The organism is Pseudomonas sp. PDM31 (assembly GCF_019218965.1).
GTDB lineage: Bacteria > Pseudomonadota > Gammaproteobacteria > Pseudomonadales > Pseudomonadaceae > Aquipseudomonas.
The window spans coordinates 57,672-113,317 of the sequence record NZ_JAHUWS010000013.1; the positions used below are offsets into that span (position 1 = coordinate 57,672).

Consider the following 55,646-nt stretch of genomic DNA (forward strand, 5'->3'; position numbering starts at 1 on the left):
GTGACAACGTGTCGCACACGTGTCGCACCCCTGACTGTCACGCATCACGGTCTTTTTACCGGGCATGTGAAATGCAAAAACGCCCCGCTCCTCTCATCAAGGACCGGGGCGTTTTTTTGTCCGACAATGGCTGCCGGCAGATGAACTCAGCGCAGCGCTTTACGGTTACGCGAGGTCAGTAGCGGCACCAGAATCACGATCAGCACGAAGGCCAACAGTGCCCACTGCGCCAGCGACAAACCGAGGATGGGTGGATAGGGCGTGGAGCAGAAGCCGTCGACCTGGAAGCCCAGCGGGAAGATCTTCGCCAGCGGCAGGCCGTCGACTATCGGTTGCAGCACATCGATGCCACAACTGATCGCCGGATAGAACTGCGTATAAACGTGATGCCCGGCCACTGCGACACCCGCCAGAGCGCAAATCACCACCAGGGTTTCAAAAATCGTGATGCTGCGGCGCGAACGCATGGCGGCGCCGACGAAGGCAAAAATGGCGATCAGCAGCAATGCGTACCGTTGCAGGATGCACAGCGGGCAAGGCGCCTCGCCCAGCACAATCTGCATGTACAACGCGCCACCGATCAGTGCCAGGCAAATGATGCCCAGCAACACCAGATAGCGTCGTTCACGCCCCAACCGCATGGTTTCCTCGCTCATCGCGTTTCCCTTCAAGATATCGATTGCCCGCCAGTCTACACGCTGGCCATGACCTTTGAGAGCCTGGAGCGTGTCGGGGGATTTGGGGGAATAGACGATAAGCGGGTTAAGAAGGGATTAACTTTCAAAGGTTTTTCACAAGTTGAAAACGCGGTGCGGCATTCGCGAGCAAGCCCGCTCCCACATTGGATTGAGGCCGGACACAAAACTTTGTGTTCACCGCGATCAGTGTGGGAGCGGGCTTGCTCGCGAAGCTGGCGACTCGAACCCCGAGTCACCTCGCTACTTACTCCAGCGCCGAAGCCGGCCCGAAGAACTCGTAACGGCTCTGTTTCTCCGGCACACCCAAGGCCTTGAGGTGGCGCTTGATCGCGCCCATGAAGCCCTTCGGCCCGAGGAAGTACGCATCCACATCGCGCTCTTGCGGCAACCATTCGTTCAACTGTTGCTGGCTCAGCAATCCAACCTTGTGCGCCGCCGGGCTCACACCGTCATCCTCGGCATAGCAATAGAAGCGCTTGAGTTGCGGATGACGCTCGGCCAGCCCGTCGATCCAGTCGCGGAACGCATGAACGCTGCCGTTGCGCGCGCAGTGAATGAAATGCACTGGACGCTCGGTTTGCAATGCCGCTTCGAGCATCGCCAGGGTTGGCGTGATGCCGACTCCGCCGCTGATCAATACCAGGGGTTTGTCGCTGGCAGTCAGGACAAACTCACCCGATGGCGGAAACAACTGGATGCTCGCACCGACCGGCAACTGATCGTGCAGATAGTTGGAGGCGCGGCCACCGCTTTCGCGCTTGACGCTGATGCGGTACTGGCCTTTGCTCGCCAAGGCCGACAGTGAATAGTTACGACGGATTTCCTCTCCATCGAGGAACAGTTTCATGCCGATGTACTGGCCCGGTTCAGCAGCGAGAATCGGTCCTTTGTCAGCCGGCTCGAAGTAGAACGAGGTGATTTCCGCGCTTTCCTCGACCTTGGCTGCAACGATGAAATCCCGCGCTCCACGCCAGCCGCCGGGTGCCTGCGCTTTCTGGTCGTAAATGCTGCCTTCGGCACCGATCAGAATGTCGGCCAGTTGACCGTAAGCTGCACCCCAGGCTGCAATCACTTGCGGCGTGGCAATTTCATCGCCCAGCACTTCGGCGATTGCACGCAGCAGGCAGCTGCCGACAATCGGGTAATGCTCCGGCTGGATCTGCAGGGCCACGTGCTTGTTGATGATCTTGGCCACCAGATCACCCAGTTGATCGAGCTGATCGATGTGGCGCGCATACATCAGCACGCCGTTGGCCAGGGCGCGCGGCTGATCACCGCTAACCTGATGGGCCTGATTGAACAATGGGCGCACTTCAGGGTATTCGGAGAGCATCATGCGGTAAAAGTGCGTGATCAACGCTTCGCCACCGCTTTCCAGCAGCGGGACAGTGGATTTGACGATGGCACGGTCTTGGGCGCTCAGCATAAAGTGACTCCAGGTTTCTTGATTGCTAACTGATTGCCCTATACTTATCAGCTTCCGTGCCAACTATTTTATTGTTTAAAATCAAAAGCTTAGTATCAACATAGTCATTTAGACACAGACTGCTTTATAGTCATACCGACTACATGGAGTCACTATGACTGCAAAATCCCTGCTGACCGCACTGCTGCCCCTGGTCTCTGACCTGTCCCGTGAACTCCCCGAAGGCGAGCGCTATCGCCGCTTGCTCGAAGCCATGCGCGCCCTGCTGCCGTGCGATGCTGCCGCGCTGCTGCGTCTCGATGGCGAATGGCTGGTGCCGCTGGCCGTCGATGGCTTGAGCACCGACACCCTCGGCCGGCGCTTCAAGATCAGCGAACATCCGCGTTTCAAGGCACTGCTCGACAGCCCCGGCCCAACCCGATTCGCCGCCGACAGCGAGTTGCCCGACCCTTATGACGGCCTGGTCGATGGCCTGGATGATCACCTGGAAGTCCACGACTGCATGGGTTGCCCACTGTTTATCGACGAGCGTCCATGGGGCCTGCTGACCCTCGATGCCCTCGACCCGGAGCGCTTCGAACCGATCGAACTGGACGCTCTGCAAGCCTTCGCCAGCCTCGCCGCCGCCACGGTCAACGCCGCCGAGCGCATCGAGCGTCTGGCCAATCGCGCCGAAGACGAACACCAGCGCGCCGAGGTGTACCGTCAGGCCAGTGGCCAACAGAGCCGCGAGATGATCGGCCAGAGCAAGGCCCACAAACGGCTGGTGGAAGAAATCAATCTGGTCGGCGGCAGCGATCTGACCGTGCTGATCACCGGGGAAACCGGGGTGGGCAAGGAGTTGGTGGCCCAGGCCATTCACGCCGCCTCGGCCCGCGCCGACAAACCGATCATCAGCCTCAACTGTGCCGCGCTGCCGGACACTCTGGTGGAGAGCGAGCTGTTCGGCCATGTGCGCGGTGCCTTTACCGGGGCGATGAACGACCGGCGCGGCAAGTTCGAACTGGCCAATGGCGGCACGCTGTTTCTCGATGAAGTCGGCGAATTGTCATTGACCGTGCAGGCCAAGCTGTTGCGCGTGCTGCAAAGCGGCCAACTGCAGCGACTGGGTTCGGACAAGGAGCATCAGGTCGACGTCCGCCTGATCGCGGCAACTAACCGCGACCTGGCCGAGGAAGTGCGCAGCGGCCGTTATCGTGCCGACTTTTATCACCGCCTCAGCGTCTACCCGTTGCTGGTGCCGGCGCTGCGCGATCGCGGGCGTGACGTGTTGCTGCTCAGCGGGTATTTCCTGGAGCAGAATCGTTCGCGCATGGGCCTCAACAGTCTGCGCCTGGGTAGTGATGCGCAAAACGCACTGCTTGCCTATGACTGGCCGGGCAATGTTCGCGAACTGGAACACCTGATCGGCCGCAGCGCCCTCAAAGCGCTGGGTAACTGTAAGGAGAGACCAAAGATTCTAAGCCTGAGCGCCGCGGATCTGGACTTGCCCAATGGCAGCGTTGAAGTCACCGCACAGCAGCTTGCAGCGCCTGCGATGACGCTGGTAACGGGAGACTTGCGCGAGGCCACCGAGAACTATCAACGCCAAGTGATCGCCGCGTGCCTGGAACGGCATCACAACAACTGGGCTAGTGCCGCGCGTGAACTAGGCCTGGATCGCGCGAACCTGGGGCGCATGGCCAAGCGCTTGGGGATGAAATGAATCCCCCTGTGGCAAGAGGGCATGCTGTGGAATGGGGGTTGCTGTGGAACGGGGCTTGCTGGGAATTGGGGCTTTCTGTGGCGAGGGGGCTTGCCCCCGTTCGACCGCGAAGCGGTCGCAAAGGCTGGGGAGCGCTTCGCACTCCGACGGGGGCAAGCCCCCTCGCCACAGAAGGCTCCCTGACCACAGAAGGCGTCGTGACCACAGCGAGCGCCCTCACAACAGAAAGCCCCATTGCCACAGGTAGACTGATTGCATTAAAGCCTGCCCCCAACAAGTCGATAACCCGGCATCGATAGCCGTTGGCCATCCCGGGATTGCCCGCCACCTTTCTCAACAGAAGGTTCATATGACCGCCACCAAAGCCCGCGCAGACTCACTGTCGCTTCTGCTGTTTACCTTGCGCAGCGGCAAGCTGATGGCGATCAACCTGCTCAAGGTCAGTGAAATCATTCCCTGCCCGCCGCTGACCAAGTTGCCGGAGTCGCATCCTCACGTCAAAGGCATCGCCACCCTGCGCGGGGCCTCGCTGTCGGTGATCGACCTCAGCCGCGCCATTGGTGAGCGCCCGCTGGAGGACCCGAACGGCGGTTGCCTGATCGTCACCGATGTCAGTCGCTCCAAGCAGGGGCTGCATGTTCAGGCAGTCAGCAAGATCATCCATTGCCTGACTACCGACATCCGTCCGCCCCCCTTCGGTTCCGGCGGCCTGCGTTCGTACATCACCGGTGTGACCTCGGTCGATGGCAACCTGGTGCAAGTGCTGGATATCGAAAAAGTCATTCACGGCATCGCCCCGGTGCAGATCGAGATGGCACCCACCGAACTGAGCATGGAGGACGCCGAGACGCTCGGCAGTGCGCGGATTCTGGTAGTCGATGACAGCCAGGTCGCACTGCAACAGTCGGTGCACACCCTGCGCAACCTCGGCCTGCAATGTCATACCGCCCGCAGCGCCAAGGAAGCCATCGACTGCCTGCTGGACCTGCAAGGCACCGCCAATCAGATCAACCTGATTGTCTCGGACATTGAAATGTCGGAAATGGACGGATACGCCTTTACCCGTACCCTGCGTGAAACTCCGGACTTCGCACACCTCTATGTGTTGCTGCACACCTCCCTCGACAGCGCGATGAACGCAGAGAAAGCGCGCGTGGCCGGGGCGAATGCGGTACTGACCAAGTTTTCTTCACCCGAGTTGACCCAGTGCCTGATCACCGCAGCCAAGGCCGTTGCCGAGCAAGGTTATTGAGTCTTGGCCGGAGAATTTTGCTGGCTGATGCGGCGCGACCTTACTGACGTCGTGCCGCAAGCCATCTGGCCAGCCGGCGTGCAGTTGACTCAATATCACCCTGCCCTCGCCGCTGCCGTGCACCAACTGATGGAGCTCGGCCATGGGCAAGGTGGTGGTCGCGTTCCGGCGCCGGACGCCTGGCAACAGCGGTTCGAAACCGACCCCGAATACGACCCGTCCCTGTGTTTCATTGCTCTGGACGCCGAGGGCGTGGTTGCCGTGTGCCAGTGCTGGACCAGCGCGTATATCTACAATCTGGTGGTGCATCCGCGGGCTCAACGACAAGGTTTGGGCCGCGCGTTGCTGCTACAGGCGTTCAAGACGTTTCAACAACGCCGGGAGGGTTTCGTGGATTTGAAGGTGCTGGAAGACAATCAACGGGCGCAGCGATTGTATGAAAGTGTCGGGATGCGCGTGGTTCGCCGGGAGGCGGTGCCGGTCTGACACATCGCCTTCGCGATCAGGCTCGCCATGACGGCCTTACAGATACCGTCCCACCATCAGGCATACTCACCCCTTGGACCGCACCTGCCCAAGGACTCCTGAACCATGAAAGCAGCAACCCTGAGCCTGCTCTGCATCGCCGCCCTCGCCCATCAGGCCAGCGCCTCCAGCCTTGACGCCTGGGCCGCCTACGACAAGACAGTACTGGCCAGTTGCACCAAAGCCAGCGGCCTGAAGAATGCCAACCCCGTCGGCAACCCTGCGCAGTTCGATGATCGCGTCGGTTATACCGCGCTGCTGCTCCAGGGCCAGTACCCGCAAAAACACATGAAAGGCGCGCAAGGTACCGAGCTGTGCCTGTACAGCAAAAAGAGCAAAACCGCGTATGTCACCGAATGGGACTCCATCCGGCCAACTGTCACGACTCAGTGAATGGCGCAAAAACGTGCTTCTGAGGGCGACACTTGCGGCGGGGGTCTGTCGCCGCTTCAGCCCTCAGGATGCGACTGACTATTCAATGAATAGCAACATTCAATTCGCCGCTACAGCCAGGCATTCCACTTCAACCTGCGCGCCCAGCACAAGTTTACCGGCAAAGGTTGTACGAGCGGGCAAACGCTCTGGCGGGAAATAGCTGCGATAAATCGCGTTCATCGCAGGAAAGTCCTTCATGTCGGCAAGGATCACCGAGCACTTTGCGACCTGATCCATGGACGAACCATGACTTTGCAGCGCTGTGCGCAAATTTTCCATAGCCTGCCTTGTCTGCGGACCAATGCCTCCGCTCACCAGTTCACCATCGTCCCCCAAGCCGATCACACCGGAGAGATATAAGGTCTGGCCGACCTGCACCGCATTGGAAAATGGCAGACCTTCCTCATTAGGAAAGTAGCGGGGGGCTTGTGCCACTGGCGGTGGCAGGTACTGTTGGGTAATGGCCTGTAACTGGCCACTTTGCTTGAGACGCTCAAGCGCTGCATTCAACTTGTCACGCAATGGCGTATCGGTCTTGCGCACAGCCATGGCCACACCACTGCCCAATAAAGGATCCGTGAGTGCTGGACCTGCAAAAACGAACCCTGTGCCTTCAGGCTTGCTTAACAAGGCATGGGTAATTTCAATCGAGTCTTGAAGCGTCGCGTCCAACTCACCGGCCTGCAGGCTGGCGATCAACTGTTCGTTGAGATTGAAGCTGCGCACCAGTACTCCCGCGTCCGCCCATCGGGCTTTGGCGAATGCCTCGCGACTGGTGCCGGCCAACACACCCACGCGCTTACCCTTGAGCGATCGGACGTCAGGTTGCAGATTCGAACCTTTGGCAGCGACAAGGCGGCTGCTCAGGGGGTACAGGTTTTCCGTAAAGTCGACACGCTCGCGCCTTAGCGACGTCGCCGTCATCGGCATGATTACGTCAAAACGGCCGTTTTCCAGGGCAGCGATGTTGGTGGAGTAATCCTGATCGATCCAGACACAGCGAGAATTGAGTTCTACGCATAGTGCATTGCCCAACTCGATATTCAGCCCTACCAGCGCTCCACTCTCGTTGCGGCTTTCGAACGGAGGAACCAGAGGCTCGACGCCGAACCGGATCTGCGGCTCGACCACAGAAGAAGCACAACCAGTAGTCAGGGCCGCCAGCGAGAGCAGGGAAAAAAACTTGAATGGACGCATGAGGGACCTTCGTCAAAGATTCGTGGACCTGAATCTTTGACGAGAGACCAGCGACGCTCCCATCGGGCGAATCGCCAATTGCTGTAGGAGAGGTCTCTGCCGTCAGCGCTTGCCCATCGAACGACGAGTCCCGGGAGGTGCCATCCCCGGAGTCTTGGTGTGGCCGTTCTTGGCGCCGTTCTTGTACCACGGCTGGTTGGAGTTCTTGGCCGCTGCCAGCTCGCCGGGCTTGAACGGGAACTTGAACGCCGGGATCGCAGCCTCGGTTTCGCTGTCTGCGCTGGAGTCGACGCTGTCTGGCAGCTCTGCCTGGGCGACGCTGGATGCGTCGGCTACCGGCGGTTGTTTCGGGGATGTCATGAAAGCTCCGGGTGGTGCATAAATGTCGGGCCCGATCAGCGAGCCGCGAAAGGCGCCAGTATAACGGATCGTGAGCGACAAGCCTCTAGCGGCAAGTTTAAAGCCGCTCCCTTCACCGTGACTTGCCGCTTGTAGCTGCCGCCGGGCGAATGTTAGCGTGCTCAGCATTCTCCGCCCGACGAGCCCGCCTCATGAAAAAGACCGTCCTGGCTTTCAGCCGCGTCACTCCCGAAATGGTCGAACGCCTGCAACAAGACTTCGACGTCATCGTGCCGAATCCGAAAAACGGTGACATCAACGCTCAATTCAACGAAGCCCTGCCTAATGCCCATGGCCTGATCGGCGTGGGTCGCAAACTCGGTCGCACTCAGCTGGAAAACGCTACCCGCCTGGAAGTGGTTTCCAGTGTCTCGGTGGGCTACGACAACTACGATCTGGCGTACTTCAATGAACGCGGGATCATGCTCACCAACACGCCCGACGTGCTCACCGAAAGCACTGCGGATCTTGCCTTCGCACTCTTGATGAGCAGCGCCCGTCGCGTCGCGGAACTCGATGCCTGGACCAAGGCCGGCCAATGGCAAGCGACCCTCGGCGCACCGCTGTTCGGTTGTGATGTGCACGGCAAGACCCTGGGCATCGTCGGCATGGGCAACATTGGTGCGGCCATTGCCCGACGCGGTCGCCTGGGCTTCAACATGCCGGTCATTTACAGCGGTAACAGCCGCAAGACCGAACTGGAGCAGGAACTCGGCGCGCAATTTCGCAGCCTCGATCAACTGCTGGCCGAGGCCGACTTCGTCTGCCTGGTTGTACCCCTCAGCGAAAAGACCCGACATCTGATCAGCCATCGTGAACTCGCGCTAATGAAGCCGAGCGCCATTCTGGTGAACATTTCCCGTGGGCCTGTAGTGGATGAACCGGCCCTGATTGAAGCGCTGCAAAACAACCGGATCCGTGGCGCCGGGCTGGACGTCTATGAAAAGGAGCCGCTGACCGAGTCGCCTCTGTTTCAGCTGAAAAACGCCGTAACCTTACCCCACATCGGCTCGGCCACCCATGAAACCCGCGATGCCATGGCCAACCGTGCCCTGACTAACCTGCGCAGCGCCTTGCTGGGCGAACGACCGCTGGATCTGGTTAATCCGCAAGTGTGGAAAGGCTGATTGAACGAAGGCACGTCCTGCTGGACGTGCCACTTTACAAATCAATAAAACAACCTCAACCAACCACTGTGCACAACACAGTTAGAGACATAACTTGCAAAGCACCCCTTGGCCCCTCCCTTCTAAAGCCCTATAAACTCCGAACATCGATAAATCCATCGCCGCATATTCGGAGCACACAACATGCACCACTTCACCAGCGCCTACGTGATAAGGCGAAGCAAAGTTTTAATTGTTTTCATGGCGACACTATTCGGACTAACTACTCTTGCCAACAACTTCACCGACTACTCTGCCTATGCAGAGTTCATTGGTAATGTCCTCAGCATGACCAATACCGAAGGCAACGATTCCAGGCGCCACAGGGCCGCTACCTCGGGCCTTCTTCATCACCGATTGTACTGGGCCATCATTACGCTCGAGATAATTTTCACCTTTTGTCTGTTACTGGGCACCCTTCAACTCCTACACAAGCTCAATGCACCGCGCAGAGAATTCAATGAAGCAAAAAAATTTGCAATAATAGGTTTCGCTACAGCAATCTTCACCTACCAAACCTTTTACTCAATCATTCTTAATGAATGGTTCGACATGGCTTTCGCCCCTCACCATACCGGTTATGAGTGGGCCAGAAACAATATTGAATATATGTTCCTTGGATTAATATTCCTCACCTTGCCAAGGGACAGTTAAATAGTTTCAGGCCAGTTTTTCCGCCGTGGAATTGACGCCGGCCCTGGGCTTGCGAAACACCAGCACATTACCCGACATCACCATCAGCAGCCCCACCAGTGCCGGCGCCGTCCATTGGTAACCTTCGGCAAATGCCGAGACATTGAGCGCCACCACCGGAAACAGCACGGTGCAATAGGCGGCACGCTCGGGCCCCATGCGCCCGACCAGGGTCAGGTAGGCCGTGAAGCCGATCACCGATCCCGGAATGACGAGGTACAGCAGCGAGCCGATGTAGCGCGTGTTCCATTCCATATCGAATGGAATACCTTTGACCAGGCACCAGACCGAGAGCATCGCCGCGCCGTAGGCCATCCCCCAGGCGTTGGTAGTGAGCGGCTTGAGGCCCGCCTTTTGCTGCAGGCTCGACAATATGTTGCCTGCCGAGAAGCACAAGGTGCCACACAGTGCCAGGCCGAGCCCCAGAAGGGTTTCAGGGCTGGCGGTGTGCCCTGCCAGTTCCGGCCAGAACAGTAACCCAAGGCCCAGCAGACCCAAGGCACCCCCCATCAGTACGTTGCGTGCAATTCTCTGGCCGAAAAACACCCGCGCATTAAGAGCGTTCCATAGTGTGGCGGTGGAAAACACCACGGCCACCAGGCCACTGGGAATCCACTGGCTGGCGGTGAGAAAGCACATGAAGTTGACGCAAAACAGGCACAGCCCCTGGGCCAGACAAATCAAATGCCCACGCCGGTTCATCACTTGCAGGCGCCGGCTTAGCAGCAGCATCACGAACAGCACCAGCGCGGCGAGGCCGAAGCGATAGACGATCGACACCGGAATGGCCACCACACCCAGCTGCCATTTCAAGGCGATCCAGGTGGTGCCCCAGATCAAGACGGTCAACAGGTACAAAGAAAGGTTCATGACACAGGCTCCTCAATAGGAGCCCAGTGTCCTGCGATGGGCTTGGGCGCACTTGCATAATCTTGCGCATTTGTCAGGTGACGGGCTGGCAGGTGATCGACTACAGAGTAGGATGCAAGGCGTTGGAGAGAACCGATCATGGCCGCACTGGACACCTTGCAAGTCTTTCAAGCCCTCAACAGTTCGCCGAATGCTCGTCTCGAGCACAGTGCCGAGCTCGGTGACGGCTTGTCCGCAGCCTTGTGGAGCAATCATCACGATGCCAGGGATTACGAAGCTCCCAGCCACCACACCCTGTCCTGCTACCTCTCCGGAGGCACCGGCACCTTTCGCCGCGACCAGCCCGGCAAAAAGGGCGCCCCGGACAAGCTGTGCATCCTGCCCGCCGACCACCAGTCAGGCTGGGTGATCAACGGCGACATTCGCCTGGCTCACCTGTATTTCAGCCCACAACAGTTTGCCCTTGGCTGCGTCACCCTGCTCGATCGCGAACCGCGTGAGGTACAACTTCGTGAGCAAACCTTTCTGGAGGACCCTCAACAGGCATTACGTTTTCGGCAGTTGATCGCCCTCAACTGGGACGAACCGGCGGAGCGCCTGCTCACCAGCAGCCTGGCTCATGAAATGCTCAGTCATGCCCTGCTCAGCCAGGTCGGCGTGCGTCAAGGTCTGCGCCTCAAGGGTGGCCTGGCCGCACACCAGCGGCGGCACTTGGTTGAGTTTATCGACAGCCAACTGGCTGAAGCTCTCAGCCTAGGGCAGTTGGCCGCGCTGTGCGCGCTATCGGAATACCACTTTGCGCGAATGTTCCGCGAAAGCTTCGGCTTGCCGCCGCACCAGTATGTGTTGGCGCGACGCTTGAGCCGGGCGCGGGATTTGCTGCGCACAACAGTGCAGCCGCTGGGAGATATTGCCCTGGCCTGCGGATTCTCCAGTGCCAGTCATTTTACCAACCGGTTTCGTCAGGCTCTGGGCGCGACTCCGGGGGAATATCGGCAGGCGTTTGTGCGTTAACCCGCAATTGCTTGTTCGAATCGCCCGCAACGCCGTACAAACAAAACGGGCCTGCGATTGCAGGCCCGTTGTTTTCAGGTGAAAGACTGGGGAAGGTAAAGTGAATCAGCTGTCAGCCGTTAAGCGCAGCCTGTTCGTTTTCCAGAAACTCTTCTTCCAGCAGCTGATCGGCATGGGCGCCACTCTCGATGGGCACCACACTAGCTCGCTTGCCGCGTAATTTGCCGAACATATGTTCCAGCGCATGTTCGAGTTTGGTCGCCGCGCCGTCGATCGCCTGCTCCATGGTGGAGGCTTTATGGGTGACGGAAATCGGTTGATGGCCTTTTGGCCGCGCTTCCAGCTGGCAGCGCATATCGTGAGGACCGGGCTTGTCGCCGTTCTCGTCCCGCAGGTGAACCTCAACCCGGGTCAGATCCTCTTCGTATCGTTCGAGCGTGCTCTCAATGGTAGTACGTACCCACTCCTCCAGTCGTTTACTGCCTTGAATATGGTTATCGCTATTGACTTGGATTTGCATAGTTCATCCCTTATTTCAGCTAGCTCGCGAGAGGCCGGTCAGTTAGCCCTTGGGCGTCATCACCGTGACCTCTTACTTACACAATCGGTCTGTACGCTGAACATTTCAACCCCTGAAAAAAGATAAATATTCATACGCAAAAAAAGCCGGACAAAGGGCAAAAGCGCTGCTAAGGTCGGGAGTTGGGTCGCACCACTTGTTGATGCGAAATCCTCACATCTGCTGCTCGCCCAACGGGTGCAGACCGCGAAAAACCCCCGCCTCCTCTACCAGCCAGTCATGCACCGCGCGCACGCCCGGATGGCTCAGTGCCCCCGGGGCATACAGCAGCATGTAACGTTTGTGGTTGGGTACCGCCAGGCCAAACGGCACGATCAACGCACCGCGCTCCAGCTCATCATTGAGCAGCGTTCGCCGGGCAATCGCCACGCCCATCCCGGCGATGGCCGCTTCGATCGTCAGGTGATTGCGGTTGAAGGTATGTCCGCGCCGTACATCGGCCCCCTCGAAACCGATGGCATTGAGATAGAACTCCCACTCCGCGTACTCGTAACTGCCGCGCCAGGCAGTGATGTCGTGCAACAAGGGAAAATGCATCAGGTCGGCAGGGCCGTGCAGCGGTGGGCGGCCACGCAACAGACTCGGCGCGCACACCGGAAAGATCTGCTCATCGAGCAAGGCTGTGGATAACAGGCCCGGGTAACTGCCATCGTTCAGATCGATCGCCAGATCGAAGTCCCCTTCGTGCAACGGCACGCTGCTGTCCTCGGCCACCAGGCGCAACTGGATATCCGGGAAGCGCTGCTGCAGGCGCGGCAGGCGCGGGGTCAACCATTTGCTCAGGAAGGAGGGAATCGAGCGCACGCGCAAAATCCCGCTGATCATGCCCGCGTCCAGCCGCCGCAGTTCCGCGTCGATGCTGCCGTAGGCCTCATTCACAGTAATGGCCAGTCTCTGTCCTTCAGCGCTCAACTCCACCCCTCGGGCCCGCCGATGAAACAAGCGAAACCCCAGACGCTCTTCCAGTTGACGGATCTGCTGGCTGACCGCCCCCGGTGTGATGTGCAGTTCTTCGGCACAGCGGGTGAAGGACAAGTGTCGCGCGGCACAGGCAAACACGTTGAGCCAGACATATGTCTGGGCGTGTAATTGACGGCTCATCGTTTAGTCCTGCTAAAGGATGTCTTAGGAATTGTCGTTGGTCATGGAAGACCTTGACAGGCAGTATCGCCGAAATTGCGCTTGTCCTACACAAATGGCAGCGATTCCTCTTCCATTGCTTGTATAGGGTTTAGCATGGCTATCAGTGTTTTCGATCTATTCAAAGTCGGCATCGGTCCGTCCAGTTCCCACACCGTGGGCCCCATGCGTGCTGCCGCAACCTTTGCCCAAGCCCTGATAGATCAAGGATTTCTGGCCGACGTGCGACGGGTACAAATCCGCCTCTACGGCTCCCTGTCGGCAACCGGCGTCGGCCACGCGACAGACCGTGCCTGTGTCATGGGCTTGATGGGCGAATGGCCGGACAGCATAGATCCTGGCACCATCGACGGGCGCATCCAGGCCCTGCGCGAAACGGGCGAACTTTATCTGGCAGGCCAGGCAACCATTGCCTTCAACTGGCAACGTGATCTCCTGCTGCTCGACGAGAGCCTGCCCTACCACCCCAATGCCATGTCGCTGACAGCCTTCGGCGAAACCGGGGAACTGTTCGAGCAAACCTATTACTCGGTGGGCGGTGGTTTCATTATCGAAGCGGCCGAGGCGGCCTCAGGCAAGGCGCCGGGCAATGAAGTCGAATTGCCGTACGATTTTTCCAGCGCTGCTGAATTGCTCAAGCTATGCAACCAGCACGGCCTGCGAGTTGGCGAACTGATGATGGCCAACGAACGCGCATGGCGCAGCGAGGTGCAGATCCGCCAAGGCCTGCTGCACATCTGGTCGGTAATGCGCGAGTGCGTCGAACAAGGACTGCGTCACGAAGGCATCCTGCCCGGCGGCCTGAATGTTCCTCGTCGGGCGGCGAAACTGCACCGCAGCCTGCTGGAAATCGGCAAGCCGAATGTCATCACTTCGACCTTGTCGGCGATGGAGTGGGTCAACCTGTTTGCCCTGGCCGTGAACGAAGAAAACGCCGCCGGCGGGCGCATGGTCACGGCACCGACCAACGGCGCGGCGGGGATCATTCCAGCGGTCCTGCACTACTACATGAAATTCAATCCGCACGCCTCGGACGATGACGTCGTTGCCTTCCTCCTGGGCGCGGCAGCGGTTGGCATTCTGTGCAAGAAAAATGCCTCGATCTCCGGCGCCGAAGTCGGATGCCAGGGCGAAGTCGGCTCCGCCTGCGCCATGGCTGCCGCCGGACTTGCAGAAGTGCTCGGCGCCACTCCCGAGCAATTGGAAAACGCCGCCGAAATCGGCCTGGAACATAACCTCGGCCTGACCTGCGACCCGGTCGGCGGGTTGGTGCAGGTGCCATGCATCGAGCGCAACGCGATCGCTGCGGTGAAGGCGATCAATGCCACGCAGATGGCCCTGCGCGGCGACGGCAAGCACTTCATTTCCCTGGACCGGGTCATCCGTACCATGCGTGATACCGGCGCCGACATGCATGACAAATACAAGGAAACTTCCCGAGGCGGCCTGGCGGTGAACTGGGTGGAGTGCTGACCGCTTTGGTGGCATACCGCTGTTTACTGCCCTGAATCGGGCGGGCAGAAAGCAGGCGGGCCTCGTGCGCGCCTTCTATTTCCAGTGTTTATTGTTCGAAAATTCTTCCGGCACGCGCCTTGCTACATGCTGAAAGAGCTGCCGCAGGCTGCTCCACAGAAATGATGATGGCGATGGCCGATGGTCTGGTGTTGCGAACTAATCCCGATCACGGCCGGTCAACAACTGCACGTTCAATCAGGCGGTGACGCATCATGGACAACCCTTTCCAGCTCATTACCGATGCCTTTGCGCCGGATTACCAGGTCAACCTGAGCATTCAGGGCCTCGATGGCAGCATCATGCTGACCCTTTCCAACAGTGGCCGCGTGGTAGCCAAGCGGATGATCAGCGCCGACCAGCGCAATGACCCCAAGCGCCTCAAGCGCCTGGTGCAAAGCATTCAGTTCGGCATTGCCATCGAACAGGGCCACAGCGCCAAGGCCATCCTCGACGCCATGACCAATGGCGACAGCCATAGCCTGCCGCCGCCACGGACCAAGGGCAGGCCCCGCCCCAACCTGTACCTTTAAAGCTCGCCTTTCTCGATTTCGGGATGCTCCCCGGAACCCGCACCGATCTTGCGTTGCGGGTGTTCGATCTTCACCGACGGGAATTGCGACGAAGCGTAGCGCACCACCAGAATCGCAAACGCCAGCAACAGGATCCCGCCGCACAGGTAGATGATCCCGATATCCGGCGGGTTGTGGTGCGACACGTTGGAGATCAGCAGCCGCGTCAGCGCCGTGATCGCCACATAGATCAGGAAGCGCACTGGCATATGGTTGGTCTTGAAATAAATCCCGACCATCGCACCCAATTCCAGATAAATGAACAGCAGCAGGATGTCATCGATCTTGATGCGTCCCTGCTCGATCATCCCCAAAAATTCCATGACCGCCGCCCAGGCGGTCACCGCTCCGATGGCAAACAGTGCCAGGTAGTGAAAGGATTCGACGAACAGGTTGCCCAGGGACTCGGCCAGTTCATGCACGTTCTGCCGCAGCCTTTCGGCCCAATTGATTTTCACGATGATGCTTCCTTAGGTCTGCTCGACCGGATGATGCGGGTTGGACGTGACGGTTATTCTGCATGCAGAAAAAAGGCCAGCCCATGATGGCGAGCCGTCAGGGATCGCGCGCCGTGGCGTTTGGTCGCACCCGTGGCTGCCTCCCCGAAGCCGGTGTTGCTCGCGAATGGATGCTGCACAGGCCACCGGACAAACCCCGAAATCAAGCTACATTAAAAAGCCACTACCCAAACCACGGGGATTCGCTTATTCTTTAGCTGTATATAGATACAGTAGTCGATACAGACAACCAATGTGAAGGCATGTGAGGTGGTAAATGGCCGTCGAAGTGGTATACCGCAGCAGCCGAGATCTGGAGCGCTTGTTCATGGATAAAGCCGAAGCTGACCGTCATGACAAAATGCTCGAGCTGGCCGAGTTGCTGGCTGAAGTGCTGCACAAAGCCGTTCCGTCCCTGACCGAGCAGCAAGTGGAAGAAGCCGGGATCTACATGGCGAAGAACCGCGATGTATTTGCCAAGGCGTTCAAGAGCCAGCCGGACGCCCTGTCCGAATTGCTCAGCGCTCCTGCCGAAGTCGCGGAAACGGTTGAAGTCGCGGCGCCTGTTGAAGAGGCCGGCGCCGAGCCGATCGCCCCGACCAAACCGGCCAAGGCGGCGAAAGCAGCAAAGTAAGCAATGCCCGAATTGAATAGGCCCTGAGTCGAATGGCTCAGGGCCTTTTTCATGGCTACAGCAAAAGACCGTCCGAACGCGGCCCGACCTGCGGCAGCTCCTACCGGTACAGCACTTTCTCGGCGAGTTCGTCGGCCACCCGGGCTGGCGAGCGCTTTTCCGCCTGGGCATGGGCGAAGACTTCGGTCAGTCGCGAGCTGATTTTCGACAGGTGTGCCGTGATGGTGCCCAACTCATCGCCACGGTGCTTCAGCGACACGTAGATCAACCCGCCGGCATTGATCACGTAGTCCGGGGCATACAGAATTCCGCGACGCTCCAACTGGTCGGCGACATCAAGATGAGTCAACTGGTTGTTTGCCGAGCCGGCCACCGCCGAACAGCGCAGTTGCGCCACCGAATGGCTGTTGAGCACACCACCCAGGCCGCAGGGCGCGAGGATGTCGCAGGGCGTGCTGAGCAGGGCGTCGTTGGCGATCGGATGAGCGCCGAGTTGTTCCATGGCCAGTTGCACCTTGCCGTGGTCGATATCGCTGACCAGTAATTCGGCGCCGGCGGCATGCAGCTGTTCGGCCAGCGCATAGCCGACATTGCCCAGCCCCTGGATGGCCACGCGTAAACCTTCCAGATTATCGCTGCCGAGCCGGGCCATGGCGGTGCTGCGAATACCGGTGAACACACCCATCGCCGCATGCGGAGCAGGATCACCCGCCGAAGTGGTACTGGTGACGTGCCGGGTCTGTTGGGCGATGCAGTCCATATCGGCCACTGAAGTACCGCTGTCGATCGCGGTGATGTAGCGGCCCTCGAGCTGCTCGATGCAACGCCCGAATGCCTCGAACAGCGCAGCCCGGCTTTCGACATGGGCCGGGCGCACGATCACCGCGACGCCTCCGCCCTGGGCCAGGCCGGCCAGCGCCGCCTTGTAGCTCATGCCCTGAGCCAGGCGCGCAGCGTCCTCGACCGCAGACTCGTCGTTGGGATAGGCAAGGTAACGACAACCACCCAGGGCGGGCCCTAAACGGCTGTTATGAATGGCAATGACCGCCTTCAACCCGGTCACCGGGTCGACGCTCAGATGCAGCGATTCAAGGCGAGTGCTTTGCATGAGAGCGAACATCGTAAGGCTCCCGAATCACTTTCTTGTAGACGCCAGTATAGGCTTGCGCCCAAAAATTGCAGAAGCGCACCGGAATAAGCACGAGCGCCATGCAGGCTTTCGGAAATAACCTTGATCGAGTCTCGCGTGGTACTGGACGAAAGCCGGCGACGGGGCTAAAACGAGGCATTCCCCCGGAGATTTTGATGACCCCGCGCCAATCGTTCTTCGCCTGCCTGCAACGTTCACCGCCCGCACTGTTCGAGGCGGCGCTGTGGATTGCGGCCGAACACGACGCCGAGGTCAAACCCGAGGCCGCACTGGCGGATTTCAAGGAACTGCAACAGCGGGTCAGTAGCGGTTTGCCGATGCTGCCAGTGAGCGAACTGGCCCAGCCGTTGCTGCGGCGCATGAACGACCTGGGCTTTGCCCAGGACGACTTCACCCCGTTGCGCCCGCAAGTGGCGTTGCTCAATAAAGTCCTGGAACGTCGGCGTGGGCAGCCTCTCACCCTGGGCCTGATTGCGCTTGAGCTGGCCAGAGGCCTGGAGATCCCCATGGTCGGGGTGAACTTTCCCGGACACTTCCTGTTGCGGGTACCAGGCGCCGATCACCTGCTCGACCCCTGTGGCGGTCGACGCCTGTATCCCAACGATTGCCGGGAGCTGCTACACCGTCAATACGGTCCGGACATGAAGCTCAGCGCCGAACATCTGGTCACCGCCGAACCGGTGCAAATGCTGCAGCGGCTGTCGCGCAACCTGCGTCAGTTGCACCTGTCGCACGAAGACTACATTGGCGCCCTGATCGACGCCGAGCGGGTACTCGAACTGGGCAACGCCAGCGCTTCCGACTATCTGGCCCGGGCCAGCCTGTATCAAAGGCTGGACTGCCCGAATGCGGAACGCTTCGACCTGGAACATGCCCTGATGCTCAGCGACGACCCGATCCAGCGGATTCGACTGACGGAGCGCCTGGGCCATTTACCGCCTAATGCCATCGTCCATTAAAAGCAAAAAATCCGGCTTTTGATTCAAGGCGTATCTGGCTGATTCGCCGGATGAGCCTTGATGAATGCCGAATGGTTCGCTGCCAATGCCGCCACGCGGCGAATCCGTGGATACGCCTCAAGGGAAACATTGAAACGCTCGGCCGCGTACAATTGCGGGATCAGGTAAACGTCAGCCAGGCCAGGCTCAGGGCCGAAGCAATAACCCCCATCACCGATCAACTGCTCCACTGTCGCCAGCCCCTGGCCGATCCAGTGGCCAATCCATTCCACCACCTGCGGTTCGTCATGGCCCAACTGGCGCAGCCTGTTGAGCACGCTGACGTTGTGCAATGGATGCACGTCGCAGCCGATCACCGCCGCCACCCCGCGCTCCCGGGCGCGCGCGCCAAGGTCACTGGAAAGCAGCGCCACCTGTGGATAACGTTCCTCCAGGTACTCGATGATCGCGGGAGACTGGATCAGCAACTCGCCCTCGTCAGTGCGCAACGCCGGCACTCGCCCCTGGGGATTGATGCCCAGATACGCTGGCTGTCGGTGCTCGCCACCCGGCGGGGCGATGAGGTTGACCGGCAACGCCTGATAGTCCAGCCCCTTCAATGCCAGCGCGATGCGCACCCGGTAGGACGAAGTCGAGCGGTAGTAGGTATAGAGTTCCATGCCCCGCTCCCGTTAACGCGCCGGCAGTACTTTGCCGCGGCACTCGCCAAAACCGATGGAAGCAAAACCCTCGCGGGTGCAGCGCCCACGCAGGATGATTTCATCACCGTCCTCGAGGAATTTGCGCACCTCGCCGGAAGCCAGTTCGATGGGCTGCTTGCCGCCTTCGGTGATCTCCAGCAGGCTGCCGAACTGACCGCTTTGCGGCCCCGACAAGGTACCCGAACCGAACAGGTCACCGGCCTGCAGCTGGCAGCCATTGACGCTGTGGTGCGCGACCATTTGCGCCACCGTCCAGTACATGTGCCGGGTGTTGCTCAGGGTCAGACGATGGGCTGGCAGATTCTGTTCACGCATGGTTTCGGTAAGCAGCAACACTTCCAGCTCGATGTCGAAAGCGCCGCCCAACTGGTCACGCTTGTCGAGCAGGTACGGCAACGGCTGCGGGTCACCTTGCGGACGCGCAGGCTGGGCGCGCCGGAACGGCTCCAGGGCTTCGGCAGTGACTACCCACGGCGAAATGCTGGTGATGAAGCTCTTCGACAGGAACGGGCCCAGCGGCTGGTATTCCCAGGCCTGGATATCCCGCGCCGACCAGTCGTTGAGCAGGCAGAAACCGGCGATGTGATCGGCAGCGTCACCGATGGCAATCGAGTCGCCCATGTCGTTGCCCTGGCCGATCCAGATACCCAGTTCCAGTTCGTAGTCCAGGCGCGCGCAAGGGCCGAATACCGGCTCGGTCTGACCGGCTGGCAAGGTCTGGCCTTTCGGACGGCGCACGTCGGTGCCGGAGGGGCGAATGGTCGATGCGCGGCCGTGGTAGCCGATCGGTACGTACTTGTAGTTCGGCAGCAGCGGATTGTCCGGACGGAACAGTTTGCCGACGTTCTGCGCGTGCTCGATGCCGACGTAGAAGTCGGTGTAGTCGTTGATTTTCGCCGGCAGGTGCATTTCGCAGTCCGTCGCCAGCGGCAGCAGTTTTGCGCCCTGGGCTTCGATCTTGCCGTGCAGGGTGCTGCCTTCGGCGAACAATTCCAGCAGGCGTTCGCGCAGGGCTACTCGCGCGTCACGGCCCAGTTCGAAAAAGGCGTTCAACTGACCGCCGCGGGTCGCTTCCACCGCAGTTTTTGCAGCACCGTCAAACAGGCCGGCATCGAGTGCCGCCTGCAGATCGAAAATATGTTCGCCGATGGCCACGCCGCAACGGGGCGCCGACCCCTGGCAGCTGAATACGCCCAACGGCAGGTTCTGCAGGGGGAAATCAGCATGGCCGTTGGCCGAAGCAACCCAGCTGCGAGTAATGGTTGTTTGGGTCATGGGTTATCTCCGGGTCGGGTCGAAAGTGGCGGGCAGCGTGGCCCAGCAGGCGTCATAAGTGTTTTGCAGTTGCGGGCAATCGAGGGCGAAACGGCTCGGGCGCAGCACCTGGCTGGTCTCGAACATGAAGGCCATGGTGCTGTCGATTTTCGAAGGCTTGAGCTCGGCGTTGATGGCCTTGGTGCAGGTTTCGCCGTCCGGGCCGTGGGCGCTCATGCAGCTGTGCAGGGATGCGCCGCCAGGCACGAAGCCTTCGGCCTTGGCGTCGTATTCGCCTTGGATCAGGCCCATGTATTCGTTCATCAGATTGCGGTGGAACCACGGCGGCCGGAAGGTGTTCTCGGCCACCATCCAGCGCGGCGGGAAGATCACGAAGTCGAGATTGGCCAGGCCATGGACGCTGGTCGGCGAGGTCAGGACTGTGAAAATCGACGGGTCGGGGTGATCGAAGCTGACCGTGCCGAGGGTATTGAAGCGGCGCAGGTCATATTTGTACGGCACGTTGTTGCCGTGCCAGGCCACCACGTTCAACGGCGAATGGTCGAGCTCGCAGGCCCACAACTGGCCGAGGAATTTCTGCACCAGAGTGGTCGGTTGCTGCAGGTTTTCATAGGCAGCGACCGGGGTCAGAAAGTCTCGTGGATTGGCCAGGCCGTTGCTGCCGATCGGCCCCAGGTCCGGCAGGCGCAGTGGCGCACCATGGTTCTCGGCAACATAGCCGCGAGCTTGCGGGTCGAGCAACTCGATACGGAATTTGAGGCCACGCGGCAGGACGGCGATCTCCAATGGCGCAAGCTCCAGCACGCCAAGCTCTGTGGCAATGCGCAGGCGGCCCAACTCCGGAACCAGCAACAGTTCACCGTCAGCATTGAAGAACACACGCTCCATGGAGCGGTTGGCGCTGTAGTGATAGATGCTGATCCCGGCCGGTTTTTCCCCGGCCGAGTTGGCCGCCATGCTCACCAGCCCGTCGATGAAATCAGTCGGCTCGGCGGGAATGTCCAGCGGATTCCAGCGCAGGCGATTGGGGGTGACTTCACCCAATGGGCCGCCGGCCAGTTGCCGATCGAGTTTGACGAACGCCGGGTGGTTGGCTGACGGCTGAATGCGGTACATCCAGGTTCGCCGCGCTTCACTGCGCGGCATGGTGAACGCCGTGCCGGAAAACTGTTCGGTGTAGAGGCCGTACGGCGCTTTCTGCGGTGAGTTGTGGCCGACGGGCAGTGCGCCGGGCAACGCTTCACTGCTGAATTCGTTGCCGAAACCAGGCAGATACGCCAGCGCCGACGTCGTTGAATCGGTGTTCATGGAGCCTCCTGAACGGGAGTCGGCGCCGGCCAGTCGCCCTGGTGCAGGGCTGAAGGCACGCCTGGGTTATTTTTATCGTAATTCAATTACGCATAACGTAATTTGATTGGTATTGACCGTCAAGTTATAAAGACGCCCATTCGATACGGGATCACACCGCCGCCATGGAAAAACCTACCAGCGACAGCAACGGCAAACAGAAAGTCCGCTCGGCCGAGGTCGGCACCGACATCCTCAAGGCCCTGGCCATGTTGTCGCCTTCGACCTCGCTGTCGCGCCTGGCTGAACACGTGCAGATGCCGGCAAGCAAGGTTCACCGTTATCTGCAGGCGCTGATCGCCAGCGGTTTCGCCGAACAGAACCCCGCCACCAACCATTACGGACTGGGCCGCGAAGCTTTGCGCGTAGGCCTGGCGGCACTCAACAGTATGGACGTGCTGAAAGTCGCCGCCCTGCCCCTGGCCGAGTTACGCGACGACTTGAACGAAACCTGTTTCCTGGCGGTTTGGGGCAATCAGGGTGCCACGGTGGTACACATCGAACCGGCGGTGCGCGCGGTGACGGTGGTAACACAACTGGGGTCGGTGCTGCCGCTGCTCAGCTCTTCGACAGGGCTGGTGTTCGGCGCTTATCTGCCTGCACGGGAGACCGTGGAGCTGCGTGATCAGGAGTTACAAGGCAACGCAGCCCATGCGATGGCGCATGAGCAGGCCTGGTCGGCAACCTGCGAACAGATCCGCCAACGCGGCCTGCATCATGTCCACGGCTTGCTGATGCCTGGCGTAGATGCCCTGTCGGCACCGGTGTTCAACACGATGGGCAAAATAATCGCGGTACTGACCGTGGTCGGGCCGACCTCGCTGTTCCATGCCGATGAAGACGGTCCCGCTGCCCGGCGTTTGCTGGCGGCCAGCCGTGCGGTCAGTTGGCGCATGGGGTTTGAACCCGCAGCATCGCCCCCTTGAACCCGGCGCTTGTGATCAGGCGTGCAGCATCAATCCCAGTTTCTTGGCCATGGCAACAGCCTGGGTGCGACGTTCAACACCCAACTTGCCATGGATACGCCGTGCGTGGGTTTTTACCGTGTGCAATGAGATGAACAGCTGCTCGGCAATTTGTTGATTGGAGTGACCCTGGGCAATCAACCCGAGCACTTCAAGCTCACGAGTACTCAACAAGCTGGCGTCTGGCGCCAGCGTGGCCGCCGGTACTTCCCCGCGCAAGCGGCAGAGCAGGTCAGGCTGGCGTAGACACAGCTCGCGCAATGCCTGTTGCCCATTGCAGCGTTCCACCAACGCCAGGCCTGCAGCCAGTGCGCTCTTGGCCAGAGCCGGCTCGCCGGTGAGGTCCGCCACTTCGCAGATCACCAGTTGCAATTCCGCTTCCAGCGTCAGCATGGCGTGCCGCTGCGCGTGATCGAGTAACTCCCTGAGCCGATGCAGTGGCTGCTGCGCCTGTTGCTGATAGGTCTCTGCCAGCAACAGTTGATATTCGATACGCGTGATCAACTGCAACGTCGCCGGAGGAGCCTGGCGCGCATGGGGCCCGCGATAATGACGCAAGACACGGGTCAAGGCTTCACGAGCCAATTGCGCACGCCCTTGCTGCAACCAGAAATGGCTGCTGATTTGCAGCAACACTCCGCGATAAACCGTGTCGGGAATCTGCCGCTGTTGCATCAGCCGTTCCGCCTCGCGCAGACGATCAAACGCATGGGCGTAATCGCGTTGATTTGCGGCTATCTGCGCCTGCCCGAGAAAGCCATACAACACATGCTTGTCCTGGCTGAGCAGGCAATCATCCAGGCCGCTGCGGAACAACTCTGCGGCCAATTCGTCTTGCCCCTGGCTGAGGGCCAACCGCCCGCGACGCAAGGCAATGCGCCCCAGCAGTGGCGTCGGCCGATCAGCCTGGCGCCCCAGCATTTCCTCGATATCGACCAGCAACCGCTCGGCACGCCCGGGCGCGCCCCGTTGCTCCAGCAATTGCGCATGATCCAGTTCCAGCAAGCCCTCGAACAGCAGCGAGCCTTGCGCCCGCGCCAGGCACAATGCGTCGCGATTGAAAGACTGGGCAGCGTCCAGGTCGGCATCGAGCAACGCTTGCTGGGTCAACCCGGAAAAACACAGCAGCCTGGCCGGCCAGGCGTCGGGGCCCAGGTCGTCCAGCGCTTCAAGGAAGTGTGCCCGCGCAGGCGCTTTGCGCCCCTGCAAATGCAGGAGCCAGCCCTGCTGCGCTTGCCAACGGGCCAGCAGCTGGCGCTGCAACAGCGCGGTCGGCTGCGGGGCGAAGCGTCCCAACTGTTCAATGCAGGCAGCCCCCTGCTCGAAGCGCCCGGCAAATAGCAGCGCAGCGGTAATCAGCCCCACCCGGTGCGGCGTCCCCAGGGTCAATTGCTCGCCCAGGCGTTCATGCAGCCTCAACAACAAGGTTACATTCTGGCGTTTGAACAGGTGCTCAACGCTGAAATGCTGCAACAGGCTGACCGCGACCTCGAACTCCTGCGCCAATAACGCTTGCTCGAACGCACCCTGCCAGTCCTCCTCGGCGCTGAACCATTGGCAGGCCCGGCGATGCCAGGAACGGCCGGTCGAACCTGGCTCGTCACGCATCGCCCTGGCCAATGGTTCGAAGATTCGCAACCACTCGGCGGAGTCCTCCCAGGGTTCGATGAAGCAGCCCGCCTCCTGCAACGCATGCAGCCATTGCGCGCCCTCACCGGCGCCGAAAAGATGCTCGCACAGGCTGGCATTGAAACGCGGCAAATGGACCAACACCTGCCATACCTCGACCAGTTCCGGCGGCAGGGTGTTGAACAGTTCATGTTGCAAGTAATCGAGCAGCGTCGTCGAACGCCCCTGCTCGCTCGCCCAGGGACAACCCTCTAGCAATGTGATACGCACGCCGGCACACCAGCCGCCACTGCGCTCGAAAACTTTTCTGGCGGTTTGCATCGCCACAGATGGCTCGACATGGACAAGTAGCTGGGCGATCTCGGCTTCGGTAAACGCCAGTGTCCGGCTTTCGCACTCATACAGTTGGTCATCCAGCAGCAACCGTGGCCAGTTGCAAGGCGGTCGCCGACGCGAACCCAGCCACCATGTCAGCGCCGGACTGGCGACGGCCAGCAGGCGATCCAGCAGGCGATCGAGCTCTGGATTGGGCAGGCGACAGTAATCGTCGAGAAACAGCCAGGTTGGAGTTTGCAACTGAGCCAGAGACTCCAGCAACCCTGACTCATCCGACGAAGCCAGGCCCAGCACCTGTGACAGACGCAACACAAATCCGCCAACACTGAAGGACTCCCCCGCCAGTGGCAGCCAATACACCCGACAGTGCTCCGGTGCCCGTAACAAGCACTCGGTAAGCAGCGCGCTCTTGCCGCTGCCCGCGGGAGCACACAGCAACTTCACCCGCGCCGTGGAGGCCAGCATCGGCTCGGTCAGGCGCTGGCGCGACAGGTGCTGGGATGACAATCGGGGCACAAATGCGGGGCGATCCAGACAGGCCCTCATTGCAGTCATTGTGGTGCGCCTTTTTTATAATTCTGGCGCCACCCTAGACCTCTCCCGAGCGCTTGGTGAAGAAGTATTCAACACACTGATCGCCCGCTATAAAAAAGGTGACCGAAAAGTCACCCTTTTGTGCAAACGATGTAGGAAAACTACCGCACGCCCGTACTCCGCAAGGCTGCCGGTGTGTAGTCCCCTGCTTTGGCATCGATGTTGAACTCAAAGCTGCGCTTCTCTTCGTTCTTCATCCCCAAGGCAATGTAGCGACCGGCGATCAGGTCATACAAGGCTTCGACGGTGTAGGCCGGCACCTGGTGATCGTAGTAGAACTGCGCATGCCCTTCGGCGACTCGCCAGAGTTGGCCACGCCCGTCGTAGTGATCGGCCAGGGCCACCTGCCAGCTGTCCTCGTCGATGTACATGTGCCGCTTGGCGTATACGTGCCGTTCGTTGGGTTTGACTGTGGCGACGACCTCCCAGACCCGGTGCAGTTCATAGCGGGTCAGGTCCTGATTGATATGCCCGGCCTTGATCACATCGGTGTATTTGAGGCTTGGCGAATCGAGTTTGTAGCTGTTGTAGGGGATGTACATTTCCTTCTTGCCGATCAGCTTCCAGTCGTAGCGATCCGGCGCCCCGGAAAACATGTCGAAGTTGTCGGTGGTGCGCAACCCGTCCGACGAGGTGCCGACACCGTCATACGCCACTTGTGGCGCACGTCGTACCCGGCGCTGGCCGGCGTTGTAGATCCAGGCCTTGCGCGGCTCCTTGACCTGATCGAGGGTCTCGTGAACCAGCAACACGTTGCCCGCCAGCCGCGCCGGCGCGGTGACTTCCTGCTTGAAATAGCTGAGGACGTTTTCATCACTTCCAGGCTTCAGATCCCCCAGCAACGACGGTACGGCCACCTCGTCCTTGAAGCGGATGACAGTGAAATCACCATTCGATTGTGGTGTTGCCTGGGTGATGGTACGGCGCAGATTGCCGCCGTGATAACGGGTGATGTGGTTCCAGATCACCTCCACGCCGTTTTTCGGAATCGGGAAGGCGTAGTAGCGGTTGCCGGTGAAATTGGCCAGCCCGTTACCGTCGTTGATCGGGGTCACGTTCAGCGCGCTGCGCTTGGCCGACTCGTAGATCTCCGTCGGCAGGGCCACGGTGCGGTGAGTCGGGTAAACCGGGATCTTGTAGGTTTCGGGATAGCGTTTGAACATCGCGAGCTGACCGTCAGAGAGCTTGTCCTTGTACTTGTCGGCGGTCGCTGCCGTGATGATGAACAACGGTTTTTCATTGGCAAACGGGTCGGCGAGGAAACCCTTGCTGTCCACGGCGCCGGCGTTTTTCGCGATGCCACCGGTCCAGGCCGGAATCGAGCCAGCGGCATTGCCGGCCTTCTCGGCGCCTACGGGTGTGAGGCTGGTACCGAGCTTGTCGGCCTCCTGCGGCGATACCGCGGCCATCACATTGGCGGCCAGCAAGCTCAGGGCCAGAACACTGCCGATTTGCAGAATCATCTTGCGCATTGCAATTATCCTTTTCAGCCAGATCAGAAGTTCACGCCAAAGCTCAATGCCACGAAGTCACGGTCTTCGAGGACGTTGTAATCACCACCGAAAAAGTCGGTGTAACTGAGGCTCGCGCTGTAGGTATTGCGGTAGTCCGCATCAACGCCGAGGCTGACCGCCTTGGCGCCTTCGTTGAACAGACCGTTGGGGCCATAACCAGCGACGTCGTGGGACCATGAGAGGTTGGGCTTCAAGTTGATCCCGGCGATGACGTTGTTGTAGTCGAGGATGGCCCGGGCGCGATAACCCCATGACGTCGATGTGACGAAGCCATCGGTGTCACCGCCGAAGCCGTACTGGCCGTACACCGAATCGCGGCCGTAACGCAGTTTGCTGCGCCCCTCCAGTCCGCCGACCCGGACCACTGCGGCCTCACCCACCAAGGTCAGGCGATCGGCACCTGCAACTTGATCGATGAAGTGTGTCAGGGTGCTCTGGATCTGCGTCACTTCCTTGCGGCGATAGCCTTTGTTGTCGGCACCGGGCGAGGTCGCAATCGGTGACGCCGCACCGCCGGCGATCGGATTGAGCAACGCCAGGGTCAAGTCGTTGGTGTTGACCTGTACCGGGGCGTTGGGGCGATAGCTGATCTCGCCGGTCCAGGCGGTACCGGTCGACAACGTGGTGGAGAAGCTCGCGCCATACAGGCGAATGTCTTCGGGGTACTCGAGGTAGTACTGGCCGCGCCCGAGCATCACGCTTTGCGCCAGCCCCGAGCCTGTGCCGGGAGCGATACGGTTGGCGGTAGCGACGATCCCCGGAATGCTCGCCAGCGTCCCGGCCCCGGCGGTGGTGGTGCCGACATTGGGTGTGCGGCTGTGATAGTTCATGAAGTACAGACCGTATTCGGTGTCATCCCCCAACCAGCGCAGCGCCGAACCCCACTGCCCCGAATCCCGCGCATCGCGGTCGCCGCCACGGGGCACGACCACGCCTTCGCGGGTGACTTCGAACCCTTGGCCAAACGCAGCGGCAATTGGCTGCAACGGTGCAATGGCCGGGTTGCCGACGGTGTAGCCCTTGTTGCAACCGTCGGCCACCACATCGACGCCGAAGAAGGTGCCGCAGTTATCCACGACGGTCTGGTCCCACTCCAGCTGGTAGAAGCCTTCGACCGTCAATTTGTCGGTCAGGCCCTGGGAAGCGAACAGCATGTTGACCGGAATCAGGCCTTCCTTGATCTCGGCACCCGGGCGGCGAAACGCGGACACGTCGACCGGGTTGATGCTGTTGATCGAGTTGCCGATGAAAGTACTTTCCCCCCAACTGACCACCTGCTTGCCGACTCGCGACGTACCGGGCAGATCGGCGATGGAATAGTTGTGATAGACGAAGGCATCGAGGATCTGCCCCCCGGACGACTTGGCGCCCTCTTTGCGATTGTGATCGCTGATCGGCTTGAACTCACGATCTTCGTCCTTCAACTCGAAGTCGTACCAGTACTTGCCACGGACGAAGACACCGGTGTCGCCGTACTTCAGTTCGAGGTCATGAATACCTTTGAAAATCTTCGAGAAGGTTTCACCCTTCTTGAAGTTCAGTCGCCCGTCGTCACCGGTCGAGGCCTGACCACTGCCGCCATTGACCGTGCCCACCAACGCGTCATCCGCGTCCCGCATCCCCCAACTCGCGCCGACCGAGAGTGAAGAGTCGAACGTCCCCTCGATCTCGCCGATGTTGAATGAAATGGCCTGTGCCTGGGCACAGCAACCCAAAGCCACCGCAGCCGCCAAGGCCTGCGGTGTGAAGATGGCGCGCATTGTTGTTTTTGTCATGCGTCTTCCCCGGTGAGTGACAGAAGGCTTCACCCTACTGCCGGGTACCGGGGTCGATAAGCGCACCAAGGAGGTATTCGCGGTGTAGCTCGAAAGGATGACTGAGCAATGGATTTCGCCGACTGTTGCCCGGGCTGCAACAGTGCATGTCCGGAATCGGTATTTTTCCTGGAGGATTCGGGGTCTATGCTTTTTGTGCGCTCACGGTAAACCGCCTGAGCGCAGGACGTAACGACTCGGGTCGTTACTGACAGATTTCGGATGAACTGAAGACTTCGGTTTATCGCCCTGTGTGCACTGACGTTGATTTGTTGCTCCTTGATCAAACGTCTTACTTTGGCCGCTGCGTTTGCAGCGGCCTTTTTTATGGACGGTGCATTTGCTGAGTAATATTTAGGATTACAACTCGATCAGAACTTCGAAAACCGGCCTTTGATCGAGTATTTCAAAACACTATCAACATTGCGTGCAACCTCTTTTACTCCGCACGCAATGACTTACATTGTTCTCAGATCAATTGCCGCGATTCTGCTGTAAATTGAAGTAGATCAAACATTAGCGGGTGACAAGGCCTTTACCAGCCACCCTCACGCATTTAATGCTCAGCGACTCATCAAGCACATTCAAAAGGACATGAATATGCAGAAGCCCCCACCATTCGAATTAACTGAAGCTATCTATACCACAGCAATAGCACCTCCCAACACGTCCATAATTCGCGGAACATCACCAAACATCCCTCACGGTGGAATGTTTGGCATCCCCAACAACGTATTAATCAATTCACGGGCATACAATATTCACAGCATGAAAACTGCTCAGGAGTTTCAAACACGCGCAGAGCAATTGGCGCAATCCATTGAGCAAGATCTGGCCGCAACACGATTAGAAGGCCCCACTGAGCCCCTTCCTCCTGCACAAGCAATAATTTGAGAGTTAGGTGTACGCAATACCCTCATTGCCAGGAAGACTGCTGAAGCTCACCAGAAAACGGTACTTTCCCATCAGTTCTTTGGGGATAACCCGCTCAATAAAGACTTTCATGATTTTTTTAAAAAAGCGAAGAGCATCGATAGTAACGTTAGCCCGAAAGGAGTAGCGATGCAGAGCTGGGCCGTGTCGTATAGAGCTGCCCACGAAGCAAATTTGTTAACGCAATCGATTCAGATGCTCAACCAGCAACAAATTGAAGTGAATAAGTGGTTGGCCACCGTCCAGGCCAATGATCAGGCGCAAGCAGCCGCGGCAGCAGAAGCTCAACGTGTCGCCGCTGAACAGACACGAATCAGGGCGGAATCTGAAGCACTAGCCCTTGCGCAAGAGCAGGCCCGGTTAGCCGCATTGGCAGAAGCGGAGCAAGCCCGAATTGCTGCTGAGGCTGCCGCTCGTTACATCGCTGCTGAACAGGCACGTCTGGTTGCCGAGGCCGAACTACAGCGTCAAGCCGAGGAGCTGCGCCAGGAAAATCAACGGCTAGCCGACGAAGAAGCCAAACGCAAAGCAATGGAGTCGCTGAATGCCGCCCAAGGCCTTCGCCCGTTTCCCGTATCGGGCGCGGCGGCGGCGAGCGGTCCGGTGTTCACCGTTGCAGCAGGAACCCTGGCAGTCGATGCCGCAACCACCCTTGCGATCCGGACTGCTCTGCGCTCGGCAGCCGTCGCTGCCATTAGTGCTTCGGCAGCGGCCGTCGGGATCGCGTCAGGCGCGGTGATAGTCGTTGGCGTTGCAGCGCTTGTTTACTACGCGTTGCGGGATAACAACGAACCGAAAGCCCTGAGCGTCCCGCTTTCAGATCTTACACCGTACAACACCGAAGAATTGCATGCCATCGCACGAGCCAACGGGGAGATCGCACTGCAGGTCGCGATCGGCTCCCGAGCAGTGGAAAACACCACAGAGTTTTCCGTTGCGGCCACGAACGGCAACACTGTGCCTCGTAAAGTTCCGGTACGCCTTGCCACCTACGATCCCGATCTAAACGTTTACCGGACCGACATCCCGAACGCGTCGTCCAGCGGCATGACTTGGACGCCCATTGTCAAACCGGGCAATGCGTCAACTGCGTTTCCGGTGGAGCAACCGAACGTTAGCCTCTACACCGGTGCGACTGTAACCGCCCTCGAAGGAAGGATAGATCCAAATCCGAAACTGGATCTCTATAGCTTTGGAGGTGTCATCTACGATTTCCCGATCGAGTCGGGTATTCCACCTCAGTATGTGGTGTTCAATAGCCCCTATGACGGTGCTGTTGTCGAAGGTGAGCACAGCGGCCGCGATTTCAACCCCGAGCAAGCGGGTGGGCCTGCTGTGAATATGGAGTGGACGGATGCAATCGCTTCACAAGAAGGAACCAACATCGTGAAATTACATACGTCTAAATTTCTTCAGTCCGATGCCAATAAGGTGATGATCGAGCGGCTGGACCGAATTCTCGGTGGAGAGCTTGAGATGACCGACATCGACCGACGCTTCTATACTCACGAAATCAGAGAATTTGAAAGATTCAAAGCTCTGGGGTATGGAGATACTGAAATGCCAGATCCTGACTCTCCCGTATGGAACAATGTTCATACTGCGACATTGGAAGACTTCAAATTGAAAGATGACCCGTCCCTACTCTATACACCAGAAGCACTAGCAGCTGCCGCGGAGCAGGATGAACGTGATTACCAAAAATTTCTGAAGGAGATGTGGAAATGAGCAATATTGAGCAGCTTGTTAACCATGAATCCTTGGATGATATCGTTACTGTCTTCGCATTAATTAAGACTCCACCATATTTAGACATGATGATCAGTCGCTACAAACCCGATACCATTAGGCATGGGGAGCTTCAACTCGCCTATAAACGACTATTCGAAAAAGGTGTATTAGTAAAAGGAGAAAAGGGATTGGCTACTAAAGGTCCTAATTGGACCCCTCCAACATTCGTTACAGAAAAACGATACGGCTGATTTAGATGATGCCCCAAGCTGCTTCCGCCGGCTTGGGGCCTCGCGCTCTTACAACGAATACTTCTGCAAATTCCCCATCATCTCTTTCAACGCTTCAATATTGTCCTTCGGATGCGCCGCCCCTTCGAAATCGCAAATCTGCTGCCAATGGGCAGCCACGTCCTCAGGCGAAAATCCAACCCGCGGATCAAACCCTGCCCCCAGGCTGCGTTCCCAGCGAACCTTGCCCATCCAGCCGCCGCCGACTTCGAACAGGCCGGAGGTTTCCTGGCAGTTCTCGCTGGCCAGGTACACCACCAGCGGGCTGACCAGTTCCGGCTTCAGTTGCTCGAACACTTGCGGCGGGATCAGGCCTTCGGTCATGCGGGTGCCGCCGGTCGGGGCGATGGCGTTGACCAGAATGTTGTTCTTGCGACCTTCGATGGCGAGGGTGCGGGTCAGGCCGTAGAGGCCGAGTTTGGCCATGCCATAGTTGGACTGGCCGAAGTTGCCGTAGATGCCCGAGGTGGACGCAGTGAAGATCACCCGACCGTAGTTTTGCTCACGCATGTGCGGCCAGGCCGCGCGGGTCACTTTGTAGGCCCCTTCGACGTGGACGCGGTAAACCAGGTCCCAGTCGGCGTCGTCCATCTTGTGGAAGGTCTTGTCGCGCAGGATCCCGGCATTGTTGACCACCACGTCGACCCGGCCAAAAACGTCGAGGGCGTGTTGCACAAGTTTGTCGCCATCGGTGACGGAGTCGTGGTTGGCCTCGGCGATGCCGCCGGCCTCGCGAATCTCCGCGACTACCCGGTCTGCCGCCGAAGCGTTGGCGCCCTCGCCCTGGGCCGAGCCGCCGAGATCGTTGACCAGAACCCTGGCGCCCTGCTTGGCGAACAGCAGTGCATGGGCGCGTCCCAGGCCACCACCTGCGCCGGTAATGATCACAACTTTATCTTCGAAGCGCACAGACTCATTCATTGGGGGACTCCAGCAGGCCTAGGGACGATAGGTCCGAGTGTCAGGCACGGCGCGGCGGGTCACAATGAACACGAGGAAGGCTGAATGGTGCGCGATAAGGCTGGGGGATGATTGACTGAAGAAGTAGACACGGTCCTGTGGCTGCTCAGGAGCAGGCCACTTTGCGCGGTTGCGACATCAATTGATCACGAAACTCCAGGTAGTGCCTGAGCACCTGCCCCGCAGCCTCGATCTGCGGGTAATGGCCGATGCCCGGCAAAACCACAGTGTCCGGCTCGGCAATCAGTTGCCGATAACGTTCGACCATATGCGCACCGGAGATCGGATCGACTTCGCCATCGATCACCCGCAACGGCACTTCACCACGCTGCATCGCTGTCACCCAACGGTCACGCCAGACTCGTCGTTCGGGGATGTAGCCGATCAATTTGTGCATGATCCGTGGCCCGCGATGGCTTTCCACCAGGCTCCAGAAGTCATCCATCTCGCTTTCGCTGGGGCGGGTGTGCGGCCCGAATATCTGCCGAAAACTCTTTACCAGTCCGTCCCGGCTGAAGGCGCGGCCGATCATCCAGCCCAACGGGCTGAGCAGCAGCTTTTGCACCAATACCGGACGATGGGTTTCAGGAAACAGGCCGCCGTTGAGAAACACGCAACTGGCCAGCATCACGCGCGATTCGTAATGCCTGGCCAGCAGTTCTTGCGCCACACTGTCGCCATAATCGTGGGCCAACAAGTGCACCGCTTGCTCGACCTTCAAATGCGCGAGTAGCGCCTCTTGCAGGTCCGCCTGCTCCAGCAGGCTGTATTCATGGTTCACCGGTTTGGCGGAATCACCGAAACCCAACATGTCGCAGGCAATCACACGAAAACGCTGGGCCAGCGGCTGCCAAAGGTAGTGCCAGTCCCAACTGGCTGTAGGAAAGCCATGAATGAGCAGCAGGGGCTCGCCCTGACCTGCCGTCCAGTAGCGGATGGCCTGCCCGCGGAATTCAAACATCTGGCTGCGTTTGCGCCAGACACACAGCGGGATCTCGGGGAGTTCCATCAGAGTTTGTAACCCGGGTCGAGTTTATCGAGTTTGCGCAGCAGCGCCGGCCAGGCCAACGCTCCGCCCATTCCTTGAGCACTTCGGGTAACGCCAGCAATCATCGCCTTGGCACCGGCCAGAACCTGTGGCTCGATGGCAATCAGTTCGGCACTGCCGTTTTGCGCCATGACCTGAATGTCACAGGCGCGCTGGAAGGTAAACATCATCAGAAACGTGTCGGCGATGGTGCTGCCGCAGGTCAGCAAACCGTGGTTATGCAACATCAGGAAGTTGTTTTCGCCCAGATCGGCCTGCAACCGCGCTTTTTCTTCATGGTTGAGTGCGACACCTTCATAGGGGTGATAAGCCAGGCTGGAAAGAACAAACAGTGCCTGCTGGCTGATTGGCACAATGCCCTGTTTCTGCGCCGATACGGCGACACCCGACGCCGTATGGGTATGCAACACGCAAACGACGTCGTGTCGCACTTCATGCACCGCGCTATGGATGGTGTACCCCGCCGGATTGATCTCGTAGGGGCTGTCCATCAGTTTGTTGCCCGCCTGATCGACCTTGACCAGGCTCGATGCGGTGATTTCGTCAAACATCAGCCCGAACGGGTTGATCAGGAAGTCTTCAGTGCCCGGCACCTTTGCCGAGATGTGGGTAAAAATCAGATCATCCCAGCCATGCTGCGCTACCAGTCGGTAACAGGCAGCGAGGTCGACGCGAGTTTGCCACTCGGCTGCACTGACCCGGTCTTTTACACGATTGGGGGATAAGACTGGAGCTATGTACACGGCCAGAAACCTCGGTCTTTTTATTATGGTGTGTATCCAATGATTACCGAGTCTAGTCCCCCGCAGGGTTCGTGTAGTTGCATTGGCAGCCAGCTTGATGGCCCGGCGAGTCAGTCGCTGTGGGAAACCGCATCGGTGTCAAAGTACCGACGCCAGTCATGGTCAGGTGGGCAGTGAATGCCTGGCCGCCAGAACCATGACTGCTTCTGCAATTGGGTGTCTCTCAGCCCTGCAAGGCGCTGATCAGTTGGGCTAGCCAAGGCTCGGCGTCCGTCTCCGGGGTCACGCTTTCGCTGGCATCCAGACGCAGCATCGGTACGACTTCACGAACGCCCATCTCGCTGAACAATTCCCGCATCAGTTCGCCGCCGCCGCAAAACGTATCGCCATAGCTGGCATCACCCAATCCGATCACGGCGCCCGGCAGGCCACGCCAGGCGGCGGGCAACTGGTCACGAATCGTCGAATACAGGGGTTGCAGGTTGTCCGGCAACTCGCCCATGCCTGTGGTCGAAGTCACTGCCAGAAAGGCTTGCGGGCCATAGGCCAGAACGTCTGCAAGCGTGCCTCGCGGGTTGTGCCAGGTGTCGAAACCGGCGGCTTGCAAAATGCTCGCTGCGTGGCGGGCAACTTCTTCCGCCGAGCCATAGACCGAGCCGGAAATGATGGCGACTTTCATCAATCTGAATCCTGATACCAAGTAGAGGACCGGGATATTAACAGCACGCTGTTGAATGTTCTTTTAGAATGCAATCGACAATCAATCACGAATGGATGCCACGATGATTAACGCGCAGCTTTTGCAGATGGTCATAAATGCCTCTAACGACGGCATCGTGATTGCCGAAAAGGAAGGCGATCAAGACAACATCCTGATTTACGTCAACCCGGCGTTCGAACGCCTGACAGGCTACACCAGTGAAGAAATCCTCTATCAGGACTGCCGCTTTCTGCAGTCCGGCGACCGGGATCAGGAAGCGCTGACATCTATTCGCGCCGCGCTGAAAGGCCAAGGATCCTGCCGGGAAATCCTCAGAAACTACCGCAAGGACGGCACGCCGTTCTGGAACGAATTGTCCCTTTCGACGGTGAAGAACCCCAACGACGGACAAACCTATTTCGTCGGCGTGCAGAAAGACGTCACCGCTCAGGTCAAGGCGCAACAGCGTGTGGTTCAGCTTGAAGCACAGGTGGCCGCGCTAAAGTCTGAGCTTGCAGCACTGCAGGCGACGAACGGTAGAAACAAAACCGAGAACTAATGGTCATTAACTATAATCACCAATGACTTTGTAATTATACCTTTCGAGTTGACCATGCATCGTGACGCGCTCCTGACCCAGGATGAGCTGGATTTCATCCAGACCATGCAACACAACCCGCAGCTAAATGTGCGGGATGCAACGTCGAGCCTGCTCGTCAACGGTGGATCGCAAATCCGTGACTTGCTCACCCGGCTGGCAGCGCATGAACAGGTGACCATTCAGGCGAGTTTCGAAAACCAGCAAATAGCCTTCCCCCTGCACCTGGTGGAAGACGAATTCCATGCCTTGCATTTACGCCTTGGTGTTCCTGCCATTTATGAAGACGGGCCGTTGGTCCGACCATGGCGGCTGGTGCTCAAGGAACCTGTGGCACTGGAGAACGCCACTGGCCAACCCGGCACAATGTGGGTGCATGAAGTGTCGTTCAAAGGGGTTTTGCTGGAAGTGCGCAACAAGACCAAACCGCCCAAGCATTTTGCCCTGTGGTTCAGCCCTTCGGGCTATGAGCGGATCGCGTTGCGCGGCACCTTTGAGAAAGAAACCGAACAGGGTTTCTACGCCTACCAATTGAACCAGAGTGATACCGACGAAACCGAACGCCTGCGCCAGTACATCCTGCAGCAGCATCGGCTGACTCACCCCGCCTTGCATCAATGACTGTCAAGTATCGAGATTGCCTGCCAGGAACTGATTCAGACGTTGGCACATGACATCGCCGTCGTGACCCAGGCAACCGATGGATGATCCGGCCAGTTCCTCTTCCGCCAAATCAGAAGCATCCCCGGCCAGCAACAACCGGCATTCCAGGCTCATGGCCAGGCGGTTCAAGCGCCGGGGCAAGTCGGCTGCCGGCAGGTGATTGGAGAACAACACCAGCGCCTCGGGCCTGATCCTTTCGCAGACCAGGGGCAGTTCGTCTAGCAACTGACCGATATTCAGTACTCGCACTCCCGCCTGCCCTACGCCAAGAAACAGCGAGGCAACCAGCAATTCCAGTTCCCGGCACTGGCCGGCCAGGGCGCCGACAATCACCCTTCGAGGATCTGTACCGCGATTCAACAGCAGTCGTTGCAGCACTCGATCCCGCAGGAAACCATCGAAGAACAGCCACTCGCTGGAGCCGCCGAATCTATCCTGGCGATGCAGCAATTGCTTCCAGACAGGCATCAGAATGTCTTGAAACACCACCGCTTGGGAATATGTGGAAAAGATCTGCCCGTAGATCCGCTCCAGCTGGATCTCGTCAAACGCGCTGACGGCAGCCTGAACCTGCTGCTGCCATTGCGCGTAGTCGGCTTGCACCAGGTCGTTGGGAATCAGATGCGCCAATGGCTGCAACGGAGCAGACCTGGCCAGTATCGTGCCAATCTTGCTGACAGCAACACCGCGCTCTATCCAGCCCAGAATACTGCGAACACGCTCAATATCGGTCATCGAATACAGGCGATGCCCACTTTCGGTGCGCGTGGGCACGATCAGCCCATGACGGCGCTCCCAGGCCCGGAGCGTGACCGGGTTGACTCCTGTCAGGCGCGCCACCTCGCGAATCGGAAACAACTCTTGCTGTTCCAGCGAAGCGGACACCTGTACACCTGAAGCAGCATCAGTGAGTACGGGCATCGGCGTTCTACGTCCATGTGTAGTTCGGCCCCCCATTTAACGCTCTTGCACCACTTTGATTCAAGCCATCGCTGCTCGAAAAACAACAAATACGAAAACAGGTAGAATACGGAATAGTCCTTGCTAGTCCCCAGAGGCAGCCCACCACCCCGGCGCTGTGCCTGGCGAAGTTCCTACCCGGAACATCGCAGACGTATTTACGGAGATACACAATGTCTACCTCACCCGTCACGCTGATGGTTGCTCGCCGCGTTGCCGATGGCCGCTATCAGGAGCTGATCGCCTGGTTGCGCGAAGGCGAACAACTGGCCACCGACTTCCCCGGCTATCTCGGCTCCGGCGTGCTTGCTCCGCCGCCCGACGATGACGAATTCCAGATCATCTTTCGCTTCGCCGACGAGCAGACCCTGCACGCCTGGGAGCACTCCGCTTCGCGCACTGCCTGGCTCGGACGTGGCAGCGATCTGTTCGCCCATCCAACCGAACATCGAGTAAGCGGTATCGAAGGCTGGTTCGGTGCGGCCGGTCAACGACCGCCACGCTGGAAACAGGCAGTGGCGATCTGGCTGGCATTTTTTCCGGTATCGATGCTGTTCAACTTTGTACTGGGCCCATTGCTCAGTGACATGGCATTGCTGCCCAAGGTGTTAGTCAGCACCCTGTGCCTGACGCCGATGATGGTGTACCTCTTCATTCCCCTCTCGACCCGGTTGCTGGCCAACTGGTTGAATGCCACGCCTGCACGCCACTTGCACGTCGAGCCCTCCACGCAAAATCATAGATAAACCTGCGGGAGCGAGCCTGCTCGCGATGAGGCCGCCACATTCAACATCAGTGGCGCCTGATCTACCGCCATCGCGAGCAGGCTGGCTCCCTCAGACGACGCACCCTCGATAGGTGAACACCGCCGCGCGCTGGTATAGTTTTGCTATTACCGCGACGTGAGCCGTTCATGACCTCTTCCGCAGCCCCCATTCTCATCACCGGCGCCGGCCAGCGTGTCGGCCTGCACTGCGCGCAACGATTGCTTGAAGACGGCCACCGGGTGATCTTCACCTACCGCACCGAGCGCCCGGGCGTGCGAGCCCTGCGCGATCTGGGGGCGACTGCACTGTTCGCGGATTTCTCCAGTGAAACCGGGATTTTCGCATTCATCCGCGACCTGAAAACCCATACCGACAGCCTGCGGGCGATTGTCCATAACGCTTCCGAATGGCTGGCCGAAACCCCCGACACCGATGCCGCAGCGTTCACGCGCATGTTCAGCGTGCACATGCTGGCGCCCTACCTGATCAACCTGCATTGCGCTGATTTGCTGCAACGCTCGACGCCGGCCGACATCGTGCACATCGGCGATGACGTGACCCGCAAGGGCAGCAGCAAGCACATTGGCTATTGCGCCAGTAAAGCCGGGCTCGACAGCCTGACCCTGTCCTTCGCCGCGAAGTACGCGCCAGGCATCAAGGTCAACGGCATCGCGCCAGCCCTGCTACTGTTCAATGCCGATGACGATGCGGCCTACCGCGCCAAGGCGCTAGCCAAATCCGCACTGGGCATTGAGCCTGGCAGCGAAGTGATCTACCAAAGCCTGCGCTATTTGCTCGATAACCCTTATGTGACCGGCACCACACTGACCGTCAACGGCGGACGGCACGTCAAATAACCGCCCCGCGAGGATGTTCCATGACGCTACCCCTGCCCCGGCAGTCCTTGTCCCAGAGCTATCGCGAGATCCTCATCGGCCTTGGTGAAAATCCCGAGCGCGAAGGCTTGCTCGATACACCGGCACGGGCGGCCAAAGCCATGCAGTACCTCTGCCACGGGTACGATCAAAGTATCGAAGAGATCGTCAACGGCGCGTTGTTCGCCTCGGACAACGATGAAATGGTCATCGTCGACAACATCGAACTGTATTCTCTGTGCGAACATCATCTGTTGCCCTTCATCGGCAAGGCTCATGTGGCTTATATTCCAACGGGCAAGGTGCTGGGCCTGTCGAAGATTGCGCGGTTGGTGGACATGTTCGCCCGTCGCCTGCAAATCCAGGAAAACCTCACTCGGCAAATTGCCGACGCGGTACAACAAGTGACCGGCGCGGCCGGCGTTGCGGTGGTCATCGAGGCGCAGCACATGTGCATGATGATGCGCGGCGTCGAAAAACAGAATTCGACCATGAACACCTCGGTGATGCTCGGCGCCTTCCGCGAGTCGAGCAACACCCGCCAGGAGTTCCTGCAATTGATTGGACGGAGCAAGAAGTAATGCCACAACTTCAACCAGGCATGGCACGCATCCGGGTCAAGGACCTGTGCCTGCGCACCTTCATCGGGATCAACGAGGATGAAATCCTCAACAAGCAGGATGTGTTGATCAACCTGACGATTCTGTATGCGGCGCAGGATGCCGTGCGTGACAACGATATCGATCACGCGTTGAATTACCGCACCATCACCAAAGCGATCATCGCGCACGTGGAAGGCAATCGATTCGCCTTGCTCGAACGCCTGACCCAGGAAATTCTCGATCTGGTCATGGCCAATGAATCGGTGCTGTACGCCGAAGTCGAGGTCGACAAACCTCATGCCCTGCGTTTTGCAGAGTCGGTGTCGATAACGCTCGCAGCGAGCCGTTAGCTTCAAGCGGCAAGCGGCAAGCTGTAAACTTCACCGCACCGCAATCCACTTGCAGCTCGAAGCTTGCCGCTCAAAGCTGTCTCGAAGAGACCCCCATGACCGATCAACAACGCCTGGAACTCGAAGCCGCCGCCTTTCGCCGGCTGGTGGCCCATCTGGACAGCCGCAAGGATGTACAGAACATCGACCTGATGAACCTCTCGGGGTTCTGCCGCAACTGCCTGTCGAAGTGGTACAAGGCCGCGGCTGACGAACGCCAGATCGACGTCAGCCTTGATGACGCCCGTGAAGTCGTCTACGGCATGCCGTACGCCGAGTGGAAAGCCCAATACCAGCAAGAAGCCAGCGCCGAACAACAAGCGGCGTTCGCCAAAGGAAAACCCAATGAGTGATTTGAACACCTTGCGCACCAGCCTGAAGAGCGGCGAACACGTTTTCGCCGATACCCTGGCGTTCATCGCCGCCGGCTATGACTATCAGCCTCAGGCATTCAACAACGGCGGTGTGGAAAACGCCGCCTTGCAAAACGAAGGTTCGTGCAAGACCCTGGGCCTGGCCCTGCTGGAAGGGTTGAGCGATGAAGAAGCGCTGTTGGCGTTTGGCGAGCATTACCGCTCGGTGCTGGCCACCCCTGAAGGCAGCGACCACGGCAATATCCGTGCATTGATCGCCAATGGGCTGGCCGGGGTGAAGTTCGCCCGGCAGCCCCTGACCCGCCGCTGATTCAACTTGTAGGAGCGAGCCTGCTCGCGATGAACCTGAGAACGCTGCGGGGTATCTGGCGCCCAGCGTTATCGTTAACGACCATCGCGAGCATGCTCGCTCCTACAGGGTCTGCGCCACATCGCCGCGATGAACCTGGGAATGCTGCAGGGTATCTGGCGCCCAGCGTAATCGTTCGCGAGCATCGCGAGCATGCTCGCTCCTGCAGGGTCTGCGCCACATCGCCGCGATGAACCTGGGAATGCTGCGGGGTATCTGGCGCCCAGCGTAATCGTTCGCGAGCATCGCGAGCAGGCTCGCTCCTACAGGGGTTGCGCCTGATCGAACAGCACATCCAGACTTTTAAGATTGATCCCGCCACTTTATTTCGTTTGTCCGGTAGCGCTGATCGCGGCTTAGATAAAAGAAGCCTCCCTTCTTTCGAGCCGGTCATCCATGAACAGCGAAAGCATCAGTCAGTCGATCAACATCGTTCACCCTGTCACGCTCAGCCACGGCAAAAATGCCGAGGTCTGGGACACCGATGGCAAACGCTACATCGACTTTGTCGGCGGCATCGGCGTGCTGAACCTCGGCCACTGCCATCCGCGTATCGTCCAGGCCATTGGCGAACAAGCGACAAAACTGACTCATTACGCTTTCAACGCTGCGCCCCATACGCCCTACATCGAGTTCATGGACCGCCTCTGCGCGTTTATCCCGGTGGATTACCCGGTCAGCGGAATGTTCACCAACAGCGGCGCCGAGGCGGCTGAAAACGCCTTGAAGATCGTTCGCGGCGCTACGGGTCGCACGGCAGTCGTCGCCTTTGATGGCGCCTTCCACGGTCGCACACTGGCCACCCTCAATCTCAACGGCAAAGTTGCCCCCTACAAACAGAAAGTCGGCGTGTTGCCCGGCCCGGTGTACCACCTGCCCTTCCCCAGCCAGGATAACGACGTGACCTGCGCCGAGGCCCTGAAGGCCATGGAGCGGTTGTTCAGCGTCGAGATCGATGTCGACGACGTGGCCTGTTTCATCGTCGAACCGGTGCAGGGTGAAGGCGGTTTCCTGGCCATGGACGTGCAATTCGCCCAGGCGCTGCGGCGCTTGTGCGACGAGAAGGGCATCCTGCTGATCGCCGATGAAATCCAGTCCGGCTTCGGCCGTACCGGGCAGCGCTTTGCCTTCTCGCGGCTGGGCATCGAGCCGGACCTGATCCTGCTGGGCAAAAGCATCGCCGGCGGCGTACCGCTGGGCGCGGTGGTCGGGCGCAAGGCACTGCTCGACAACTTGCCCAAGGGCGGACTCGGTGGCACCTATTCGGGCAACCCCATCGCGTGCGCTGCCGGGCTGGCGACGCTGGACGTAATGACCGACGCCAATCTGCAAGCCTGGGGTTCGCAGCAGGAGGAGGCGATTGTCAGCCGCTACCAATCCTGGCGCGATCGCAACCTGTCCCCCTACCTCGGACGCCTGACCGGCGTTGGCTCGATGCGTGGCATTGAACTGGCCAACGCCGACGGCACACCGGCCTCGGCGCAGTTGACGCAACTGCTGGGCCTGGCGCGGGAAGCCGGGTTGCTGCTGATGCCAAGTGGCAAGTCGCGGCACATTGTTCGGCTGTTGGCGCCGCTGACTACCGAGGCGGCGGTATTGGAGGAAGGCCTGGATATTCTTGAAGCGTGCCTGGCCAGACTGTCCTGACAACCTGATCCCTGTAGAAGCCGGCTTGCTGGCGAAGGCGGTGTGTCAGGCGAGCTCAATGTGGGTTGATGCACCGTCATCGCCGGCAAGCCGGCTCCCACATTAGGTCCGGAATGTAATCAGGCACTAAATTGTGGACAAAAAAAACCGGCCGAAGCCGGTTTTTTTACGAACACAGAATCAAGCGTTTTTCAGATTGTCGAGGTAGCGCTCTGCATCCAGTGCCGCCATGCAGCCGGCGCCGGCCGAGGTGATGGCCTGACGGTACACGTGGTCTGCTACGTCGCCAGCGGCGAAGATACCTTCAAGGTTGGTCGCAGTGGCGTTGCCGTCACGGCCGCCCTGCACGACCAGGTAGCCGTCTTTGAGGGTCAACTGGCCCTCGAACAGCGAAGTGTTCGGGGTGTGGCCGATGGCGATGAACACGCCGTCGACCTTGATTTCGTCGAAGCTGCCGTCGTTGTTCTTCAGACGCGCGCCGGTCACGCCCATGTTGTCGCCCAGGACTTCGTCCAGGGTCGCGTTCAGCTTCAGGATGATCTTGCCTTCGGCAACCCGGGCATTGAGCTTGTCGATCAGGATCTTCTCGGCGCGGAAGGTTTCGCGACGGTGGATCAGGGTCACGGTGCTGGCAATGTTGGCCAGGTACAGTGCTTCTTCCACCGCTGTGTTGCCACCACCGACCACGGCCACTGGCTTGTTGCGATAGAAGAAACCGTCGCAGGTAGCGCAGGCGGAAACGCCTTTGCCCATGAACGCTTCTTCCGATGGCAGGCCCAGGTAACGAGCGCTGGCACCGGTGGCGATGATCAGGGCATCACAGGTGTAGGTCGCGCTGTCACCGGTCAGGGTGTACGGCTTGGCAGCGAAGTCCACGGCATTGATGTGATCGAAAACGATCTCGGTTTCAAAACGCTCGGCGTGCTCTTTCATCCGCTCCATCAGCGCAGGGCCGGTCAGACCGTGGACATCGCCAGGCCAGTTGTCGACTTCGGTGGTGGTAGTCAGTTGACCGCCGGCCTGCATGCCGGTGATCAGCAGTGGCTTGAGGTTGGCACGGGCGGCATAGACCGCGGCGCTGTAACCGGCAGGGCCGGAACCGAGAATAATCACTCGCGAATGACGAACTTCAGACATGACCTGCTCCTGTTGACCGGCCCGGAACACCTGGCGCGGAACGCCGGATCGCCGGCGGGAATAAAAAAGAACGGTTGCAAGCACTTGAGGAAGGCTTGAACCCGACCGTCCTGTAAAAAGTTGGGTGCAGCGTATCGAGGGGGCGAAGATTAAGGAAATACCGAATAACAATCCAGCTCATAGGTGGTCTCTATTCCATCACCGTGACTAAAGGGACGTCTTTGTTACAGTGAATGTCGATACCGCCGCCGCGCTTTCACCTGCACCGCAAAGCCGGTAAGGTCGGCGCGTTTTCCCTCTGCTCGGAGCCCGTTATGCCCGCCCCCGTTCTGTCCGGCCCGCAATACCTGCGCGAAGGCCTCAAGCTGGTGCTGAGTCCCGGCCTGCGCCTGTTTGTGCTTTTGCCGCTGGCGATCAACCTGGTGCTGTTCGTCGGATTGATCTATCTGGCCGGTCATCAATTCAGCCTGTGGGTCGATGCGCTGATGCCGTCCCTGCCCGACTGGCTGAGTTTTCTCAGTTACATCCTCTGGCCGTTGTTCGTGGTTCTGGTGGGGTTGATGGTGTTCTTCACCTTCACCATGCTCGCCAACGTCATCGCCGCGCCGTTCAACGGTTTTCTCGCGGAGAAAGTCGAGGTGGTGGTACGCGGCACTGACGACTTCCCGGCTTTCAGCTGGGGCGAACTGGTCGCAATGGTTCCGCGAACATTGGCCCGGGAGATGCGCAAACTCGGCTACTTCCTGCCGCGGGCAATCGGGCTGTTCATCCTCTCGTTCATCCCGGTGCTGAACATCATTGCCGCGCCGCTATGGCTGCTGTTCGGGGTGTGGATGATGGCGATCCAGTACATCGACTACCCGGCGGACAACCACAAGCTGGGCTGGAACGAGATGCTCGCCTGGCTGCGCGAAAAGCGCTGGCAGAGCATGAGCTTTGGCGGGAGCGTTTATCTGGTGCTGCTGATCCCGGTGGTCAACATCCTGATGATGCCGGCCGCCGTGGCCGGGGCGACGCTGTTCTGGGTGCGTGAGCGCGGTGCCGAGAATCTGGTGGCCCAGCGCTAAGCGGTCGTCACAAATCCATCATCCCGACGTCACACTGACGACATGACCCCAATCGACACTGGGGTCATGACGACAACTCTGCATATCACCCTGATCACCGAAACCTTCCCACCGGAAATCAACGGCGTGGCCAACACCCTTGGCCGTTTGTGCGATGGCTTGCGCGCGCGCGGGCATCAGGTGGAGCTGGTACGACCGCGCCAGGGCTGTGACCAGCAACAGGGCAGCGACGATGAATTGATGTTGTGCCGGGGCTGGCCGCTGCCGGGCTATCCTGGCCTGCAGTGGGGCCAGTCGTCGATGCATAAGCTGTTGCGACGCTGGAAGCGTCATCGCCCGGACGTGCTGTACATCGCCACTGAAGGACCGCTGGGGTTGTCGGCATTGCGCGCCGCACGGCGCCTGGGTATTTCTGTGGTCAGTGGCTTTCACACCAATTTCCAGCAATACACCAGCGAGTACGGCCTTGGCCTGCTGACACGTTTGCTGACTCATTACTTGCGCTGGTTTCATAACCGCTCCAATTTGACCCTGGTACCCAGTGTCAGTCAGCGAATGGAACTGGAACGGCGTCATTTCGAACGCCTGGCCTTGCTGTCCAGGGGTGTCGACAGCCAATTGTTTCACCCCGCCAAACGCCTGAATGCCCTGCGCGAGCAATGGGGGTTGGCCGAGCAAGACATTGCCGTCATTCATGTCGGTCGTCTGGCTGTGGAAAAGAACCTCGGCTTGCTCAAACGTACATTTGACGCCCTCAAGACAAATTATCCACAGCACGTTCTCAAGCTGATCGTGGTCGGCGACGGCCCGCAGCGTCAGGAGCTGCAACGGGAACTGCCCGAGGCGGTTTTCTGCGGCGCCCAGCGTGGCGAAGCCCTGGCCTGCCATTACGCCTCGGGGGATGTGTTTTTGTTCCCGAGCCTGACCGAAACCTTCGGCAATGTGGTGCTTGAAGCGCTCGCCTCGGGGCTTGGGGTAGTGGCCTACGACCAGGCGGCGGCAGCCCAGCATATTCGGCATGGCTACAACGGAGTATTGGCTATGCCGGGGGATGAAGAGGCGTTCTGCGATGCAGCGGCGTGGTTGCTGGAGGAGCGCGAAGCGTTGCGCAATATCAGGCTCAATGCGCGACAGCATGCCAGTCGACAGGGTTGGGCGACGATTATCGAGCAATTCGAGGGGCAGTTGCGTGGGGCGTGTGCCGGGGAACTGGTGGTGCCGAATACACCGATTGTTCCCTGATTTTGTAGTGCCCTTTAGTCAGTCTTCGCGAGCAAGCCCGCTCCCACAGGTGACCGGATTATCTCAGAGAGATGAGGTCAAATGTGGGAGCGGGCTTGCTCGCGAAGGCGTAAGTCCAGACGTCGCTTAAACCAGCGTCATCAACGCCTCACGACTGAACGGCAGGATGTCTTCCTCGCGACCGTCACGTACTTTCTGCGCCCAGTCCGGGTCAACCAGCAAGGCACGACCGACCGCAACCAGGTCGAACTCATCGTTGTTCAGGCGCTCCAGCAGCTTCTCCAGGCTGGCAGGCTGCGCGACCTTGTCGGTGTTGACCATAAACTGCAGGAACTCGCCGTCCAGGCCGACGCTGCCCACAGTGATGGTTGGCTTGCCGGTGAGTTGGCGGGTCCAGCCTGCCAGGTTCAGCTCGGAACCGTCGAATTCCGGCTCCCAGAAACGGCGGGTCGAGCAGTGAAAAATATCCACACCCGCATCAGACAACGGCTTGAGGAACTCGCCCAGCGCCTCCGGGGTTTGTACCAGGCGCGCGGTGTAGTCCTGCTGTTTCCACTGCGAAAAGCGCAAGATAATCGGGAAATCTTCCCCGACTGCGGCACGCACCGCCTGAATCAGCTCGATGGCGAAGCGCGAACGGTTGGCCAGGCTGCCGCCGTATTCGTCGGTGCGCTGGTTGCTGCCTTCCCAGAAGAACTGGTCGACCAGATAACCGTGGGCGCCGTGGATTTCCACGCCGTCCATGCCGATGCTCTGGGCATCCTTGGCAGCCTGGGCAAACGCGGCGATCACCTCCTGGATATCTTGTTTAGTCATGCCGTGAACCACGACCTGGCCGTCCTTCACTTTTTCCGACGGGCCGTAACCCGGCACGCTGGCGTCCGGCTCGGTGCCGATGCGACGCACGCTGCCCACATGCCACAGTTGCGGAACGATCTTGCCGCCTTCGGCGTGGACCGCGTCGACGACTTTTTTCCAGCCGGCCAGAGCCGCTTCACCGTAGAAATGCGGAACGTTCGGGTAACCGTTAGAAGCCTGGTGCCCGACGGTGGTGCCTTCGGTGATGATCAGGCCGACGCCCGCAGCGGCGCGACGACGGTAGTATTCGATCACTTTGGAATTAGGGACGCCACCTGGGGAAAACGAGCGGGTCATCGGCGCCATGACGACGCGGGTCGGCAATTGGAGGGTGCCGAGGTGGAACGGTTTGAACAGGGCTTTTACTGGCATGGGACGCTCCACGGAAGAATGACTTTATGACAGCCATAATATTGCGTCCGCAAAGCATTTAACAGCATTATTGATTTTGGTGATTAAGGCTCAAAAGGTAACGAATAACGTTGTAGTAGCGAGCCTGCTCGCGATAAACCTGAGAACGCCGTGGGGTGTCAGTTACCCCGCGTTATCGTTCACGACCATCGCGCGCATGCTCGCTCCTCCAGGGGGACGTCAGCTCAGGGCTTTTTCAATCGCATGGACAATGGTCGGATCATCCGGCGCCGTGCGCGGCGAGAAACGCGCCAGTACGCGGCCGTCCTTGCCCAACAGGAACTTCTCGAAGTTCCAGGTGATGTCGCCGGGGAACTCCGCGCCCTCTCCCGCCAGCAGGCGGTACAACTGATGACGCTCGTGTCCGTTGACTTCCAGCTTGCTGGATAACGGAAAGGTCACGCCATAGTTGAGGCTGCAGAAATCCTTGATCTCCTGCTCGCTACCCGGTTCCTGCCCGGCAAACTGGTTGCAGGGCAAGCCCAGCACGCTGAAGCCTTTGGCCTTGTATTGCTGGTAAAGGTTTTCCAGCGCTGCGTACTGCGGAGTCAGGCCACATTTGGACGCGACGTTAACCACCAGCACAACTTGCCCTTTGAAGGGCGCCAGTGGTAGCTCCTGTCCATCCAGGGCTGTCAATTTAAGGTCGTGAAAAGCACTCATCGCGTACTCCAGATTCCCGTGTTCTTCTCGAAACAGCCACTTGGCGGTGTCGCCGGGACGACCGCAGACTAAAAAGGCGCCCTCGGGGCGCCTCTCCAGTTATCTGAGCTTAGCGCAGAAATCAGTGGTGATGGCCACCTTCGCCATGGACGTGACCATGAGCGATTTCTTCCTGGCTGGCATCACGGATGTTGATGATCTTGACCTGGAAATTCAGGCGCTGACCAGCCAACGGGTGGTTGCCGTCAACGGTAACGTCGTCGCCATCGAGGTCGCGAATGGTCACGATCTGCATCTGGCCGTCCGGAGCGGAAGCGTGGAACTGCATGCCCACTTCCAGTTCATCGACGCCTTCGAACATGCTGCGGCTCAGGGTGCTGACCAGTTCGGCAGCGTATTCGCCGTAAGCGTCTTCAGGTTCAACGGCTACAGTCAGTTCGTCGCCGACGGCCTTGCCTTCCAGTGCCTTTTCCAGGCCCGGGATGATATTGCCTGCACCTTGCAGGTAAACCAGCGGCGCGCCGCCGGCGGAGCTGTCGATGACCTCACCAGCGTCGTTGGTCAGGGTATAGTCGATGGAGACAGCCTTATTGGCGGCGATCAGCATGGGGCGAGACCTTTTGCATAAGAAATTTGAAAGACCAAGTTTAGCGAAGCCATCGCCCGAAAGCGAACACAACCCGGACAGACGGGGTGTGACGATCACAGGCTTCCATCAGGACGAGGACGGGCACTGGGTGGCCGAGCTTTCCTGCGGCCATACCCAACACCTGCGGCATCAGCCGCCGTGGCAATCCCGGGCCTGGGTCATGGACCCTGCGCAACGCCAGGAAAAAATAGGCCAGCCCTTTGCTTGCGGTTGGTGCGCACAAGGCTCGGTTAGCGATAATCTTGACCACTGAATTTCGGTAGAGGGCCAGTCATAGGCCGTCACCATTGCCATGCACCTCAAGAGAATCCGCATGCAAACTTTTTTTATCGCCCCCACCGATTTTGGCGTGGGTCTGACCTCCATCAGCCTCGGGCTGGTGCGCACCCTTGAGCGGGCCGGCCTGAAAGTCGGCTTCTTCAAGCCGATTGCCCAGCCCCATCCCGGCGACACCGGGCCCGAGCGCTCCACCGAGCTGGTGGCCCGCACCCACGGGCTCAAACCACCACAGCCTTTGGGCCTGGCCCATGTCGAGCGCATGCTGGGCGATGGTCAACTGGACGAATTGCTCGAAGAGATCATCACGCTCTATCAGCAGGCCGCCATCGGCAAGGACGTGCTGATCGTCGAAGGCATGGTGCCGACCCGCAGCGCCAGCTACGCCGCACGGGTCAACCTGCATCTGGCCAAGAGCCTCGACGCCGAGGTGATTCTGGTCTCGGCACCGGAAAACGAAGTGCTGACCGAACTGTCCGGCCGCGTGGAATTGCAGGCGCAATTGTTCGGTGGCCCGAAGGACCCGAAAGTCCTTGGCGTGATTCTCAACAAGGTCAAGACCGACGAGAGCATGGAGGCGTTCGCCGCACGGCTGAAGGAACATTCGCCACTGTTGCGCAGCGGCGATTTCCGCCTGCTGGGCTGCATTCCGTTCCAGCCGGAATTGAACGCGCCGCGCACCCGCGACGTAGCCGACCTGATGGGCGCGCAAGTGCTCAACGCCGGCGACTACGAAACCCGACGCATGACCAAAATCATCATTTGCGCGCGCACCATGCGCAACACTGTGGAGCTGCTCAAGCCCGGCGTGCTGGTGGTAACCCCCGGCGATCGCGACGACATCATCCTCGCCGTCAGCCTCGCGGCGATGAATGGCGTGCCTCTGGCCGGCCTGTTGCTGACCAGCGACACCCTGCCCGACCCGCGCATCATGGACCTGTGCCGAGGCGCCTTGCAGGCTGGCCTGCCGGTGTTGTCGGTGAGCACCGGCTCCTACGACACCGCCAACCAGTTGAACGGCCTGAACAAGGAGATCCCCATCGATGACCGCGAGCGCGCGGAGATCATCACCGATTTCGTCGCCAGCCATCTGGACGCCAACTGGCTGCACCAGCGCTGCGGCACACCTCGGGAGATGCGCCTGTCGCCGGCGGTATTCCGCTATCAATTGATCCAGCGCGCCCAAGGCGCCAACAAGCGCATCGTCCTGCCCGAAGGCAGCGAGCCGCTGACCGTGCAGGCCGCGGCGATCTGCCAGGCGCGCGGCATCGCTCGCTGCGTGTTGCTGGCCAAACCCGAAGACGTGCAGGCGGTCGCTCGCGCCCAGGGCATCGAGCTGCCGCCGGGGCTGGAAATCCTCGATCCGGATTTGATCCGCGAGCGCTACGTCGAACCCATGGTCGCCCTGCGCAAAAGCAAGAGCCTCAACGCGCCAATGGCCGAGCAGCAACTGGAAGACACCGTGGTGATCGGCACCATGATGCTGGCGCTGGATGAGGTCGACGGCCTGGTATCGGGTGTCATTCACTCCACCGCCAACACCATCCGCCCGGCCCTGCAGCTGATCAAGACCGCGCCCGGCTGCACCTTGGTGTCGTCGGTGTTCTTCATGCTGTTTCCCGAAGAAGTGCTGGTCTATGGCGACTGCGTCATGAACCCGCACCCGAGCGCGAGTGAACTGGCCGAGATTGCCCTGCAAAGCGCCGACTCGGCCGCTGCGTTCGGCATCACGCCACGGGTGGCTATGATCAGCTACTCCAGCGGTGATTCGGCCAGTGGCGAAGAAGTCGAAAAAGTGCGCGAGGCCACCCTGCTCGCCCACGAACAGCAAAATTCACTGCTGATCGATGGCCCGTTGCAGTACGACGCCGCCGCCAACGAAACCGTGGCCCGGCAACTGGCGCCGAACAGCCAGGTGGCCGGTCGCGCCACGGTATTCGTGTTCCCCGACCTCAACACCGGCAACACCACTCACAAAGCCGTGCAGCGCAGCGCCGACTGCGTCAGCCTCGGGCCGATGCTGCAAGGCCTGCGCAAACCGGTGAACGACCTGCCGCGCGGCGCGCAGGTCGACGACATCGTCTATACCATCGCACTGACCGCGATTCAGGCTGCCAACCGACCTATGGATATTTAAATGCTGGATTTTCTACCTGCACCGCTGCGAGGCGTGATCGCCTCTGTGCTGTTGGCTCTGAACACGATATTGCTCTGCACCTTTCTGTTCTGCGTGGCGCTGTTGAAAGCCTTGCCGTTCGCCCTTACCCGGCGTTTCGCACACTGGCTGATGAGCCATACCCACGAAGCCTGGATCAGCAACAATAAAGGCTGGATGAATCTGGTGCGCCGTACCCGTTGGCACATCAGTGGCCTGCAAGGTCTCGACTATCAACACTCCTACCTGATCACCAGCAACCACCAGAGCTGGGTCGACATCCTCGTGCTGCAATACGTGCTCAACCGCCGCATCCAGCCGTTGAAGTTCTTTCTCAAGCAAGAGCTGATCTGGGTCCCTGTGATCGGCCTGGCCTGGTGGGCGCTCGATTTTCCGTTCATGAAGCGCTACTCCAAGGCTTATCTGGAAAAGCACCCGGAGAAGAAAGGCAAGGACCTGGAAACCACCCGCAAGACGTGCGCGAAATTTCGCCATAACCCGGTGGGGATTTTCAATTTCGTCGAAGGCACGCGCTTCACCGAGGGCAAGCACGCCCAGCAAAAGTCACCGTTCAAGTACTTGCTCAAACCCAAGGCTGGCGGCATTGCATTCGTGCTGGATGCCATGGGTGAGCAATTGGAATCCATCGTCAACGTGACTATTCACTACCCCGCCGGACGTCCCGGTTTCTGGGATTTACTGTGCGGGAATGTCGCGGATGTGGTGGTGCATTTTGAGGAACTGAAGATTCCGCCGCAGTTCATTGGCAAGAACTACGATCAGGATGGGGAATACCGACTGCAGTTCCAAGGCTGGATCAACCAGTTGTGGGAAGACAAGGATGCGTTGTTGGGGCAAATGCATCGGGAATACCCAGACCGCCGCTGAACCAATGTGGGAGCGGGCTTGCTCGCGAAAGCGGCGCATCAGTCGGCATCAACGTTGAATGTTCGTCCGTATTCGCGAGCAAGCCCGCTCCCACAGTTGACCGGGTCGACCTGAAATAAAAAACCCGCCGTTGATCACTCGTCGGCGGGTTATTCATTTCTGGCTAAGACTTAGATCGCGCCACGGCTACGCAACAGATCCAGCACCTGCTTCACGCCCTCTTCCAGCGAAACAGACTGGGTGTCGATCACCAGATCGGCATCCAGCGGCACATCGTACGGGAAGGATTCGCCCGGGATGTTGTCCCCGGCGGCCGCGTACAGGCCTTGCGGGTCACGCTCGGCACAGACCGCCGGCGAGGCCTGGACGTAGACCGTCACCAGACGCTCCTTGCCGATCAGGTCCTTGGCCTGTTCACGACCTTCAGCACTCGGCGCAACGAATGCGGCGAGGGTCAGCAGGCCGGCTTCGTTGAACTGACGGGCGACGTGGGCCGCACGACGCCAGTTCTCGGTACGCCCGGCGCGATCCTGCGGCAGACCTTTGTTGAGGTCGTGACGCAGGTTCTGGCCATCGAGCACAAACACCGCACGGCCCAGGTCGAACAGCTTGCGCTCGACGGCGTAAGCCAGAGTGCTCTTGCCCGCGCCCGACAGGCCGCTGAACAATACGGTGGCCGGTTGCTGGCCGAAGCGCTGAGCGCGCTCTTCGGTAGCGACGTGAGCCAGTTTGCCGTGGTGCGTGCTGGTGCCGTGGGCCAAAGGCTGGGCGACGATCATGCCAGCGCCAACGGTGCCGTTGGTCAACCGGTCAATGATGATGAACGCGCCGGTGGTGCGGTTGCTGTCGTAACCGTCGAGGGCAATCGGCGCGTCGAGCGCGATCCTGACCTTGCCGATTTCGTTCAGCTGCAATGCGCTGGCCGGACCTTCTTCCAAAGTATTGACGTCGACCTTGTTGACGATGCTGGCAATCGAGCCCGGCACGTAACTGGTGGCGCGCTTGATGTCGTACTTCTTGCCCGGCAGCATCGGCTCTTCAGCCATCCACACCAGCATCGCTTCGAAGCTGTCGGTGACTGGCGGAACGTTGTCGGCATGCACCAACAGGTCGCCACGGGAGATATCGATCTCGTCTTCCATGGTCAGCGTTACAGCCTGGCCAGGACCTGCGTGCTCCAGTTCGCCTTCGAAGGTGACGATGGACTTCACGCGGCTGCTCTTGCCCGAAGGCAGGACCACGACTTCGTCGCCTTTCTTGACGATGCCGCTGGCCAGGGTGCCGGCGAAACCACGGAAGTTCAGGTTTGGACGGTTGACGTACTGCACCGGGAAACGCAGGTCGGTAAAGTTGCGATCGCCCGCCACTTCCACGGTCTCGAGGATTTCCATCAGCGATTGGCCGGTGTACCACGGCGAGCGCTCGGACTTGTTCACCACGTTGTCGCCCTTGAGGGCAGACATCGGCACGAAGTGCATGCTGGTCGGCTTGAGCTTCAGGCCTTCGGCGAACGCCAGGTAGTCGGCCTTGATCGACTCGAACACGCCCTGGTCGAAGCCCTTGAGGTCCATCTTGTTGATGGCCACAACGATATGCTTGATGCCCAGCAACGAGGCGATGAAGCTGTGGCGACGGGTCTGGGTCTGCACGCCGTAACGGGCGTCGACCAGGATGATCGCCAGGTCACAGGTGGACGCACCGGTGGCCATGTTGCGGGTGTACTGCTCATGGCCGGGGGTGTCGGCGATGATGAATTTGCGCTTGGCGGTGGAGAAATAGCGGTACGCGACATCGATGGTGATGCCTTGCTCACGCTCGGCCTGCAGGCCGTCGACCAGCAATGCCAGGTCGATGTCTTCGCCGGTGGTGCCGACTTTTTTCGAGTCGCGGGTAATGGCTTCCAGGTGATCTTCGTAGATCATCTTGGAGTCGTGCAGCAGGCGCCCGATCAGGGTGCTCTTGCCGTCATCGACGTTACCGCAGGTCAGAAAGCGCAGCAGCTCTTTACGTTCGTGCTGGCCCAGGTAGGCGAGGATGTCCTCGCTGATCAAATCAGATACGTGCGACATGACAACCCCTTAGAAATAACCCTGACGTTTTTTGTCTTCCATGGAGCCGGCGCCATCGTGGTCGATGACACGGCCCTGGCGCTCGGAAGTTCGCGTCAGGAGCATTTCCTGAATGATGTCCGTGAGGCTTTCGGCCTCGGACTCCACCGCGCCCGTCAACGGGTAGCAACCAAGGGTACGGAAACGCACTTTCTTTTTGACGATACGGGCTTTGTCTTCATCGCTCAGGTGTTCGAGGATGCGCTCATCGTCGATCATGATCAGGGTGCCGTTCTTCTCGATGACTTCACGCTCGGCGGCGAAGTACAGCGGCACGATCGGGATGCCTTCGAGGTAGATGTACTGCCAGATGTCCAGCTCGGTCCAGTTCGACAACGGGAATACGCGGATGGATTCGCCCTTGTTGACCTTGCCGTTGTAGACGTTCCACAGCTCCGGACGCTGGTTCTTCGGGTCCCAGCGATGCTTGCTGTCGCGGAACGAGTACACGCGCTCCTTGGCGCGGGATTTCTCTTCATCGCGGCGCGCACCACCGAAGGCCGCGTCGAAACCATGTTTGTCCAGGGCCTGCTTGAGGCCTTCGGTCTTCATGATGTCGGTGTGCTTGGCACTGCCGTGGGTGAACGGGTTGATGCCCTGCGCCACGCCGTCAGGATTGACGTGAGTGATCAGGTCGAGGCCCAGTTCGGCGACCATCTTGTCGCGGAAGCTGTACATCTCCTGGAATTTCCACTGGGTGTCGACGTGCATCACCGGAAACGGCAGCTTGCCCGGGAAGAACGCCTTGCGTGCCAGATGCAGCATCACGGCGGAGTCCTTACCGATGGAGTACAGCATCACCGGGTTATCGAACTCGGCGGCCACCTCGCGGATGATGTGGATGCTTTCCGCCTCCAGCTGTTTCAGATGCGTCAGTTTGTCGACCATGGCTACTCACGAAAGCTTTCTTATGAACGGCCAGCGGGCCGTGTTCGAGCGAGGAATCCTAGCACAGCGACCTCTTCTAATCAGGACGCCAACTAGATCGAAAAAGTATATGAATATGCCCACCGGTTCGGGGACAGCGGCGCTTCTAATGTGGGAGCGGGCTTGCTCGCGAAAGCGGTGGATCATTCAACACTGCAGCTGAATATAAGACCGCTTTCGCGAGCAAGCCCGCTCCCACATCAGATTATTGGTGTCTCTGGGATCGAGTATTCAGATGGGATTGGGGCAATCGATGAAGATGTGTTCAAGGGCAAAGCGTCGTGCCAGGTAATCCCCCAGCGCCTGAACACCATAACGCTCGGTGGCGTGGTGGCCGGCGGCGATGAAGCTGATGTCGTTTTCCCGGGCACTGTGGAAGGTTTGCTCGGACGCCTCGCCACTGAGGAACAGGTCGCACCCGGCCATTACTGCCTGATCGATGTAGCCCTGGCCACCCCCGGTGCACCAGCCAACCCGACGGATCATCGCACTACCTTCAATCAACAGTGGCTCGCGGCCCATGACTTCCTGGACCCGTCGGGCGAAATCCCGGGGGGTCGCCGGTTCATTCAATGAGCCCACCAGGCCGACGATCTTCAGGTTATCCGGATCGAGCGGGCCTTCGACGGTGATATCCAGCTGGCGCGCCAACTGCACGTTATTGCCGACGTCCGGGTGCAGATCCAGGGGTAAGTGGTAAGCGAGCAGGCTGATGTCGTGCTTGAGCAAGGTCTTCAGACGACGCTGCTTCATGCCGGTGATGCACGGATTCTCGCCCTTCCAGAAGTAGCCATGATGCACCAGCACCAGATCGGCGTTGGCTTGCACGGCGGCATCGAGCAGGGCCTGGCTGGCGGTGACGCCGCTGACGATGCGCAGCACCTGCGGCCGCCCCTCCACTTGCAGGCCGTTGGGGCAGTAATCGGCAATTTTCGAACTGCCAAGGTAACGGTCGGCTTCTTCGACCAGGGTGCTCAGGGCTACGGCCATAAAAGACTCCTAAATATCCCGTTCAGAGGCACGCGCGGCCTCGTATA

55 protein-coding genes and 1 pseudogene are annotated in these 55,646 nt (G+C 59.5%); 29 read left to right on the forward strand and 27 right to left on the reverse strand.

What is annotated here, in order from left to right; translation table 11 throughout:
• Positions 1–146 precede the first annotated feature (146 nt).
• Both KW839_RS22800 and hmpA read right to left on the reverse strand, forming a co-directional pair.
• Complete coding sequence (locus KW839_RS22800; protein WP_060543043.1) at positions 147–656, reverse strand: disulfide bond formation protein B; 510 nt, start codon at positions 654–656, stop codon at positions 147–149.
• A gap of 286 nt (positions 657–942) precedes the next feature.
• Positions 943–2,124, reverse strand: a complete 1,182-nt coding sequence (hmpA, locus tag KW839_RS22805; RefSeq protein WP_218425587.1) for an NO-inducible flavohemoprotein — start codon at positions 2,122–2,124, stop codon at positions 943–945.
• 154 nt (positions 2,125–2,278) lie between these two features.
• Between hmpA and norR the strand changes: the two genes are divergently transcribed.
• The 4 genes from norR (at position 2,279) to KW839_RS22825 (ending at position 5,999) form a co-directional block, all read left to right on the forward strand.
• Positions 2,279–3,829 (forward strand): nitric oxide reductase transcriptional regulator NorR, encoded by a 1,551-nt coding sequence (gene norR / locus KW839_RS22810; protein ID WP_218425588.1) that lies wholly within the window; start codon positions 2,279–2,281, stop codon positions 3,827–3,829.
• Positions 3,830–4,178: 349 nt separating this feature from the next.
• Complete coding sequence (locus tag KW839_RS22815) at positions 4,179–5,081, forward strand: chemotaxis protein CheV (RefSeq protein ID WP_060543040.1); 903 nt, start codon at positions 4,179–4,181, stop codon at positions 5,079–5,081.
• Between the two features lie 27 nt (positions 5,082–5,108).
• Positions 5,109–5,567, forward strand: a complete 459-nt coding sequence (locus KW839_RS22820) for an N-acetyltransferase (RefSeq protein WP_218425589.1) — start codon at positions 5,109–5,111, stop codon at positions 5,565–5,567.
• A 105-nt stretch (positions 5,568–5,672) separates the two neighbouring features.
• Complete coding sequence (locus KW839_RS22825) at positions 5,673–5,999, forward strand: hypothetical protein (protein ID WP_218425590.1); 327 nt, start codon at positions 5,673–5,675, stop codon at positions 5,997–5,999.
• Between the two features lie 99 nt (positions 6,000–6,098).
• Here the strand turns inward: KW839_RS22825 and KW839_RS22830 are convergent, their stop codons facing one another.
• Complete coding sequence (locus KW839_RS22830; RefSeq protein WP_218425591.1) at positions 6,099–7,238, reverse strand: transporter substrate-binding domain-containing protein; 1,140 nt, start codon at positions 7,236–7,238, stop codon at positions 6,099–6,101.
• Between the two features lie 102 nt (positions 7,239–7,340).
• On the reverse strand, positions 7,341–7,598 hold the full coding sequence (locus KW839_RS22835; protein ID WP_060543037.1) for a hypothetical protein: 258 nt from the start codon (positions 7,596–7,598) through the stop codon (positions 7,341–7,343).
• A gap of 191 nt (positions 7,599–7,789) precedes the next feature.
• Between KW839_RS22835 and KW839_RS22840 the strand changes: the two genes are divergently transcribed.
• Together KW839_RS22840 and KW839_RS22845 are read left to right on the forward strand one after the other, a co-directional pair.
• Positions 7,790–8,764 carry a D-glycerate dehydrogenase gene (locus KW839_RS22840; protein ID WP_218425592.1) on the forward strand — a complete coding sequence of 325 codons (975 nt, stop codon included), beginning with the start codon at positions 7,790–7,792 and terminating at the stop codon, positions 8,762–8,764.
• A 183-nt stretch (positions 8,765–8,947) separates the two neighbouring features.
• Positions 8,948–9,457 (forward strand): DUF2165 family protein, encoded by a 510-nt coding sequence (locus KW839_RS22845; RefSeq protein WP_218425593.1) that lies wholly within the window; start codon positions 8,948–8,950, stop codon positions 9,455–9,457.
• A gap of 6 nt (positions 9,458–9,463) precedes the next feature.
• On the opposite strand, the gene KW839_RS22850 is transcribed toward KW839_RS22845, so the two are convergent.
• The gene (locus tag KW839_RS22850) at positions 9,464–10,366 is read right to left on the reverse strand and encodes a DMT family transporter (protein WP_060543034.1); all 903 of its coding nucleotides are present in this window, start codon (positions 10,364–10,366) and stop codon (positions 9,464–9,466) included.
• Positions 10,367–10,504: 138 nt separating this feature from the next.
• Between KW839_RS22850 and KW839_RS22855 the strand changes: the two genes are divergently transcribed.
• A complete protein-coding gene (locus KW839_RS22855; RefSeq protein WP_218425594.1) occupies positions 10,505–11,380 on the forward strand; it encodes an AraC family transcriptional regulator in 876 nt (291 codons plus the stop codon).
• Positions 11,381–11,492: 112 nt separating this feature from the next.
• Here KW839_RS22855 and KW839_RS22860 read toward each other — a convergent pair whose 3' ends face one another.
• Together KW839_RS22860 and KW839_RS22865 are read right to left on the reverse strand one after the other, a co-directional pair.
• On the reverse strand, positions 11,493–11,900 hold the full coding sequence (locus KW839_RS22860) for an HPF/RaiA family ribosome-associated protein (protein ID WP_060543032.1): 408 nt from the start codon (positions 11,898–11,900) through the stop codon (positions 11,493–11,495).
• A gap of 213 nt (positions 11,901–12,113) precedes the next feature.
• Positions 12,114–13,061, reverse strand: coding sequence for a LysR substrate-binding domain-containing protein (locus KW839_RS22865; RefSeq protein WP_218425595.1), 948 nt, complete (start codon positions 13,059–13,061; stop codon positions 12,114–12,116).
• Between the two features lie 135 nt (positions 13,062–13,196).
• Between KW839_RS22865 and KW839_RS22870 the strand changes: the two genes are divergently transcribed.
• Positions 13,197–14,573, forward strand: coding sequence for an L-serine ammonia-lyase (locus KW839_RS22870; protein WP_218425596.1), 1,377 nt, complete (start codon positions 13,197–13,199; stop codon positions 14,571–14,573).
• 254 nt (positions 14,574–14,827) lie between these two features.
• On the forward strand, positions 14,828–15,145 hold the full coding sequence (locus KW839_RS22875) for a DUF3509 domain-containing protein (protein ID WP_218425597.1): 318 nt from the start codon (positions 14,828–14,830) through the stop codon (positions 15,143–15,145).
• On the opposite strand, the gene KW839_RS22880 is transcribed toward KW839_RS22875, so the two are convergent.
• Entirely contained in the window at positions 15,142–15,642 is a 501-nt protein-coding gene (locus KW839_RS22880; protein ID WP_060543028.1) for a phosphate-starvation-inducible protein PsiE, read from the reverse strand. The two genes, KW839_RS22875 and KW839_RS22880, sit on opposite strands and share 4 nt — an antisense overlap.
• 316 nt (positions 15,643–15,958) lie before the next feature.
• On the opposite strand from KW839_RS22880, the pseudogene KW839_RS22885 reads away from it, so the two are divergent.
• Positions 15,959–16,213 (forward strand): annotated as a pseudogene (locus tag KW839_RS22885) (YebG family protein); the annotation flags it as partial.
• A 202-nt stretch (positions 16,214–16,415) separates the two neighbouring features.
• Here the strand turns inward: KW839_RS22885 and KW839_RS22890 are convergent.
• Positions 16,416–17,435 (reverse strand): Glu/Leu/Phe/Val dehydrogenase dimerization domain-containing protein, encoded by a 1,020-nt coding sequence (locus KW839_RS22890; protein ID WP_060543026.1) that lies wholly within the window; start codon positions 17,433–17,435, stop codon positions 16,416–16,418.
• Positions 17,436–17,620: 185 nt separating this feature from the next.
• Here KW839_RS22890 and KW839_RS22895 point away from each other — a divergent pair, with 185 nt between their 5' ends.
• Positions 17,621–18,424 carry a SirB1 family protein gene (locus KW839_RS22895; protein ID WP_060543025.1) on the forward strand — a complete coding sequence of 268 codons (804 nt, stop codon included), beginning with the start codon at positions 17,621–17,623 and terminating at the stop codon, positions 18,422–18,424.
• 23 nt (positions 18,425–18,447) lie between these two features.
• Here KW839_RS22895 and maiA read toward each other — a convergent pair whose 3' ends face one another.
• The 3 genes from maiA to hmgA are packed head-to-tail and all read right to left on the reverse strand — an operon-like array spanning position 18,448 to position 21,708.
• The gene (gene maiA, locus KW839_RS22900) at positions 18,448–19,083 is read right to left on the reverse strand and encodes a maleylacetoacetate isomerase (RefSeq protein ID WP_060543024.1); all 636 of its coding nucleotides are present in this window, start codon (positions 19,081–19,083) and stop codon (positions 18,448–18,450) included.
• A 12-nt stretch (positions 19,084–19,095) separates the two neighbouring features.
• The gene (gene fahA, locus KW839_RS22905) at positions 19,096–20,400 is read right to left on the reverse strand and encodes a fumarylacetoacetase (protein WP_060543023.1); all 1,305 of its coding nucleotides are present in this window, start codon (positions 20,398–20,400) and stop codon (positions 19,096–19,098) included.
• Positions 20,401–20,403: 3 nt separating this feature from the next.
• Positions 20,404–21,708 (reverse strand): homogentisate 1,2-dioxygenase, encoded by a 1,305-nt coding sequence (hmgA, locus tag KW839_RS22910; protein ID WP_218425599.1) that lies wholly within the window; start codon positions 21,706–21,708, stop codon positions 20,404–20,406.
• Positions 21,709–21,872: 164 nt separating this feature from the next.
• On the opposite strand from hmgA, the gene KW839_RS22915 reads away from it, so the two are divergent.
• Positions 21,873–22,673, forward strand: coding sequence for an IclR family transcriptional regulator (locus KW839_RS22915; protein WP_218425600.1), 801 nt, complete (start codon positions 21,873–21,875; stop codon positions 22,671–22,673).
• Between the two features lie 15 nt (positions 22,674–22,688).
• On the opposite strand, the gene KW839_RS22920 is transcribed toward KW839_RS22915, so the two are convergent.
• The 3 genes from KW839_RS22920 to KW839_RS22930 form a co-directional block, all read right to left on the reverse strand.
• Positions 22,689–25,232: a LuxR C-terminal-related transcriptional regulator gene (locus KW839_RS22920; protein WP_060543020.1), complete on the reverse strand. Its 2,544-nt coding sequence runs from the start codon at positions 25,230–25,232 to the stop codon at positions 22,689–22,691.
• Between the two features lie 140 nt (positions 25,233–25,372).
• Complete coding sequence (locus tag KW839_RS22925; protein WP_060543019.1) at positions 25,373–26,743, reverse strand: DUF1329 domain-containing protein; 1,371 nt, start codon at positions 26,741–26,743, stop codon at positions 25,373–25,375.
• Positions 26,744–26,766: 23 nt separating this feature from the next.
• The gene (locus KW839_RS22930) at positions 26,767–28,560 is read right to left on the reverse strand and encodes a DUF1302 domain-containing protein (protein ID WP_060543018.1); all 1,794 of its coding nucleotides are present in this window, start codon (positions 28,558–28,560) and stop codon (positions 26,767–26,769) included.
• Between the two features lie 639 nt (positions 28,561–29,199).
• Here KW839_RS22930 and KW839_RS27755 point away from each other — a divergent pair.
• The 3 genes from KW839_RS27755 to KW839_RS22940 all read left to right on the forward strand — a co-directional run bounded on the left by KW839_RS27755 (position 29,200) and on the right by KW839_RS22940 (position 31,514).
• Positions 29,200–29,493 (forward strand): hypothetical protein, encoded by a 294-nt coding sequence (locus KW839_RS27755; protein ID WP_256352802.1) that lies wholly within the window; start codon positions 29,200–29,202, stop codon positions 29,491–29,493.
• Positions 29,494–29,661: 168 nt separating this feature from the next.
• Complete coding sequence (locus KW839_RS22935; RefSeq protein ID WP_256352803.1) at positions 29,662–31,260, forward strand: S-type pyocin domain-containing protein; 1,599 nt, start codon at positions 29,662–29,664, stop codon at positions 31,258–31,260.
• Complete coding sequence (locus tag KW839_RS22940; RefSeq protein ID WP_218425601.1) at positions 31,257–31,514, forward strand: hypothetical protein; 258 nt, start codon at positions 31,257–31,259, stop codon at positions 31,512–31,514. The genes KW839_RS22935 and KW839_RS22940 overlap by 4 nt, the downstream gene beginning before the upstream one ends.
• Positions 31,515–31,562: 48 nt before the next feature.
• Here KW839_RS22940 and KW839_RS22945 read toward each other — a convergent pair whose 3' ends face one another.
• From KW839_RS22945 to KW839_RS22960, 4 genes are all read right to left on the reverse strand, one after another.
• The gene (locus KW839_RS22945; protein ID WP_060543016.1) at positions 31,563–32,474 is read right to left on the reverse strand and encodes an SDR family oxidoreductase; all 912 of its coding nucleotides are present in this window, start codon (positions 32,472–32,474) and stop codon (positions 31,563–31,565) included.
• A gap of 145 nt (positions 32,475–32,619) precedes the next feature.
• Positions 32,620–33,522: an alpha/beta fold hydrolase gene (locus KW839_RS22950; protein WP_218425602.1), complete on the reverse strand. Its 903-nt coding sequence runs from the start codon at positions 33,520–33,522 to the stop codon at positions 32,620–32,622.
• The gene (locus tag KW839_RS22955; RefSeq protein WP_371318102.1) at positions 33,522–34,298 is read right to left on the reverse strand and encodes a class II aldolase/adducin family protein; all 777 of its coding nucleotides are present in this window, start codon (positions 34,296–34,298) and stop codon (positions 33,522–33,524) included. The genes KW839_RS22950 and KW839_RS22955 overlap by 1 nt, the downstream gene beginning before the upstream one ends.
• A gap of 229 nt (positions 34,299–34,527) precedes the next feature.
• Entirely contained in the window at positions 34,528–34,983 is a 456-nt protein-coding gene (locus tag KW839_RS22960) for a flavodoxin (RefSeq protein WP_060543013.1), read from the reverse strand.
• 103 nt (positions 34,984–35,086) lie between these two features.
• On the opposite strand from KW839_RS22960, the gene KW839_RS22965 reads away from it, so the two are divergent.
• Complete coding sequence (locus tag KW839_RS22965) at positions 35,087–35,563, forward strand: PAS domain-containing protein (protein ID WP_218425631.1); 477 nt, start codon at positions 35,087–35,089, stop codon at positions 35,561–35,563.
• 54 nt (positions 35,564–35,617) lie between these two features.
• Positions 35,618–36,223 carry a hypothetical protein gene (locus KW839_RS22970; RefSeq protein WP_218425603.1) on the forward strand — a complete coding sequence of 202 codons (606 nt, stop codon included), beginning with the start codon at positions 35,618–35,620 and terminating at the stop codon, positions 36,221–36,223.
• A gap of 3 nt (positions 36,224–36,226) precedes the next feature.
• Here KW839_RS22970 and KW839_RS22975 read toward each other — a convergent pair whose 3' ends face one another.
• Complete coding sequence (locus tag KW839_RS22975) at positions 36,227–37,186, reverse strand: MerR family transcriptional regulator (RefSeq protein WP_218425604.1); 960 nt, start codon at positions 37,184–37,186, stop codon at positions 36,227–36,229.
• A 212-nt stretch (positions 37,187–37,398) separates the two neighbouring features.
• Between KW839_RS22975 and KW839_RS22980 the strand changes: the two genes are divergently transcribed.
• The 7 genes from KW839_RS22980 to KW839_RS23010 all read left to right on the forward strand — a co-directional run bounded on the left by KW839_RS22980 (position 37,399) and on the right by KW839_RS23010 (position 42,228).
• Entirely contained in the window at positions 37,399–37,971 is a 573-nt protein-coding gene (locus KW839_RS22980) for an antibiotic biosynthesis monooxygenase (protein WP_060543009.1), read from the forward strand.
• A 167-nt stretch (positions 37,972–38,138) separates the two neighbouring features.
• Positions 38,139–38,849 (forward strand): dihydromonapterin reductase, encoded by a 711-nt coding sequence (gene folM, locus KW839_RS22985; protein ID WP_218425605.1) that lies wholly within the window; start codon positions 38,139–38,141, stop codon positions 38,847–38,849.
• Between the two features lie 20 nt (positions 38,850–38,869).
• Positions 38,870–39,448 (forward strand): GTP cyclohydrolase I FolE, encoded by a 579-nt coding sequence (gene folE, locus KW839_RS22990; protein ID WP_060543007.1) that lies wholly within the window; start codon positions 38,870–38,872, stop codon positions 39,446–39,448.
• Positions 39,448–39,819, forward strand: a complete 372-nt coding sequence (folX, locus tag KW839_RS22995; protein ID WP_059403284.1) for a dihydroneopterin triphosphate 2'-epimerase — start codon at positions 39,448–39,450, stop codon at positions 39,817–39,819. The genes folE and folX overlap by 1 nt, the downstream gene beginning before the upstream one ends.
• Positions 39,820–39,914: 95 nt before the next feature.
• Positions 39,915–40,211, forward strand: a complete 297-nt coding sequence (locus KW839_RS23000; RefSeq protein WP_007944633.1) for a DUF1244 domain-containing protein — start codon at positions 39,915–39,917, stop codon at positions 40,209–40,211.
• Complete coding sequence (locus KW839_RS23005; protein WP_218425606.1) at positions 40,204–40,542, forward strand: HopJ type III effector protein; 339 nt, start codon at positions 40,204–40,206, stop codon at positions 40,540–40,542. Before KW839_RS23000 ends, KW839_RS23005 begins: the two co-directional genes overlap by 8 nt.
• Positions 40,543–40,977: 435 nt before the next feature.
• A complete protein-coding gene (locus tag KW839_RS23010) occupies positions 40,978–42,228 on the forward strand; it encodes an aspartate aminotransferase family protein (protein ID WP_060543005.1) in 1,251 nt (416 codons plus the stop codon).
• Positions 42,229–42,408: 180 nt separating this feature from the next.
• Here KW839_RS23010 and trxB read toward each other — a convergent pair whose 3' ends face one another.
• Positions 42,409–43,365, reverse strand: coding sequence for a thioredoxin-disulfide reductase (gene trxB, locus KW839_RS23015; RefSeq protein WP_218425607.1), 957 nt, complete (start codon positions 43,363–43,365; stop codon positions 42,409–42,411).
• A 314-nt stretch (positions 43,366–43,679) separates the two neighbouring features.
• Here trxB and cysZ point away from each other — a divergent pair, with 314 nt between their 5' ends.
• Together cysZ and KW839_RS23025 are read left to right on the forward strand one after the other, a co-directional pair.
• A complete protein-coding gene (cysZ, locus tag KW839_RS23020) occupies positions 43,680–44,432 on the forward strand; it encodes a sulfate transporter CysZ (RefSeq protein WP_060543003.1) in 753 nt (250 codons plus the stop codon).
• A 42-nt stretch (positions 44,433–44,474) separates the two neighbouring features.
• On the forward strand, positions 44,475–45,674 hold the full coding sequence (locus KW839_RS23025; protein ID WP_218425608.1) for a glycosyltransferase family 1 protein: 1,200 nt from the start codon (positions 44,475–44,477) through the stop codon (positions 45,672–45,674).
• Between the two features lie 126 nt (positions 45,675–45,800).
• Here the strand turns inward: KW839_RS23025 and KW839_RS23030 are convergent, their stop codons facing one another.
• The 3 genes from KW839_RS23030 to KW839_RS23040 form a co-directional block, all read right to left on the reverse strand.
• Positions 45,801–46,904 carry an NADH:flavin oxidoreductase gene (locus KW839_RS23030; RefSeq protein ID WP_218425609.1) on the reverse strand — a complete coding sequence of 368 codons (1,104 nt, stop codon included), beginning with the start codon at positions 46,902–46,904 and terminating at the stop codon, positions 45,801–45,803.
• A 219-nt stretch (positions 46,905–47,123) separates the two neighbouring features.
• Complete coding sequence (locus KW839_RS23035) at positions 47,124–47,606, reverse strand: glutathione peroxidase (RefSeq protein ID WP_060543000.1); 483 nt, start codon at positions 47,604–47,606, stop codon at positions 47,124–47,126.
• Between the two features lie 121 nt (positions 47,607–47,727).
• The gene (locus KW839_RS23040) at positions 47,728–48,213 is read right to left on the reverse strand and encodes a peptidylprolyl isomerase (protein WP_008054392.1); all 486 of its coding nucleotides are present in this window, start codon (positions 48,211–48,213) and stop codon (positions 47,728–47,730) included.
• On the opposite strand from KW839_RS23040, the gene KW839_RS23045 reads away from it, so the two are divergent.
• Genes KW839_RS23045 through KW839_RS23055 form a run of 3 tightly spaced genes read left to right on the forward strand, consistent with a single transcriptional unit; the run spans position 48,182 to position 51,574 of the window.
• A complete protein-coding gene (locus KW839_RS23045; RefSeq protein ID WP_082457590.1) occupies positions 48,182–48,508 on the forward strand; it encodes a DUF3565 domain-containing protein in 327 nt (108 codons plus the stop codon). The genes KW839_RS23040 and KW839_RS23045 overlap by 32 nt on opposite strands.
• Before the next feature lie 60 nt (positions 48,509–48,568).
• Positions 48,569–50,668: a phosphate acetyltransferase gene (pta, locus tag KW839_RS23050; protein ID WP_060542999.1), complete on the forward strand. Its 2,100-nt coding sequence runs from the start codon at positions 48,569–48,571 to the stop codon at positions 50,666–50,668.
• Positions 50,669–51,574 (forward strand): acyltransferase, encoded by a 906-nt coding sequence (locus tag KW839_RS23055; protein WP_218425610.1) that lies wholly within the window; start codon positions 50,669–50,671, stop codon positions 51,572–51,574.
• A 170-nt stretch (positions 51,575–51,744) separates the two neighbouring features.
• On the opposite strand, the gene cysN is transcribed toward KW839_RS23055, so the two are convergent.
• From cysN to KW839_RS23070, 3 genes are all read right to left on the reverse strand, one after another.
• Positions 51,745–53,643, reverse strand: coding sequence for a sulfate adenylyltransferase subunit CysN (cysN, locus tag KW839_RS23060; RefSeq protein WP_060542997.1), 1,899 nt, complete (start codon positions 53,641–53,643; stop codon positions 51,745–51,747).
• Between the two features lie 9 nt (positions 53,644–53,652).
• Entirely contained in the window at positions 53,653–54,570 is a 918-nt protein-coding gene (cysD, locus tag KW839_RS23065) for a sulfate adenylyltransferase subunit CysD (protein ID WP_060542996.1), read from the reverse strand.
• Between the two features lie 270 nt (positions 54,571–54,840).
• On the reverse strand, positions 54,841–55,599 hold the full coding sequence (locus KW839_RS23070) for a Nif3-like dinuclear metal center hexameric protein (RefSeq protein WP_060542995.1): 759 nt from the start codon (positions 55,597–55,599) through the stop codon (positions 54,841–54,843).
• Between the last annotated feature and the right edge of the window lie 47 nt (positions 55,600–55,646).

What these genes read in the sequence shown, in the direction of transcription:
- KW839_RS22845 (WP_218425593.1), top strand. Translation starts at nt 8,948, where the DNA reads ATGCACCACTTCACCAGCGCCTACGTGATAAGGCGAAGCAAAGTTTTA.
- KW839_RS23070 (WP_060542995.1), bottom strand. Translation starts at nt 55,599, where the DNA reads ATGGCCGTAGCCCTGAGCACCCTGGTCGAAGAAGCCGACCGTTACCTT.
- KW839_RS22935 (WP_256352803.1), top strand. Translation starts at nt 29,662, where the DNA reads ATGCAGAGCTGGGCCGTGTCGTATAGAGCTGCCCACGAAGCAAATTTG.
- maiA (WP_060543024.1), bottom strand. Translation starts at nt 19,083, where the DNA reads ATGGAACTCTATACCTACTACCGCTCGACTTCGTCCTACCGGGTGCGC.
- KW839_RS22965 (WP_218425631.1), top strand. Translation starts at nt 35,087, where the DNA reads ATGATTAACGCGCAGCTTTTGCAGATGGTCATAAATGCCTCTAACGAC.
- KW839_RS22825 (WP_218425590.1), top strand. Translation starts at nt 5,673, where the DNA reads ATGAAAGCAGCAACCCTGAGCCTGCTCTGCATCGCCGCCCTCGCCCAT.
- KW839_RS22930 (WP_060543018.1), bottom strand. Translation starts at nt 28,560, where the DNA reads ATGACAAAAACAACAATGCGCGCCATCTTCACACCGCAGGCCTTGGCG.
- cysZ (WP_060543003.1), top strand. Translation starts at nt 43,680, where the DNA reads ATGCCCGCCCCCGTTCTGTCCGGCCCGCAATACCTGCGCGAAGGCCTC.
- KW839_RS22960 (WP_060543013.1), bottom strand. Translation starts at nt 34,983, where the DNA reads ATGAAAGTCGCCATCATTTCCGGCTCGGTCTATGGCTCGGCGGAAGAA.
- KW839_RS23005 (WP_218425606.1), top strand. Translation starts at nt 40,204, where the DNA reads ATGAGTGATTTGAACACCTTGCGCACCAGCCTGAAGAGCGGCGAACAC.
- KW839_RS22895 (WP_060543025.1), top strand. Translation starts at nt 17,621, where the DNA reads ATGACCCCGCGCCAATCGTTCTTCGCCTGCCTGCAACGTTCACCGCCC.
- KW839_RS22975 (WP_218425604.1), bottom strand. Translation starts at nt 37,186, where the DNA reads ATGCCCGTACTCACTGATGCTGCTTCAGGTGTACAGGTGTCCGCTTCG.
- folM (WP_218425605.1), top strand. Translation starts at nt 38,139, where the DNA reads ATGACCTCTTCCGCAGCCCCCATTCTCATCACCGGCGCCGGCCAGCGT.
- KW839_RS22855 (WP_218425594.1), top strand. Translation starts at nt 10,505, where the DNA reads ATGGCCGCACTGGACACCTTGCAAGTCTTTCAAGCCCTCAACAGTTCG.
- KW839_RS22835 (WP_060543037.1), bottom strand. Translation starts at nt 7,598, where the DNA reads ATGACATCCCCGAAACAACCGCCGGTAGCCGACGCATCCAGCGTCGCC.
- KW839_RS22850 (WP_060543034.1), bottom strand. Translation starts at nt 10,366, where the DNA reads ATGAACCTTTCTTTGTACCTGTTGACCGTCTTGATCTGGGGCACCACC.
- KW839_RS22890 (WP_060543026.1), bottom strand. Translation starts at nt 17,435, where the DNA reads ATGTTCGCTCTCATGCAAAGCACTCGCCTTGAATCGCTGCATCTGAGC.
- KW839_RS22980 (WP_060543009.1), top strand. Translation starts at nt 37,399, where the DNA reads ATGTCTACCTCACCCGTCACGCTGATGGTTGCTCGCCGCGTTGCCGAT.
- KW839_RS22840 (WP_218425592.1), top strand. Translation starts at nt 7,790, where the DNA reads ATGAAAAAGACCGTCCTGGCTTTCAGCCGCGTCACTCCCGAAATGGTC.
- trxB (WP_218425607.1), bottom strand. Translation starts at nt 43,365, where the DNA reads ATGTCTGAAGTTCGTCATTCGCGAGTGATTATTCTCGGTTCCGGCCCT.
- folX (WP_059403284.1), top strand. Translation starts at nt 39,448, where the DNA reads ATGCCACAACTTCAACCAGGCATGGCACGCATCCGGGTCAAGGACCTG.
- KW839_RS22830 (WP_218425591.1), bottom strand. Translation starts at nt 7,238, where the DNA reads ATGCGTCCATTCAAGTTTTTTTCCCTGCTCTCGCTGGCGGCCCTGACT.
- KW839_RS23040 (WP_008054392.1), bottom strand. Translation starts at nt 48,213, where the DNA reads ATGCTGATCGCCGCCAATAAGGCTGTCTCCATCGACTATACCCTGACC.
- KW839_RS23045 (WP_082457590.1), top strand. Translation starts at nt 48,182, where the DNA reads ATGGAGACAGCCTTATTGGCGGCGATCAGCATGGGGCGAGACCTTTTG.
- KW839_RS22970 (WP_218425603.1), top strand. Translation starts at nt 35,618, where the DNA reads ATGCATCGTGACGCGCTCCTGACCCAGGATGAGCTGGATTTCATCCAG.
- fahA (WP_060543023.1), bottom strand. Translation starts at nt 20,400, where the DNA reads ATGACCCAAACAACCATTACTCGCAGCTGGGTTGCTTCGGCCAACGGC.
- cysN (WP_060542997.1), bottom strand. Translation starts at nt 53,643, where the DNA reads ATGTCGCACGTATCTGATTTGATCAGCGAGGACATCCTCGCCTACCTG.
- KW839_RS27755 (WP_256352802.1), top strand. Translation starts at nt 29,200, where the DNA reads ATGCAGAAGCCCCCACCATTCGAATTAACTGAAGCTATCTATACCACA.
- KW839_RS22920 (WP_060543020.1), bottom strand. Translation starts at nt 25,232, where the DNA reads ATGACTGCAATGAGGGCCTGTCTGGATCGCCCCGCATTTGTGCCCCGA.
- KW839_RS22800 (WP_060543043.1), bottom strand. Translation starts at nt 656, where the DNA reads ATGAGCGAGGAAACCATGCGGTTGGGGCGTGAACGACGCTATCTGGTG.
- KW839_RS22925 (WP_060543019.1), bottom strand. Translation starts at nt 26,743, where the DNA reads ATGCGCAAGATGATTCTGCAAATCGGCAGTGTTCTGGCCCTGAGCTTG.
- hmpA (WP_218425587.1), bottom strand. Translation starts at nt 2,124, where the DNA reads ATGCTGAGCGCCCAAGACCGTGCCATCGTCAAATCCACTGTCCCGCTG.
- KW839_RS23035 (WP_060543000.1), bottom strand. Translation starts at nt 47,606, where the DNA reads ATGAGTGCTTTTCACGACCTTAAATTGACAGCCCTGGATGGACAGGAG.
- KW839_RS22865 (WP_218425595.1), bottom strand. Translation starts at nt 13,061, where the DNA reads ATGAGCCGTCAATTACACGCCCAGACATATGTCTGGCTCAACGTGTTT.
- KW839_RS22860 (WP_060543032.1), bottom strand. Translation starts at nt 11,900, where the DNA reads ATGCAAATCCAAGTCAATAGCGATAACCATATTCAAGGCAGTAAACGA.
- KW839_RS22940 (WP_218425601.1), top strand. Translation starts at nt 31,257, where the DNA reads ATGAGCAATATTGAGCAGCTTGTTAACCATGAATCCTTGGATGATATC.
- KW839_RS23055 (WP_218425610.1), top strand. Translation starts at nt 50,669, where the DNA reads ATGCTGGATTTTCTACCTGCACCGCTGCGAGGCGTGATCGCCTCTGTG.
- hmgA (WP_218425599.1), bottom strand. Translation starts at nt 21,708, where the DNA reads ATGAACACCGATTCAACGACGTCGGCGCTGGCGTATCTGCCTGGTTTC.
- pta (WP_060542999.1), top strand. Translation starts at nt 48,569, where the DNA reads ATGCAAACTTTTTTTATCGCCCCCACCGATTTTGGCGTGGGTCTGACC.
- KW839_RS22815 (WP_060543040.1), top strand. Translation starts at nt 4,179, where the DNA reads ATGACCGCCACCAAAGCCCGCGCAGACTCACTGTCGCTTCTGCTGTTT.
- KW839_RS22870 (WP_218425596.1), top strand. Translation starts at nt 13,197, where the DNA reads ATGGCTATCAGTGTTTTCGATCTATTCAAAGTCGGCATCGGTCCGTCC.
- KW839_RS23030 (WP_218425609.1), bottom strand. Translation starts at nt 46,904, where the DNA reads ATGCCAGTAAAAGCCCTGTTCAAACCGTTCCACCTCGGCACCCTCCAA.
- KW839_RS22875 (WP_218425597.1), top strand. Translation starts at nt 14,828, where the DNA reads ATGGACAACCCTTTCCAGCTCATTACCGATGCCTTTGCGCCGGATTAC.
- folE (WP_060543007.1), top strand. Translation starts at nt 38,870, where the DNA reads ATGACGCTACCCCTGCCCCGGCAGTCCTTGTCCCAGAGCTATCGCGAG.
- KW839_RS23025 (WP_218425608.1), top strand. Translation starts at nt 44,475, where the DNA reads ATGACCCCAATCGACACTGGGGTCATGACGACAACTCTGCATATCACC.
- cysD (WP_060542996.1), bottom strand. Translation starts at nt 54,570, where the DNA reads ATGGTCGACAAACTGACGCATCTGAAACAGCTGGAGGCGGAAAGCATC.
- KW839_RS22915 (WP_218425600.1), top strand. Translation starts at nt 21,873, where the DNA reads ATGGAAAAACCTACCAGCGACAGCAACGGCAAACAGAAAGTCCGCTCG.
- KW839_RS22945 (WP_060543016.1), bottom strand. Translation starts at nt 32,474, where the DNA reads ATGAATGAGTCTGTGCGCTTCGAAGATAAAGTTGTGATCATTACCGGC.
- norR (WP_218425588.1), top strand. Translation starts at nt 2,279, where the DNA reads ATGACTGCAAAATCCCTGCTGACCGCACTGCTGCCCCTGGTCTCTGAC.
- KW839_RS23010 (WP_060543005.1), top strand. Translation starts at nt 40,978, where the DNA reads ATGAACAGCGAAAGCATCAGTCAGTCGATCAACATCGTTCACCCTGTC.
- KW839_RS22950 (WP_218425602.1), bottom strand. Translation starts at nt 33,522, where the DNA reads ATGGAACTCCCCGAGATCCCGCTGTGTGTCTGGCGCAAACGCAGCCAG.
- KW839_RS22820 (WP_218425589.1), top strand. Translation starts at nt 5,109, where the DNA reads ATGCGGCGCGACCTTACTGACGTCGTGCCGCAAGCCATCTGGCCAGCC.
- KW839_RS23000 (WP_007944633.1), top strand. Translation starts at nt 39,915, where the DNA reads ATGACCGATCAACAACGCCTGGAACTCGAAGCCGCCGCCTTTCGCCGG.